Source organism: Pseudomonas sp. GW821-FHT10C09 (genome assembly GCF_059415465.1).
In genome coordinates this window covers 55685-111100 of record NZ_JBWKNG010000007.1, presented here as the reverse complement: position 1 = coordinate 111100, position 55416 = coordinate 55685, and the positions used below count along the sequence as shown (strand labels likewise).

58 protein-coding genes and 1 pseudogene (2 of these 59 only partly in view) are annotated in these 55416 nt (G+C 60.3%); 40 read left to right on the top strand and 19 right to left on the bottom strand.

The genetic code is table 11. From position 1 onward, the window contains the following. The 3 genes from AC07N8_RS08975 to AC07N8_RS08965 form a co-directional block, all read left to right on the top strand. Positions 1-37, top strand: partial view of a CheW domain-containing protein gene (locus AC07N8_RS08975; protein WP_493143139.1) — the end only. It extends 848 nt beyond the left edge of the window; only the last 37 of its 885 coding nucleotides appear in the window; the start codon falls outside the window, past its left edge; it ends in the stop codon at positions 35-37. 81 nt (positions 38-118) lie between these two features. Continuing rightward, positions 119-604, top strand: coding sequence for a chemotaxis protein CheW (locus tag AC07N8_RS08970; protein WP_007946765.1), 486 nt, complete (start codon positions 119-121; stop codon positions 602-604). Then, positions 605-997 carry a DUF2802 domain-containing protein gene (locus AC07N8_RS08965; RefSeq protein ID WP_483840770.1) on the top strand — a complete coding sequence of 131 codons (393 nt, stop codon included), beginning with the start codon at positions 605-607 and terminating at the stop codon, positions 995-997. 132 nt (positions 998-1129) lie between these two features. Here AC07N8_RS08965 and AC07N8_RS08960 read toward each other — a convergent pair whose 3' ends face one another. Together AC07N8_RS08960 and fliK are read right to left on the bottom strand one after the other, a co-directional pair. After that, on the bottom strand, positions 1130-1456 hold the full coding sequence (locus AC07N8_RS08960) for an EscU/YscU/HrcU family type III secretion system export apparatus switch protein (RefSeq protein ID WP_493143136.1): 327 nt from the start codon (positions 1454-1456) through the stop codon (positions 1130-1132). Beyond that, complete coding sequence (gene fliK / locus AC07N8_RS08955; RefSeq protein WP_483840772.1) at positions 1453-3051, bottom strand: flagellar hook-length control protein FliK; 1599 nt, start codon at positions 3049-3051, stop codon at positions 1453-1455. Before fliK ends, AC07N8_RS08960 begins: the two co-directional genes overlap by 4 nt. A gap of 197 nt (positions 3052-3248) precedes the next feature. Between fliK and ccmA the strand changes: the two genes are divergently transcribed. The 23 genes from ccmA to phnP all read left to right on the top strand — a co-directional run bounded on the left by ccmA (position 3249) and on the right by phnP (position 21506). Next, positions 3249-3884, top strand: coding sequence for a cytochrome c biogenesis heme-transporting ATPase CcmA (ccmA, locus tag AC07N8_RS08950; protein ID WP_493143134.1), 636 nt, complete (start codon positions 3249-3251; stop codon positions 3882-3884). Further along, the gene (gene ccmB, locus AC07N8_RS08945; RefSeq protein WP_452627653.1) at positions 3881-4549 is read left to right on the top strand and encodes a heme exporter protein CcmB; all 669 of its coding nucleotides are present in this window, start codon (positions 3881-3883) and stop codon (positions 4547-4549) included. Before ccmA ends, ccmB begins: the two co-directional genes overlap by 4 nt. A 72-nt stretch (positions 4550-4621) precedes the next feature. Beyond that, positions 4622-5377, top strand: a complete 756-nt coding sequence (locus AC07N8_RS08940; protein WP_007946756.1) for a heme ABC transporter permease — start codon at positions 4622-4624, stop codon at positions 5375-5377. Then, complete coding sequence (gene ccmD / locus AC07N8_RS08935) at positions 5374-5550, top strand: heme exporter protein CcmD (protein ID WP_008145547.1); 177 nt, start codon at positions 5374-5376, stop codon at positions 5548-5550. The genes AC07N8_RS08940 and ccmD overlap by 4 nt, the downstream gene beginning before the upstream one ends. Next, the gene (ccmE, locus tag AC07N8_RS08930) at positions 5547-6002 is read left to right on the top strand and encodes a cytochrome c maturation protein CcmE (RefSeq protein WP_027922384.1); all 456 of its coding nucleotides are present in this window, start codon (positions 5547-5549) and stop codon (positions 6000-6002) included. The genes ccmD and ccmE overlap by 4 nt, the downstream gene beginning before the upstream one ends. Positions 6003-6005: 3 nt before the next feature. Next, positions 6006-8009: a heme lyase CcmF/NrfE family subunit gene (locus AC07N8_RS08925; protein ID WP_483840775.1), complete on the top strand. Its 2004-nt coding sequence runs from the start codon at positions 6006-6008 to the stop codon at positions 8007-8009. Continuing rightward, positions 8006-8542 carry a DsbE family thiol:disulfide interchange protein gene (locus AC07N8_RS08920; RefSeq protein WP_493143130.1) on the top strand — a complete coding sequence of 179 codons (537 nt, stop codon included), beginning with the start codon at positions 8006-8008 and terminating at the stop codon, positions 8540-8542. Before AC07N8_RS08925 ends, AC07N8_RS08920 begins: the two co-directional genes overlap by 4 nt. Then, positions 8539-9009 carry a cytochrome c-type biogenesis protein gene (locus tag AC07N8_RS08915; protein WP_493143128.1) on the top strand — a complete coding sequence of 157 codons (471 nt, stop codon included), beginning with the start codon at positions 8539-8541 and terminating at the stop codon, positions 9007-9009. The genes AC07N8_RS08920 and AC07N8_RS08915 overlap by 4 nt, the downstream gene beginning before the upstream one ends. Continuing rightward, entirely contained in the window at positions 9006-10208 is a 1203-nt protein-coding gene (gene ccmI / locus AC07N8_RS08910; protein WP_493143126.1) for a c-type cytochrome biogenesis protein CcmI, read from the top strand. The genes AC07N8_RS08915 and ccmI overlap by 4 nt, the downstream gene beginning before the upstream one ends. Before the next feature lie 14 nt (positions 10209-10222). Continuing rightward, entirely contained in the window at positions 10223-10627 is a 405-nt protein-coding gene (locus AC07N8_RS08905; RefSeq protein WP_483840779.1) for a hypothetical protein, read from the top strand. A gap of 313 nt (positions 10628-10940) precedes the next feature. Beyond that, the gene (gene phnC, locus AC07N8_RS08900) at positions 10941-11774 is read left to right on the top strand and encodes a phosphonate ABC transporter ATP-binding protein (protein WP_483840780.1); all 834 of its coding nucleotides are present in this window, start codon (positions 10941-10943) and stop codon (positions 11772-11774) included. 43 nt (positions 11775-11817) lie between these two features. Beyond that, complete coding sequence (gene phnD, locus AC07N8_RS08895; RefSeq protein ID WP_483840781.1) at positions 11818-12834, top strand: phosphonate ABC transporter substrate-binding protein; 1017 nt, start codon at positions 11818-11820, stop codon at positions 12832-12834. A gap of 133 nt (positions 12835-12967) precedes the next feature. Then, positions 12968-13750 carry a phosphonate ABC transporter, permease protein PhnE gene (gene phnE / locus AC07N8_RS08890; RefSeq protein ID WP_483840782.1) on the top strand — a complete coding sequence of 261 codons (783 nt, stop codon included), beginning with the start codon at positions 12968-12970 and terminating at the stop codon, positions 13748-13750. 37 nt (positions 13751-13787) lie between these two features. Continuing rightward, on the top strand, positions 13788-14492 hold the full coding sequence (gene phnF / locus AC07N8_RS08885; protein WP_483840783.1) for a phosphonate metabolism transcriptional regulator PhnF: 705 nt from the start codon (positions 13788-13790) through the stop codon (positions 14490-14492). Between the two features lie 11 nt (positions 14493-14503). Beyond that, on the top strand, positions 14504-14953 hold the full coding sequence (phnG, locus tag AC07N8_RS08880) for a phosphonate C-P lyase system protein PhnG (protein ID WP_483840784.1): 450 nt from the start codon (positions 14504-14506) through the stop codon (positions 14951-14953). Continuing rightward, entirely contained in the window at positions 14953-15552 is a 600-nt protein-coding gene (phnH, locus tag AC07N8_RS08875) for a phosphonate C-P lyase system protein PhnH (protein ID WP_493143123.1), read from the top strand. Before phnG ends, phnH begins: the two co-directional genes overlap by 1 nt. Continuing rightward, the gene (locus AC07N8_RS08870; RefSeq protein WP_493143121.1) at positions 15552-16628 is read left to right on the top strand and encodes a carbon-phosphorus lyase complex subunit; all 1077 of its coding nucleotides are present in this window, start codon (positions 15552-15554) and stop codon (positions 16626-16628) included. Before phnH ends, AC07N8_RS08870 begins: the two co-directional genes overlap by 1 nt. After that, positions 16621-17508: an alpha-D-ribose 1-methylphosphonate 5-phosphate C-P-lyase PhnJ gene (locus AC07N8_RS08865; protein ID WP_483840787.1), complete on the top strand. Its 888-nt coding sequence runs from the start codon at positions 16621-16623 to the stop codon at positions 17506-17508. The genes AC07N8_RS08870 and AC07N8_RS08865 overlap by 8 nt, the downstream gene beginning before the upstream one ends. After that, positions 17505-18314, top strand: coding sequence for a phosphonate C-P lyase system protein PhnK (gene phnK, locus AC07N8_RS08860; RefSeq protein ID WP_493143119.1), 810 nt, complete (start codon positions 17505-17507; stop codon positions 18312-18314). The genes AC07N8_RS08865 and phnK overlap by 4 nt, the downstream gene beginning before the upstream one ends. 28 nt (positions 18315-18342) lie before the next feature. After that, complete coding sequence (phnL, locus tag AC07N8_RS08855; RefSeq protein WP_493143117.1) at positions 18343-19062, top strand: phosphonate C-P lyase system protein PhnL; 720 nt, start codon at positions 18343-18345, stop codon at positions 19060-19062. Then, positions 19052-20197 carry an alpha-D-ribose 1-methylphosphonate 5-triphosphate diphosphatase gene (locus tag AC07N8_RS08850; RefSeq protein WP_493143116.1) on the top strand — a complete coding sequence of 382 codons (1146 nt, stop codon included), beginning with the start codon at positions 19052-19054 and terminating at the stop codon, positions 20195-20197. The genes phnL and AC07N8_RS08850 overlap by 11 nt, the downstream gene beginning before the upstream one ends. Then, positions 20197-20766: a phosphonate metabolism protein/1,5-bisphosphokinase (PRPP-forming) PhnN gene (gene phnN / locus AC07N8_RS08845; RefSeq protein WP_493143114.1), complete on the top strand. Its 570-nt coding sequence runs from the start codon at positions 20197-20199 to the stop codon at positions 20764-20766. Before AC07N8_RS08850 ends, phnN begins: the two co-directional genes overlap by 1 nt. Next, complete coding sequence (phnP, locus tag AC07N8_RS08840; RefSeq protein WP_483840791.1) at positions 20757-21506, top strand: phosphonate metabolism protein PhnP; 750 nt, start codon at positions 20757-20759, stop codon at positions 21504-21506. Before phnN ends, phnP begins: the two co-directional genes overlap by 10 nt. Positions 21507-21530: 24 nt before the next feature. On the opposite strand, the gene AC07N8_RS08835 is transcribed toward phnP, so the two are convergent. Genes AC07N8_RS08835 through AC07N8_RS08825 form a run of 3 tightly spaced genes read right to left on the bottom strand, consistent with a single transcriptional unit; the run spans position 21531 to position 23906 of the window. After that, entirely contained in the window at positions 21531-22418 is an 888-nt protein-coding gene (locus tag AC07N8_RS08835; protein ID WP_493143112.1) for a LysR family transcriptional regulator, read from the bottom strand. A gap of 60 nt (positions 22419-22478) precedes the next feature. Beyond that, complete coding sequence (locus tag AC07N8_RS08830) at positions 22479-23198, bottom strand: SDR family oxidoreductase (protein ID WP_483840793.1); 720 nt, start codon at positions 23196-23198, stop codon at positions 22479-22481. A 51-nt stretch (positions 23199-23249) separates the two neighbouring features. Beyond that, positions 23250-23906, bottom strand: a complete 657-nt coding sequence (locus AC07N8_RS08825) for a peroxiredoxin-like family protein (protein ID WP_493143109.1) — start codon at positions 23904-23906, stop codon at positions 23250-23252. A 207-nt stretch (positions 23907-24113) separates the two neighbouring features. Here AC07N8_RS08825 and AC07N8_RS08820 point away from each other — a divergent pair. Next, positions 24114-24362, top strand: a pseudogene (locus AC07N8_RS08820) (type II toxin-antitoxin system HicB family antitoxin); the annotation flags it as partial. A gap of 98 nt (positions 24363-24460) precedes the next feature. Here the strand turns inward: AC07N8_RS08820 and AC07N8_RS08815 are convergent. Further along, positions 24461-25666, bottom strand: a complete 1206-nt coding sequence (locus AC07N8_RS08815; protein ID WP_483840795.1) for an MFS transporter — start codon at positions 25664-25666, stop codon at positions 24461-24463. 237 nt (positions 25667-25903) lie between these two features. Here AC07N8_RS08815 and AC07N8_RS08810 point away from each other — a divergent pair, with 237 nt between their 5' ends. After that, positions 25904-26533, top strand: coding sequence for a hypothetical protein (locus AC07N8_RS08810; protein ID WP_493143106.1), 630 nt, complete (start codon positions 25904-25906; stop codon positions 26531-26533). 106 nt (positions 26534-26639) lie between these two features. On the opposite strand, the gene AC07N8_RS08805 is transcribed toward AC07N8_RS08810, so the two are convergent. The 8 genes from AC07N8_RS08805 to gcl all read right to left on the bottom strand — a co-directional run bounded on the left by AC07N8_RS08805 (position 26640) and on the right by gcl (position 36263). Then, on the bottom strand, positions 26640-27638 hold the full coding sequence (locus tag AC07N8_RS08805; RefSeq protein WP_483840797.1) for a sulfate ABC transporter substrate-binding protein: 999 nt from the start codon (positions 27636-27638) through the stop codon (positions 26640-26642). A 93-nt stretch (positions 27639-27731) separates the two neighbouring features. Then, the gene (locus AC07N8_RS08800; RefSeq protein ID WP_483840798.1) at positions 27732-28556 is read right to left on the bottom strand and encodes an ion transporter; all 825 of its coding nucleotides are present in this window, start codon (positions 28554-28556) and stop codon (positions 27732-27734) included. Between the two features lie 21 nt (positions 28557-28577). Further along, a complete protein-coding gene (locus tag AC07N8_RS08795; RefSeq protein WP_483840799.1) occupies positions 28578-29492 on the bottom strand; it encodes an urea transporter in 915 nt (304 codons plus the stop codon). A 147-nt stretch (positions 29493-29639) separates the two neighbouring features. Next, positions 29640-31055 carry a pyruvate kinase gene (pyk, locus tag AC07N8_RS08790; RefSeq protein WP_493143103.1) on the bottom strand — a complete coding sequence of 472 codons (1416 nt, stop codon included), beginning with the start codon at positions 31053-31055 and terminating at the stop codon, positions 29640-29642. Beyond that, on the bottom strand, positions 31045-32325 hold the full coding sequence (locus AC07N8_RS08785) for a glycerate kinase type-2 family protein (protein WP_493143101.1): 1281 nt from the start codon (positions 32323-32325) through the stop codon (positions 31045-31047). Before AC07N8_RS08785 ends, pyk begins: the two co-directional genes overlap by 11 nt. A 216-nt stretch (positions 32326-32541) precedes the next feature. Beyond that, complete coding sequence (locus AC07N8_RS08780) at positions 32542-33432, bottom strand: 2-hydroxy-3-oxopropionate reductase (protein WP_483840801.1); 891 nt, start codon at positions 33430-33432, stop codon at positions 32542-32544. 196 nt (positions 33433-33628) lie between these two features. Further along, positions 33629-34411 (bottom strand): hydroxypyruvate isomerase, encoded by a 783-nt coding sequence (gene hyi, locus AC07N8_RS08775; RefSeq protein WP_493143097.1) that lies wholly within the window; start codon positions 34409-34411, stop codon positions 33629-33631. 76 nt (positions 34412-34487) lie between these two features. Continuing rightward, positions 34488-36263, bottom strand: a complete 1776-nt coding sequence (gene gcl / locus AC07N8_RS08770) for a glyoxylate carboligase (RefSeq protein WP_140670668.1) — start codon at positions 36261-36263, stop codon at positions 34488-34490. 267 nt (positions 36264-36530) lie between these two features. Between gcl and AC07N8_RS08765 the strand changes: the two genes are divergently transcribed. Together AC07N8_RS08765 and AC07N8_RS08760 are read left to right on the top strand one after the other, a co-directional pair. Further along, on the top strand, positions 36531-36971 hold the full coding sequence (locus AC07N8_RS08765) for a GlcG/HbpS family heme-binding protein (RefSeq protein WP_493143094.1): 441 nt from the start codon (positions 36531-36533) through the stop codon (positions 36969-36971). A gap of 196 nt (positions 36972-37167) precedes the next feature. Continuing rightward, positions 37168-37626: an REP-associated tyrosine transposase gene (locus AC07N8_RS08760; protein WP_483840804.1), complete on the top strand. Its 459-nt coding sequence runs from the start codon at positions 37168-37170 to the stop codon at positions 37624-37626. Between the two features lie 126 nt (positions 37627-37752). On the opposite strand, the gene AC07N8_RS08755 is transcribed toward AC07N8_RS08760, so the two are convergent. Next, positions 37753-38361, bottom strand: coding sequence for a TetR/AcrR family transcriptional regulator (locus AC07N8_RS08755; RefSeq protein ID WP_123434080.1), 609 nt, complete (start codon positions 38359-38361; stop codon positions 37753-37755). A gap of 134 nt (positions 38362-38495) precedes the next feature. Here AC07N8_RS08755 and AC07N8_RS08750 point away from each other — a divergent pair, with 134 nt between their 5' ends. Then, entirely contained in the window at positions 38496-39410 is a 915-nt protein-coding gene (locus AC07N8_RS08750; RefSeq protein WP_483840805.1) for a DUF808 domain-containing protein, read from the top strand. A gap of 179 nt (positions 39411-39589) precedes the next feature. Here the strand turns inward: AC07N8_RS08750 and AC07N8_RS08745 are convergent, their stop codons facing one another. After that, entirely contained in the window at positions 39590-40378 is a 789-nt protein-coding gene (locus tag AC07N8_RS08745) for an MlaA family lipoprotein (RefSeq protein ID WP_123434082.1), read from the bottom strand. Then, a complete protein-coding gene (locus tag AC07N8_RS08740) occupies positions 40371-41669 on the bottom strand; it encodes a serine/threonine protein kinase (RefSeq protein WP_483840806.1) in 1299 nt (432 codons plus the stop codon). Before AC07N8_RS08740 ends, AC07N8_RS08745 begins: the two co-directional genes overlap by 8 nt. Before the next feature lie 223 nt (positions 41670-41892). Here AC07N8_RS08740 and AC07N8_RS08735 point away from each other — a divergent pair, with 223 nt between their 5' ends. Continuing rightward, complete coding sequence (locus AC07N8_RS08735; protein ID WP_483840807.1) at positions 41893-42261, top strand: hypothetical protein; 369 nt, start codon at positions 41893-41895, stop codon at positions 42259-42261. Between the two features lie 125 nt (positions 42262-42386). Here AC07N8_RS08735 and AC07N8_RS08730 read toward each other — a convergent pair whose 3' ends face one another. Next, the gene (locus AC07N8_RS08730; protein ID WP_493143091.1) at positions 42387-43982 is read right to left on the bottom strand and encodes a glycoside hydrolase family 17 protein; all 1596 of its coding nucleotides are present in this window, start codon (positions 43980-43982) and stop codon (positions 42387-42389) included. A 300-nt stretch (positions 43983-44282) separates the two neighbouring features. Between AC07N8_RS08730 and AC07N8_RS08725 the strand changes: the two genes are divergently transcribed. The 3 genes from AC07N8_RS08725 (at position 44283) to AC07N8_RS08715 (ending at position 47306) form a co-directional block, all read left to right on the top strand. Beyond that, a complete protein-coding gene (locus AC07N8_RS08725; protein ID WP_483840809.1) occupies positions 44283-45134 on the top strand; it encodes a glycine betaine ABC transporter substrate-binding protein in 852 nt (283 codons plus the stop codon). Between the two features lie 205 nt (positions 45135-45339). After that, entirely contained in the window at positions 45340-45651 is a 312-nt protein-coding gene (locus AC07N8_RS08720) for a DUF485 domain-containing protein (protein ID WP_027922411.1), read from the top strand. Continuing rightward, positions 45648-47306 carry a cation acetate symporter gene (locus tag AC07N8_RS08715; protein WP_493143088.1) on the top strand — a complete coding sequence of 553 codons (1659 nt, stop codon included), beginning with the start codon at positions 45648-45650 and terminating at the stop codon, positions 47304-47306. Before AC07N8_RS08720 ends, AC07N8_RS08715 begins: the two co-directional genes overlap by 4 nt. Positions 47307-47577: 271 nt before the next feature. Here AC07N8_RS08715 and gltA read toward each other — a convergent pair whose 3' ends face one another. Continuing rightward, on the bottom strand, positions 47578-48867 hold the full coding sequence (gene gltA / locus AC07N8_RS08710; RefSeq protein WP_017337241.1) for a citrate synthase: 1290 nt from the start codon (positions 48865-48867) through the stop codon (positions 47578-47580). A gap of 363 nt (positions 48868-49230) precedes the next feature. On the opposite strand from gltA, the gene sdhC reads away from it, so the two are divergent. From sdhC to AC07N8_RS08685, 5 genes are all read left to right on the top strand, one after another. Further along, positions 49231-49605, top strand: coding sequence for a succinate dehydrogenase, cytochrome b556 subunit (gene sdhC / locus AC07N8_RS08705; RefSeq protein WP_027922413.1), 375 nt, complete (start codon positions 49231-49233; stop codon positions 49603-49605). Further along, positions 49599-49967, top strand: a complete 369-nt coding sequence (sdhD, locus tag AC07N8_RS08700) for a succinate dehydrogenase, hydrophobic membrane anchor protein (RefSeq protein ID WP_027922414.1) — start codon at positions 49599-49601, stop codon at positions 49965-49967. The genes sdhC and sdhD overlap by 7 nt, the downstream gene beginning before the upstream one ends. Positions 49968-49970: 3 nt before the next feature. Further along, positions 49971-51746: a succinate dehydrogenase flavoprotein subunit gene (sdhA, locus tag AC07N8_RS08695; protein ID WP_007945135.1), complete on the top strand. Its 1776-nt coding sequence runs from the start codon at positions 49971-49973 to the stop codon at positions 51744-51746. Between the two features lie 11 nt (positions 51747-51757). After that, positions 51758-52462, top strand: coding sequence for a succinate dehydrogenase iron-sulfur subunit (locus tag AC07N8_RS08690; protein ID WP_010456852.1), 705 nt, complete (start codon positions 51758-51760; stop codon positions 52460-52462). Between the two features lie 261 nt (positions 52463-52723). Further along, positions 52724-55416, top strand: the 5' portion of a protein-coding gene (locus AC07N8_RS08685) for a 2-oxoglutarate dehydrogenase E1 component (protein ID WP_483840811.1). The gene runs 139 nt beyond the window's last position; 2693 of the gene's 2832 nt are visible here — the first part of the coding sequence; it begins with the start codon at positions 52724-52726; its stop codon lies beyond the right edge, outside the window.

Genomic DNA, 55416 nt, shown 5'->3' with positions numbered 1-55416 from the left:
AAAGCACATGAGCAGCATCAAGAAACCGGCTCACTAACCGACATAAAAACACGCAACGGCAGTTATTGCCGGCGCACAGAACACACACCGCCAGGGCGGTTTTTCGAGGGGTCAGGGTATGAATGATAAGGCGACGGCTGCAAAGGGTTCCGAAGATCCGATCCTGCAATGGGTAACCTTCAAGCTGGACAACGAAACCTACGGCATCAACGTGATGCGCGTTCAGGAAGTCCTGCGCTACACCGAAATCGCCCCGGTCCCGGGTGCCCCGTCCTACGTGCTGGGCATCATCAACCTGCGCGGTAACGTAGTCACCGTGATCGACACCCGTCAGCGCTTCGGCCTGATGAATGCCGAGATCAGCGACAACACCCGTATCGTCATCATCGAAGCCGACAAGCAGGTTGTCGGGATCATGGTCGACAGCGTGGCCGAAGTGGTTTACCTGCGTCAGTCGGAAATCGAAACCGCGCCAAACGTCGGTAACGAAGAATCCGCCAAGTTCATTCAAGGCGTGTGCAACAAGAACAACGAACTGCTGATCCTGGTCGAGCTGGACAAGATGATGAGCGAAGAAGAATGGTCGGACCTGGAGAACATCTGATTGATTCTTGAGGTAGCGGTCATTGTCCTGTTCCTTTTCTGGGCAGGCACGCTGGCGATGTTTCTGGCGTACATACGCGGTCAACGATTGATCGCCGCGCAACAGGCTCAGGGCGATGCGCTGCGGGATCAGCGCATCAAGGACCTGGCCAAACTTGTGGACGACTACCAGCGTGGCAACGTGCGCATGGGTGAAGACCTGCACGAGTTGCGCGCGGTGGTCGGCCCGCTGCCGGACAAACTGGCGCAACTGGAACAACGCGACCCGTCGAGCCTGTCGTTTGCCCAAGCGGCGCGACTGGTCGGGATGGGCGCTACGGTGGATGAACTGACTCAGTCTTGCGGGTTGACCCAGGCTGAGGCGGAGTTGATGCGCAAGCTTCACAAGAACTGATTTTTGCAACTCGGCTGACATTGCTTTCGCGAGCAGGCTCGCTCCCACAGGGGCTCAGTGTTGAACACAAAATGTGTGAACACCGCCCAACCCTGTGGGAGCGAGCCTGCTCGCGATGGCGTCCTTGACGCCTCAGTAATCATCCCCGCGATCAGTGATGTCCTTCTCCAGCATGACCGCATCGGGATCATGCCCCGCCGGAAACTTGCCCTTCAGATTCCACGCGAACGCAATAATCTCGGCAATCGTGCGGTACAACTCCTCCGGAATACTCTCGCCCAACTCCATCCGCGCCAGCAGCTTCACCAGCTCGGCGTTTTCGTAGATCGGCACTTCGTAGTCGCGGGCGATCCGCAGAATTTCTTCCGCCAGTGCTTCGTCACCCTTTGCGGTGAGGGTCGGGGCGTGGCTGCCGTCGTACTTGAGGGCGATGGCCTGGCGTGGGGCGTTGTTTTTCATGCGGTTTCGTCGACCCAGCGTTGTTCCAGACGGGTTTGCGGGCCTTGTGGCGGTTTGCCGAGGTGGCAATCCAGATCGCCGACGTTCAGGCCCGACGCCAGCAGGCGTTCGCGCAGCCCGGCCAGGTTGCTTTCGATCAGGCTCGCGGTGTATGGGCGTTCGGCCCAGAGCTGGCTGGACAGGCTGCCCTTGATCAGCTGCGCCTGAATCTGCAACGGGCCTAGCGGTTCCATGTCGAACGCCAGGTCGACGCGCCACAGTTGTTGCTTGGGCTCACGTTCGTCGCGACGTTCATGCGGTTGTTCTTTCTCGGGGGCTTCTTCGCGCTGGAACTTGACCTGCAACGGCACGATGTCCTGCAGGTTGCGCATCGGGATTTCCAGCTGCCAGGTGCTGACCAGCCGCCCATCGTCGGTCAGACCGGTTTGCTCCAGGCTCGACAGTTGATGGCTTTGCAGGCGCGAAACCGCCGCCGCTGCCAAACGCAGCAAGTGCTCCAGATCACCTTCACCGTCCTGGCTTTGCAGCAGGCGCTCGGGCAGCGGGAAACTGGTCGGCAGCGGTTTGGCACTGACCTGGCCGAGCATGCCGAGGGCGCTGCGCACAAAACTCGGCATCGCCTGCACCAATGTGTTGGCGGCGATCAGTGCATTGAGGTTGGTGTTGGCTGGCAGCCCCGGCGTCAATTGCGCGATCAGCTTGAGCAAATCGCCCTTCAGGTCCGGAGCCAGCGTCGGGTTCTGTCCGGTCAGCAGTTTCGCTTCGAGGAACAGGCCACTGTTGGCCAGTGCTTGAGCCAGTCCCTTGGGTGTACTCAGTTGCTGAACATCTGGCAAACCGGCGAGGAGTTTTTCCACGGCCACGCGCAGGTCGCCAGAGGTCTGGTCCGAGGAAGCCGATGACGACGGCGCAGGCAACGGCAGGTTTTGCAGGACCTTGATCAAGCCATCCAGCGAACCCTGGCGGCTTTGCTGGCTGACCAATTGCTGGGTCACCGCCAATTGTTCCTGGCGGCTGCTCAGCGGGACGAATTTCAGCGTCTGGGTGTCTTGCACCATGGCGCTCAACAAGGTGCCGATGCGCAGCGGCGTCGGGCTGTCGATGCTCAGGGTGCTACCGCTTAGCACCGTGTTCAACAAACTCACCATCGAGCGAAACACCGTCGGTTGCCCCGGCACCTGCGGCAGCACCTGCGAAGTCAGCACTTTGCCTTGCAGCAAGGTGCCGACCGGCAGCTGCGCCGTGTCGATGCGGGTGAGGGTGGCGATGCTGGAAGCGATGGCTTGTTGCACGGTGATGGCCAGATTGCTCGCCGACGGCTGCGTGATCGCCAGGCTGGTGCCTTGGGGTAGCGGTTGCGTGCTGGTGGCCTGCACCGTGGTCTGGCGACCGCTGTCGAGGGTGACTTTGAGCAGCAGTTGAAAAGTCTGATCCGTCTGCTTGAGCGACAGTACTTCAGCCTTGGCGGTCTGCCCGACGTCGATCAGGCCCTCCATTGGCTTCAGCAACTGCAGCAGATCGCCACTCACCACCAGCGGCCGCGAAGTCGCGGGCGTGGTCTGGGGTAGCGGGAGGATGTTCATTTCGCCTGTCATACGCGGTCACAACCTGAGGAAAATGCACTCTTTAGAGTAGGGCATGGCATGTATAATGCTGCCCGTCTTTCGGGGAGTGGCGAAAACATTGCAATTGTTTGACGCCGCTCTCTAGAACAGACCGCCAATGCATCTATGCTGCATCTCTTTAGCGGCCGCTTCGCCGCCGACTTGAACCGCAAAAGGCCCGTGATCCCTTGACCAGCCCTGTCCTGCAAACCGTTGCCCTCGCTTGTGAGCGAGACCTTCGGCTGCTCTTCGAAAATCTCGATTTGAGACTGGCCAGTGGCGAAATGTTGCAAATCAGCGGCCCCAACGGCAGTGGCAAGACCAGCCTGTTGCGCCTGCTGTGCGGCTTGATGCAGCCGACCGCCGGTCAGGTGCTGCTCAACGGCCAGCCGCTCAATGAGCAACGTTTCGAGCTGGCGCGCAACCTGCTGTGGATCGGTCATGCCGCCGGCATCAAGGAACTGCTGACGCCCGAGGAAAACCTCAGCTGGCTCTGCGCCCTGCATCATCCGGCGTCCCATGAGGCGATCTGGCAGGCATTGGCGGCTGTGGGACTGCGCGGTTTCGAGGATGTTCCTTGCCACACGCTGTCTGCTGGCCAGCATCGCCGTGTGGCGCTGGCGCGGTTGTACCTGGACAGCCCGCCGCTGTGGATTCTCGATGAGCCGTTCACCGCACTCGACAAGCAAGGCGTGGCGCAGCTCGAAGAACACTTGGCCGCACACTGTGAGCAGGGCGGCATGGTCGTTTTGACCACGCACCATACGCTGACCCGGATGCCGGCCAGCTATCGCGACATTGATCTGGGGAATTGGGCCGTATGAGTGTTTTCGGCCTGTTGGTCGCCCGTGAGGCCCGATTGTTGTTCCGCCGTCCTGCGGAACTGGCCAATCCGCTGGTATTCTTCGCCATCGTGGTGGCGCTGTTCCCGTTGGCGGTCGGCCCCGAGGCTCAATTGTTGCAAACCTTGTCTCCTGGACTGGTCTGGGTCGCGGCGCTTTTATCGGTTCTGCTCTCGCTGGACGGGCTTTTCCGCAGTGATTTCGAAGATGGATCGCTTGAACAGTGGGTCCTTTCGTCGCACCCCCTGCCTCTTCTGGTTTTGGCCAAGGTACTGGCACACTGGGCCTTCTCTGGCCTGGCACTGGTTTTGCTCGCTCCACTGCTGGCGTTGATGCTCGGTCTACCTGCCGCTTGTCTGCCGGTGTTGCTGATTTCTTTATTGCTGGGTACACCGGTGCTGAGCCTGCTCGGTGCGGTGGGCGCAGCCCTGACGGTGGGATTGAAGCGAGGTGGCTTGTTGCTGGCACTGCTGATTCTGCCGCTGTACATCCCGGTGTTGATCCTTGGCAGTGGCGCCTTGCAGGCAGCCTTGCAAGGCATGCCGGCGACCGGTTATCTCTTGTGGCTTGGCAGCCTGACCGCCCTGGCGATAACCCTGACACCGTTTGCAATAGCTGCTGGCCTGAAGATCAGCGTCGGCGAATAATGAGGTCTGGTTAAAATTTAACCAGTAAAGACCCAGCCCTTCACAGCGAAGGGCAACCGTGATGGAAACAGTATGAACTGGACGTGGTTTCACAAGCTCGGCTCGCCCAAATGGTTTTACGGCATCAGCGGCAAACTGCTGCCCTGGCTGAGCGTCGCGGCGTTGCTGCTGATCGGCGTGGGAGTCGTTTGGGGCCTGGCTTTCGCGCCGCCTGACTACCAGCAAGGCAACAGCTTTCGCATCATCTATATCCACGTTCCTGCCGCGATGCTGGCGCAGTCCTGCTACGTGATGCTGGCCGTTTGCGGCATTGTCGGGCTGGTCTGGAAGATGAAACTGGCCGACGTCGCCCTGCAATGCGCGGCGCCCATCGGTGCCTGGATGACCGCCGTGGCGCTGGTCACCGGCGCGATCTGGGGCAAACCGACCTGGGGTTCTTGGTGGGTCTGGGATGCACGACTGACGTCCATGCTTATTCTGCTGTTTCTGTACTTCGGTCTCATTGCGCTGGGCAACGCCATCAGCAATCGTGACAGCGCCGCCAAGGCGTGTGCGGTGTTGGCGATTGTGGGCGTGATCAACATCCCGATCATCAAATACTCGGTGGAGTGGTGGAACACCCTGCACCAGGGCGCGACCTTCACCCTCACTGAAAAACCGGCGATGCCGGCCGAGATGTGGCTGCCATTGCTGCTGACGGTGCTGGGTTTCTACTGTTTCTTCGGCGCGGTCCTGTTGCTGCGCATGCGCCTTGAAGTGCTCAAGCGCGAAGCGCGGGCCAGTTGGGTCAAGGCCGAAGTACAGAACAGTCTGGAGGCCGCTCGATGAGTTTTGCTTCATTCGGCGACTTCCTCGCCATGGGCCATCACGCCCTGTATGTCTGGTCCGCCTATGGCATCTGCCTGGCGGTGCTGGCCCTCAACGTGGCGGCGCCGATCCTGGCCCGCAAGCGGTATCTGCAACAAGAGGCGCGTCGTCTGCGCCGGGAGAACGGCAAGTGAATCCGCTGCGCAAAAAGCGTCTTATCATCATTCTCGCGATCCTGGTGGGTGTCGGCGCTGCCGTCGGCCTGGCCCTGAGCGCCCTGCAGCAGAACATCAATCTGTTTTACACCCCGACCCAGATCGCCAATGGCGAAGCGCCGCAAGACACGCGCATCCGCGCGGGCGGCATGGTCGAGAAAGGTTCGCTGCAACGTTCCGGCGATTCGCTGGACGTCAAATTCGTCGTCACTGACTTCAACAAATCCGTGACCATCACCTATCGCGGCATTCTTCCGGACTTGTTCCGTGAAGGGCAGGGCATTGTCGCCTTGGGCAAAATCAACGCCGACGGCGTGGTGGTGGCCGACGAAGTGCTGGCCAAGCACGACGAGAAATACATGCCGCCGGAAGTGACCAAGGCCCTGAAAGACAGCGGCCAGTCGGCGCCCACACAAGCCAAAGAGGGTTAATTGATGACGTCCGCTCTCTATAATTCAGGGCTGTTTATCCCCGAGCTTGGCCACCTGGCCATGATCCTGGCGCTGTGTTTCGCGCTGGTTCAGGCCGTGGTGCCGTTGCTCGGTGCCTGGCGCGGTGACCGCCTGTGGATGAGCCTCGCGCAGCCAGCCGCCTGGGGGCAGTTCACCTTCCTGGTGTTCGCTTTTGGTTGCCTGACCTATGCGTTCATGACTGACGACTTCTCGGTCGGCTACGTCGCCAGCAACTCCAACAGCGCCTTGCCGTGGTACTACAAGTTCAGCGCCGTGTGGGGCGCGCACGAAGGGTCATTGCTGTTGTGGGCGTTGATCCTCGGCGGCTGGACCTTCGCAGTGTCGGTGTTCTCCCGGCAGTTGCCGCAGGTCATGCTGGCCCGTGTGCTGGCGGTGATGGGCATGATCAGCACCGGTTTCCTGCTGTTCCTGATCCTCACGTCCAACCCGTTCAAGCGCATCCTGCCGCAGGTGCCCAGCGATGGCGCCGACCTCAATCCACTGCTGCAAGACATCGGCCTGATCGTTCACCCGCCGATGCTGTACATGGGTTATGTCGGTTTCTCCGTGGCCTTTGCCTTCGCCATCGCCGCGCTGATGGGCGGTCGCCTTGATGCGGCATGGGCGCGCTGGTCGCGTCCTTGGACCATCGTCGCCTGGGCTTTCCTCGGTATCGGCATCACCCTCGGTTCGTGGTGGGCGTATTACGAACTCGGCTGGGGCGGCTGGTGGTTCTGGGACCCGGTGGAAAACGCTTCCTTCATGCCTTGGCTGGTCGGTACGGCACTGATTCACTCGTTGGCCGTCACGGAAAAACGTGGCGTGTTCAAGAGCTGGACCGTGTTGCTGGCCATCGCCGCGTTCTCGCTGAGCTTGCTCGGTACGTTCCTCGTGCGTTCCGGCGTGCTGACCTCGGTTCACGCGTTTGCGTCCGACCCTGAGCGCGGTGTGTTCATCCTGATTTTCCTGCTGTTTGTGGTTGGCGGTTCGCTGACGCTGTTCGCCCTGCGCGCACCGGTGGTCAAGAGCCAGGTCGGCTTCAACCTCTGGTCCCGGGAAACCCTGCTGCTGGGTAACAACCTGGTGCTGGTGGTCGCGGCTTCGATGATCCTGCTCGGCACCTTGTACCCGCTGATTCTCGATGCGATGACCGGCGCCAAACTGTCCGTCGGCCCGCCGTACTTCAACGCGCTGTTCATTCCATTGATGGCGTTGCTGATGGTGGTGATGGCGGTCGGGATGCTGGTGCGCTGGAAAGACACCCCGGTCAAATGGCTGATGAGCATGCTGACCCCGGTATTGCTCGGCAGCGCTGCGCTGGCGGTTGTGGCCGGCGTCGCTTACGGCGATTTCAACTGGGCGGTGATCGCAACCTTCATGCTCGCAGCGTGGGTATTGCTCGCCGGTGTCCGGGATATCCTCGACAAGACTCGCCACAAAGGCCTGATCAAAGGCTTGCCGACCCTGACCCGCAGTTATTGGGGCATGCAGATCGCTCACCTCGGTATTGCCGTGTGTGCGCTTGGCGTCGTGTTGTCGAGCCAGAACAGTGCCGAGCGCGACTTGCGCCTGGCGCCGGGCGAGTCGATGGACCTGGCCGGTTATCATTTCATATTCGAAGGCGCCAAGCACTTTGAAGGCCCGAACTTCACCTCCGACAAGGGCACCGTCCGGGTGATCCGCGATGGCAAGGAAGTCAGCGTGCTGCACCCGGAAAAACGCTTGTACACCGTGCAGAACTCGGTGATGACCGAAGCCGGGATCGACGCCGGTTTCACCCGTGACCTCTATGTTGCCCTCGGCGAACCGCTGGGCGATGGCGCCTGGGCCGTGCGCGTTCACGTCAAACCGTTCGTGCGCTGGATCTGGTTCGGTGGCTTGCTGACTGGCTTCGGCGGGTTGCTGGCGGCGCTGGATCGGCGTTATCGGGTCAAGGTGAAAAGCCGGGTGCGTGAAGCACTGGGCATGACGGGAGCCACTGCATGAGACGTTGGTTGATGCTGTTGCCACTGATTATTTTTCTGGTGGTGGCTGTTTTCCTGTATCGCGGGTTGTACCTCGACCCGGCCGAGTTGCCTTCGGCGATGATCAACAAGCCGTTTCCGGAGTTTTCCCTGCCGAGCGTGCAGGGCGACAAGACCCTGACCAAGGCTGACATTGTCGGTAAACCGGCACTGGTCAACGTCTGGGGCACCTGGTGCATTTCCTGCCGGGTCGAACACCCGGTATTGAACAAACTGGCCCAGCAGGGCGTGGTGATTTACGGCATCAACTACAAGGACGTCAACGCCGACGCTTTGAAGTGGCTGGTGGAATTCCACAACCCGTATCAACTGGACATCCGTGACGACGCCGGCACCCTGGGTCTGAACCTCGGTGTCTACGGCGCGCCGGAAACCTTTTTCATCGACGCCAAGGGCATCATCCGCGACAAGTTCGTCGGCGTGATCGACGAACAGGTCTGGCGCGAAAAACTGGCCGCCAAGTATCAGGCGCTGGTCGATGAGGCGAAGCCATGAAGCGCTGGATAGCGGCAGTGGTACTGGGCTTGAGCATGGCCGGCGTGGCGCACGCCGCCATCGATACCTACGAGTTCGCCAAAGAAGGTGATCGCGAGCGTTTTCGCGAGCTGACCAAGGAACTGCGTTGCCCCAAGTGCCAGAATCAGGACATCGCCGATTCCAACGCACCGATTGCCGCCGACCTGCGCAAAGAGATTTTCCGCATGCTCGGCGAGGGCAAGGACAACCAGCAGATCATCGACTTCATGGTCGACCGCTACGGTGACTTCGTCCGCTACAAACCGGCTCTCAACGCCAAGACTGCACTGCTCTGGTTCGGCCCGGCCGGCCTGTTGCTGGGCGGTTTCGTGATCATCGCCGTGATCGTCCGCCGTCGTCGCGTGCAACGCGCCGACACCCCGGACGCGCTTTCTGCCGAGGAGCGTGAGCGCCTCGACCACCTGTTGGATAAAAACCAAGAATGATTGATTTCTGGCTCGCTGCAGGTCTGCTACTTCTGGTTGCCCTGAGTTTTCTGTTGATCCCGGTTTTGCGCGGTCGTCGCGCTCAACTTGAAGAGGATCGTACCGCCCTGAACGTTGCGCTGTACCAAGAGCGCGTGGCTGAGTTGCAAACTCAGCAGGAAGAGGGCGTGCTCGACGCCGGGCAAATGAACGCCGGCCGTGCCGAAGCGGCCCGTGAGCTGCTCGCCGATACCGAAGGCGTTGCGGCGCCTCGCGTGGGTCGCCTGGGCAAGCCGCTGCCGTTGCTGGCGGCGGTGCTGGTCCCGGTACTCGGCCTGGGGTTGTACCTGCATTTCGGCGCCAGCGACAAAGTCGAACTGACCCGCGAATTTGCCCAGGCGCCGCAGTCGATGGAAGAGATGACCCGTCGCCTGGAACGCGCCGTCGCTGCTCAGCCGGAGTCCGCCGAGGGCCTGTATTTCCTCGGTCGCACGTACATGGCTCAGGACCGTCCTGGCGATGCAGCGAAGATCTTCGAACGCACGGTGAATGTGGCCGGTCGTCAACCAGAACTGCTCGGCCAATGGGCTCAGGCTCAATACTTTGCCGATGGCAAGAAGTGGTCGGAGAAGATTCAGGCACTGACTGATGAAGCGCTGAAAGCCGATCCGAAAGAAGTCACCAGCCTTGGCCTGCTGGGTATCGCGGCTTTCGAAGCCCAGCGTTACCAGGACGCTATCGACTACTGGAATCGCCTGCTGGCGCAGTTGCCGCCCGAGGACAGCTCCCGCGCCGCCCTGCAAGGCGGTATCACCCGGGCCACCGAGAAGCTGGAAGCCAGTGGTGGCAAGGTTGCCAAGGCACCTGCGGCGAAGGCGGCAGCGTTGCTGAAAGTCACCGTAGACCTGGCACCAGCGCTCAAAGCCAAGGTCCAGCCGGGTGACAGCGTCTTCATCTTCGCCCGCGCCACCGCAGGCCCACCCGCACCGTTGGCGGCCAAACGCCTGACCGTGGCTGACTTGCCGGTGACCGTCGAGCTGGGTGATGCCGACGCAATGATGCCGCAGTTGAAACTGTCGAACTTCCCTGAAGTCCAACTGGTTGCGCGCGTCTCCCGTGCCGGCCAGCCGACTGCCGGTGAATGGGTCGGTCGCAGCCAGCCTCTGGCCAGCAGCACCACCGCGACGCAGACACTGACCATCGACAGCCCGGACAAATAACAGGAAGCACCGCCATGACCGCTATTGCTCGTATCACCCTGCTCAGTCTGGTTTTGGGGTTGAGTGCATGTGCGGTCCAGCGGCCAGAGCCGACGACACCGCCACCGATCCCGCCGTCGCAGCCGAGGCCTACACCGTCCACGACACCCTCGCCGGGCAAACCGGGCATCCCCGCCAAACCGGCCAAACCGATGCCGCGCACCTCCGCCAGCTTCGCACCGCCGCCGGGTGGCAACAGCCATTGGGATGCCAAGTTGGGCGTCTATGTGCTGGACGATCAGACCAACACCTTCTACCGCCAGCGCACCTACTACCGCTGGAACAACGGCTGGAGCCGCTCGATCAGCCCCGATGGGCCGTGGGAAGACACGGATATCCACGGCGTGCCGGGCGGGTTGGGACGGCAATTCGGGCAGTAAGCTAAGGCGACCTTCGGGTCGCCTTTTTTGTGCCCGCTGAAAACCTCTGCCTCACCTCAAACCCCTGTGGGAGCGAGCCTGCTCGCGAATGCGGTGTGACATTCAACAGATCAGTTGACTGATCTACCGCTTTCGCGAGCAGGCTCGCTCCCACAGGGGGTCGGTGTTTTTCAGCACTCAACCTTTCACAAAACCTTCATCAAATGGCCCACCCAGCGACATGTGCAAGTCATAGGGCTGACACAGCCCGCGCCTAAAGTCGGTTGAACTTCAAAACGGCCATGGACGGCTGTTCAACCAGACAGAGAAGCCCATGAACGCAGCTATCCATGTCGATCATCTGAACAAGACCTTTGCGCGCAAGACCGCACTGGTCGACCTCGAACTCACCATTGCCACCGGTGAGATGGTCGCGCTGATTGGCGCTTCCGGCTCCGGCAAGTCCACCTTGTTGCGGCACCTCGCGGGCCTGGCCTGTTGCGATCGCAGCAATGGCGGCAGCGTCAAAGTGCTGGGGCGGGAAGTGCAGGCGTCCGGACGGCTGAATGGCAAGGTGCGTCGCTTGCGTGCCGACATCGGCTACATCTTCCAGCAGTTCAACCTGGTCAACCGTCTCAGCGTGCTCGATAACGTGCTGCTCGGTTGCCTGGGCCGGATGCCACGCTGGCGCGGCAACCTGAGCCTGTTCAACGCCCAGGAAAAGCAGTTCGCCCTCGAATCCCTGGACCGCGTCGGCCTGGCCGATCTGGCGGCTCAGCGCGCCTCGACCTTGTCCGGCGGCCAACAGCAGCGCGTGGCGATTGCCCGAGCCCTGACCCAGCGTGCCGAAGTGATTCTGGCCGATGAGCCGATTGCCTCCCTCGACCCGGAGTCGGCGCGCAAGGTCATGGAAATCCTCGCGGACATCAACCGCCGCGACGGCAAAACCGTGGTGGTCACTTTGCATCAAGTGGATTACGCCACCCGTTATTGCCCGCGTGCCGTGGCCCTCAAGGCCGGACGGATTCATTTCGATGGCCTCGCCGCCGACCTGAGCAGCCAGTTCCTCAACGATTTGTACGGTGCCGACATCGACACCAGCCTGATGTTCTCCGATCAGGCCCGCCGTCCCGAACCTGCGCCCCGGCTGGTACTGGCGCGCGGTTGAACCCACTTCTTTTTCCAACGACGCACTCCAAGGAATCCATTCCATGTTGAACCGTATCGGTCGCGTTTTTGCTGGCGCCGCGCTACTCGCCAGCTGTGTGCTGGGCACCGCCCAGGCTGAAGAAAAAGCCATCAACTTCGGCATCATGTCCACCGAGTCCTCGCAGAACCTCAAGAGCATCTGGCAACCGTTTCTGGATGACATGCAGAAGAAGACCGGCCTGAAAATCAACGCCACGTTTGCTTCTGACTATGCCGGCCTGATCCAGGGCATGCGTTTCAACAAGGTCGACGTGGCCTGGCTGGGCAACAAGGCCGCCATCGAAGCCGTGGACCGTTCCAACGGCGAGATCTTCGCCCAGACCGCAGCCGCCAGCGGCGCCGCCGGCTACTGGAGCGTGCTGATCGTGCGCAAGGACAGCCCGATCAACTCGGTCGACGACATGCTTAAAAACGCGAAAAACCTGACCTTCGGCAACGGCGACCCTAACTCCACTTCTGGCTATCTGGTGCCGGGCTACTACGTGTTCGCCAAGAACAACGTCGATGCCGCCACCGCGTTCAAACGCACCCTCAACTCCAGCCATGAGGTCAACGCCTTGAGCGTGGCCAAGGGGCAACTGGATGTCGCGACCTTCAACACTGAAAGCTGGGATCGCCTGGCCGTCACCCAACCGGACAAGGCTGCGCTGCTCAAAGTGATCTGGAAGTCGCCGCTGATCCCTGCCGATCCGCTGGTGTGGAGCAAGGCCTTGAGCGACAGCGAGAAAACCAAGATCCGCGATTTCATCTTCAGCTACGGCGACACCGAGTCCGAGAAGGCCGTGCTCGCCGGGATGCAGTTGGGCAAGTTCCTGAAGTCCAGCGACGACCAGTTGCTGCCGATCCGTCAGCTCGAACTGTTCAAGCAGCGCACCACGGTCAATGCCGACACCAAGCTTGAAGCGGCGGACAAGGCCAAGCGCCTGGCTGAGATCGATGCGGAATTGGCCAAGCTGCAAGAGCGCCTGACCTTGCTCGAAAAAACCAACACCGAGAAGAGCGCAGCCAACGCCGGTTGATTCCAATGTGGGAGCGAGCCTGCTCGCGAATGCGGACTGACATTCACCGTCGATGGCGACTGATCCACCGCTTTCGCGAGCAGGCTCGCTCCCACAGGTTTTGCACCAGGCATCACTTTTTAAGAGAACCCTCATGACCACTCTTCACGCTGAAGCCGTCGGCAAGCGCACCTGGCCGCAGTACCTCGGTTGGGGCCTGTTCCTGATCATGCTGGCCTGGGCCTGGCATGGCGCCGAGATGAACCCGATGGCGCTGTACCGCGACTCGGGAAACATGGCGACCTTCGCCGCGGATTTCTTCCCGCCGGACTTCCACGAATGGCGCGCCTACCTCAAGGAAATGATCGTCACCGTACAAATCGCCCTCTGGGGCACGGTGCTGGCGATTGTCTGCTCGGTGCCGCTGGGCATTCTCTGTTCCGAAAACATCACGCCGTGGTGGATTCACCAACCACTGCGCCGGGTCATGGACGCCTTCCGTTCGATCAACGAAATGGTCTTCGCGATGTTGTTCGTCGTGGCGGTCGGGCTGGGGCCGTTTGCCGGTGTCCTGGCGCTGTGGATCAGCACCACCGGGGTACTCGCCAAGCTGTTCGCCGAAGCCGTGGAAGCGATTGATCCGGGCCCGGTCGAAGGGGTTCGCGCCACCGGAGCCAGTGCCTTGCAAGAGGTGATCTACGGGGTGATTCCGCAAGTGATGCCGCTGTGGGTGTCCTACGCGCTGTATCGCTTCGAAGCCAACGTGCGCTCCGCGACAGTCGTGGGAATGGTCGGCGCTGGCGGCATCGGGGTGATTCTCTGGGAGAACATCCGCGCCTTTCAGTTTGTTCAGACCTGCGCGGTCTTGCTGGTGATCATCGTCGTGGTGAGCCTGATCGACATCCTGTCGCAACGCCTGCGCAAGCAGTTCATCTGAATTTCGGAGGGGTGCCCCTGGGCGCTTTTTTTTAAGCATGCAGTTGTCTAGACAAGATGAGCCGGTGTACCGCGAGTTGGCCGACATCCTGCGCCGTGAACTGGCGGATTATTCGGCCGGGGACTTTCTGCCGGCCGAGGTCCAGCTGGCGGAACGTTTCGGCGTCAACCGCCATACCTTGCGCCGCGCCATCGATGAGCTGGTGTTCGAAGGCAGCCTGTTGCGCCGTCAGGGCAAAGGCACGCAAGTGCTGGAGCGGCCGCTGATTTATCCGATGGCCGCCGACAGCGCTTACAGCCAGTCGTTGTCCGCACAAGGGCATGGCGTTGAGGCGGTTTTGCTCAAGCGCCGCTACTGCTTCGCCAGCCGTGAAGAAGCGCAGCACCTGGGCATCGCCGAGATGGCGCCGATGATCGAATTGCAGACCCTGCGCAAGCTCGATCACCAGCCGGTCAGCCTGATCCGTCATCGCTACTGCGCCAGTCACGCGCCGTTGCTGGCGGACTACACCGGCGGTTCATTGCGCCAATACCTCAGCGAACGCGACATGCCGCTGACCCGCACCTTGAGCCTGATTGGCGCCCGTTTGCCCAGCCGCGACGAAGCCGCGCTGCTGATGATGCCCCGGCATTTGCCGGCGCTGAGTGTGTTCACCCTTTCCCGCGACCGCGACGGCCACCCGGTGGAGCTGGCCCAGTCCACCAGCCGTTCGGATCGCTTCCAGTACCAGGTCGTCACCTGATGGAGAACTCAATGGATAACCCAGTTCCTCACACCGAACGGCAACACTGGATCGGCGTGCTGGCCCGCGCCCGACGCAGTGAATTGCAGCCCCATGAAGCGGCGCTGCGCGACGTCGAATACCAACTGATCCGCGCGCCGGAAATCGGCATGACCCTGGTGCGCGGGCGCATGGGCGGCAACGGTGCGCCGTTCAACGTCGGCGAAATGAGCGTGACCCGCTGCGTGGTGCGCCTGGCCGACGGTCGTACCGGTTTCAGCTACCTGGCGGGGCGCGACAAGGTCCACGCCGAATTGGCGGCGCTGGCCGACGCGCATTTGCAGGGCGTGCAACAGCGTCACTGGCTGGCGGAAATGATCACGCCGTTGGCGGCGGCCCAGGCCGAACGTCGGGCGCAGAAAGCGGCCGAAACCGCCGCCACCAAAGTCGAATTCTTCACCCTCGTGCGAGGAGAAAACTGATGAGCGCACAGCTGTTGCAACCGGCCTTCACCGACCCGGTGCTGGATGCCCAGCGCGGTTTTTGCGCGGCGCTCAAGGCGCTGGCCGGCCCCGGATTGATCCAGACATTGCACGACATTCCAGGCATCGAAGGGCTGGCGCCGGCCACCTACGCGTTGTGCCTGGCGCTGTTGGATGTCGACACGCCGTTGTGGCTGGCGCCGTCCTTCGACACACCGCTGATCCGCGCCAACCTGGCATTCCATTGCGGTTGCCCGCTGACCGCAGATCGGCAGAACGCACGGTTTGCCTTGCTCGCCGACGCCGACGTGCTCGACCTCAGTGGCTTCGACAGTGGCAATGATCGCTACCCGGATCAGTCCTGCACCTTGCTGGTTCAACTGCCATTGCTCGACGGCGGGGAAGGACTGGCCTGGCGCGGACCGGGGATCGAGACCGAGCACCTGGTCAGCCTGCCGCTGCCCGCCCGCGTCTGGCGCGAGCGCGAGCAACGCAACGAATTCCCCCGTGGGCTGGATCTGTTTTTCGCCGCCGGCCATGACCTTATCGGCCTGCCGCGCAGCACGCGGGTCGCCCACGCAGCACAGGAGCGTGCCTGATGTACGTAGCCGTCAAGGGTGGCGAACAGGCCATCGACAATGCCCATCGTCTGCTGGCGAAAAAACGCCGGGGCGATACCTCGGTCACGGAACTGAGCGTCGAGCAAATCCGCCAGCAACTGCCGCTGGCCGTGGCGCGGGTGATGAGCGAGGGCTCGCTGTACGACGAAGAACTCGCCGCACTGGCGATCAAGCAAGCGGCGGGCGACCTGGTGGAGGCGATCTTTCTGCTGCGCGCCTACCGCACCACGTTGCCGCGTTTCAGCCCGAGCCTGCCGATCGATACGGCCGACATGCAGCTCAGCCGGCGCCTGTCCGCGACCTTCAAGGATGTGCCGGGCGGGCAATTGCTGGGCCCGACCTTCGATTACACCCATCGCTTGCTGGACTTTGCCTTGCTCGCCGAGGGCGAGTATCCGGGGCCGCAGCTCACGCCAAAAGCCAGCCTCGAACCGTGCCCGCGAGTACTCGGTTTGCTGGCCAAGGAAGGCTTGATCAAGAACGAGTCCGACAACAACGACAGCGTCGCCGACATCACCCGCGACCCGCTGGAACTGCCGGCCAGCCGCGCCGAACGCTTGCAGGCACTGGCCCGTGGCGATGAAGGTTTTCTGTTGGCGCTGGGCTATTCCACGCAACGCGGTTATGGCCGCAACCACCCGTTTGCCGGGGAAATTCGCATCGGTGACGTGGAAGTCTGGATCGATCCCGAAGAGCTGGGTTTCCCGATCAATCTGGGCAGCATCGAAGTCACCGAGTGCGAGATGGTCAACCAGTTTGTCGGTTCGGCCACCGAGCTGGCGCAGTTCACGCGCGGCTACGGTCTGGCCTTCGGACATGCCGAGCGCAAGGCCATGGGCATGGCGCTGGTCGACCGCGCGCTGCGCGCCAGCGAGTTCAACGAAGAGATTGTGTCACCGGCGCAGCAAGAGGAATTCGTGCTGATGCATTGCGACAACGTCGAGGCCGCCGGTTTCGTGTCGCACCTCAAATTACCTCACTACGTGGACTTCCAGGCCGAACTGGAACTGATCCGCAAACTGCGCAAGCCGGCCGAGGGCCACAGCCATGAATGATCTGAGCAACGCCATCAAGGACAGGGCGCAAACTCGCGACGCGGCATACAACTTCGCCTACCTCGACGAACAGACCAAACGCATGATCCGCCGCGCCTTGCTCAAGGCTGTGGCGGTCCCCGGTTATCAGGTGCCGTTCGGTGGCCGCGAGATGCCGCTGCCTTACGGCTGGGGCACCGGCGGCATGCAATTGACCGCCGCGATTCTCGGTGCCGATGACGTGCTCAAAGTCATCGACCAAGGCGCGGACGACACCACCAACGCCGTGTCGATCCGCCGCTTCTTCGCCCGCACCGCTGGCGTCGCGACGACTGAAAGCACGCCGGATGCGACGGTGATCCAGACCCGTCACCGCATCCCGGAAACCCCGCTGCACGCCGATCAGATCATGGTCTACCAGGTACCGATTCCGGAGCCGCTGCGCTTTATCGAACCGTCGGAAACCGAGACCCGGACCATGCACGCTCTGAACGATTACGGGGTCATGCACGTCAAGCTGTACGAGGACATCGCCACCTTCGGCCACATCGCCACCGCTTACGCCTACCCGGTGATGGTCGATGAACGCTACGTGATGGACCCGTCGCCGATCCCCAAATTCGACAACCCGAAACTCGACATGAGCCCGGCGCTGATGCTGTTCGGTGCCGGCCGGGAAAAGCGCCTGTACGCGGTGCCGCCATTCACCAAAGTCACCAGCCTCGACTTCGAGGATCACCCCTTTGAAGCGCAGAAGTGGGAGGCGTGCTGCGCCATTTGCGGCAGCGCTGACTCTTTCCTCGATGAGTTGATTCTCGACGACGCCGGCACCCAGAGCTTCGTCTGTTCCGACACCTATTACTGCGCCCAGCGCGTCAGCCAGCAGGAGCAGGACCAATGAACCAGGCACTGAAAAATGATCTGTCGGTGACCACGGCCGAGCCGCTGTTGCAGGTGCGTAATCTGTCGCTGCTGTATGGGCCGGAAAAGGGCTGCCAGGACGTCAGCTTCGACCTGTATCCCGGTGAAGTGCTGGGGATTGTCGGCGAGTCCGGCTCGGGAAAGTCGACCTTGTTGTCGCTGCTCAGCGGACGCCTGCCACCGCAGCGCGGCAGCATCGGTTACCGCGACAAACAGGGCCAATGGCTGGACCTGTACAGCGCTAGCGAAGCCGAGCGCCGGACCTTGCTGCGCACCGAATGGGGCTTCGTCGAACAGAACCCGCGCGACGGCTTGCGCATGGGCGTGTCGGCCGGCGCCAACATCGGCGAACGCCTGATGGCCCATGGCGTGCGCAATTACCAGCAATTGCGCGGGGCAGGTATCGACTGGCTGAGCCAGGTGGAAATCGACCCACAGCGCATCGACGACTTGCCGCGGACGTTCTCGGGCGGAATGCAACAGCGGCTGCAAATTGCTCGCAATCTGGTGTCGAGCCCGCGCCTCGTCTTCATGGACGAACCCACTGGCGGCCTCGACGTGTCGGTGCAAGCGCGCTTGCTCGATTTGCTGCGTGGCCTGGTGCGTGAACTGGATCTGGCGGTGGTGATCGTCACTCACGACCTGGCGGTGGCCCGTTTGCTGGCCGACCGACTGATGGTGATGCGCCGCTCGCGGGTGGTGGAAACCGGGCTGACCGATCAGGTTCTCGACGATCCGCAGCACCCTTATTCGCAACTGCTGGTGTCTTCGGTGTTGCAGCCGTGAAGCCCCGTTCAACTGTGGAAACCGAGCGATGAATACCTTGATCGAGGTCCGTGACCTCTCGAAAACCTTCACCCTGCATCAGCAACACGGCGTGGTCCTGAACGTGCTGCGCGGGGTCGATTTCAGCGTGGCGGCGGGGGAGTGCCTGGTGCTGCACGGTCAGTCCGGCGCCGGCAAAAGTACCTTGCTGCGCACCGTGTACGGCAACTACCTGCCGGCCGGCGGCAGCATTCGCGTGCAGCACGACGGCCAGTGGCTGGAGCTGGTGGGCGCCGAACCGCGCGACATTCTGCAGGTGCGTCAGCGCACCCTGGGTTATGTCAGTCAGTTCTTGCGGGTGATTCCGCGTGTGGCCTGCCTGGATGTGGTGATGGAGCCGGCCCTGGCCCGTGGCTGGTCGAAAGAACGGGCGCAGACGCGGGCCGAATTGCTGCTCAGCCGCCTGAACATTCCGCAGCGTCTGTGGCAATTGGCACCCGGCACGTTCTCGGGGGGCGAGCAGCAACGGGTCAACATCGCACGCGGCTTCATGGTGGCGTGGCCGGTGATGTTGCTCGACGAACCGACCGCGTCCCTCGACGAGATCAATCGCCAGGTGGTGCTGGAACTGATGAACGAAGCGAAAAACGCCGGTGCCGCACTGATTGGCATTTTCCACGACCGCACCGCCCGCGAGGCGGTTGCCGACCGCCATCTCGATATGACTCCCGCCGCTGTGAACCAAGAGGAATACGCCGATGCCCGTTGAACAGATCCTCAGCAATGCCCGACTGGTCACCGCTGACCGCGTGTTCCTTGGCAGTGTGCTGTTGCGCGACGGCTTGATCGCCGACGTCAGCGAAGGCCTGAGCCGGTTGCCTCACGCCCAGGACCTCAACGGTGATTTCCTGTTGCCGGGGCTGGTGGAATTGCACACCGACAACCTCGAACGCCACATGACCCCGCGTCCCGGCGTGGACTGGCCGTCGATTTCGGCGGTGCTCAGCCATGACGCGCAGATCATCGCGGCCGGCATCACCACGGTGTTCGATGCTGTGTCCATCGGTGACGTAAACCCCAAGGGCAATCGCATGCAGAAATTGCCGGCGATGCTGGAAGCGATCTCCAGTGCCTCCGACGCCGGGCTGACCCGCGCCGAACACCGTCTGCACCTGCGTTGCGAGTTGTGCCACCCGGACACCTTGAGTGTGTTCCGCGACCTGGTGGAGCATCCGCTGGTGCAACTGGTGTCGGTGATGGACCACTCGCCGGGTCAGCGTCAATTTGTGCTGGAGTCCAAGTACCGTGAGTACTACATGGGCAAGTACCACCTGACCACGGCGCAGATGGATGAATTCATCACCTTGCAGATGGCCAACTCCCGGCAGTACAGCGACCGCTATCGTGCGGCGATTGTCGAGCATTGCCTGGCGCGCGGCCTGTCGGTAGCCAGCCATGACGACGCGACGCTCGCGCACGTCGAAGAGTCGGCGCGCTACGGCATGACCATCGCCGAATTCCCGACCACCGTTGAGGCGGCGCGCGGCAGCCAGCAGCAAGGCATGAAAGTGCTGATGGGCGCACCGAACATCGTGCGCGGCGGTTCGCACTCGGGTAACGTCGCCGCCGCCGACCTGGCCGCTGAGGGGTTGCTGGATATCCTTTCCAGCGATTACTACCCGGCCAGCCTCCTGCAAGCGGCGTTTGCGCTGGCCGCCCAGGACAACGCGTGTGATCTGGCCCACGCCGTGCGCATGGTCAGCCTGGCCCCGGCCCGGGCGGCGGGTTTGAATGATCGCGGCGAAATCGCCGTCGGACTGCGCGCGGACCTGGTGCAAGCCAGAAGCCGCGACGGGCTGCCGGTGGTGCAACAAGTGTGGCGCGAAGCGAAGAGGGTGTTTTGATGGCCGGCAGGTTGATCTATCTCATCGGACCTTCAGGTTCGGGCAAGGACAGCCTGCTGGATGCCGCACGCACACCGTTGGCTGAACGTGGCTGTCGCATCGTACGGCGGGTCATTACGCGCTCGGCGGAAGCGGTGGGCGAGGCGGCGCACGGCGTCAGCGTCGAACAGTTCGCCGAGCTGGAGGCTCAGGGTGCGTTTGCCCTGAGCTGGCACGCCAATGGTTTGTCCTATGGCATTCCTCGGGAGATTGACGACTGGCTGGCGGCGGGGCAGGACGTGTTGGTCAATGGTTCACGCGCGCATCTGCCGCCAACCCGGCAGCGATATCCCGACGCGTTGGTGCTGTTGTTGACCGTCGATCAAGCCGTATTGCGCCAGCGACTGCTGGCGCGGGGGCGTGAATCGGTGACCGAGATCGATCAGCGACTGGCGCGCAATGCGCGTTTCAGTGAACGCCTGCTGACCGATCACGGTTCGGCAGTGCACCTGCTGGATAACTCTGGGGCGTTGGAGCGCACGGTCGAACGCCTGCTGGCCTGCATCGACGAGCATTGCGTATGCGCCTGACACTACTGGGCACCGGTGACGCGCGGCAGGTGCCGGTCTACGGCTGCGAATGCGTGGCCTGCATTAATGCCCGCAACGATGAACGACTCAGGCGTCGACCGTGCAGCGCGCTGATCGAATGCGGTGATCAGCGCTGGCTGATCGACAGCGGCTTGCCCGACCTGACCGAACGCTTCCCGCCTCGCAGCTTCAACGGCATTTTCCAGACCCACTACCACGCCGATCACGCCCAAGGCCTGCTGCATTTACGCTGGGGCCAGGGACTGGTGATCCCGGTGCACGGCCCAGTGGACCCGGAAGGCCTGGCCGACCTCTACAAACACCCCGGCATCCTCGATTTCAGCCAACCGTTCAACCCGTTTGAAACCCGCCAGTTTGGCGGTCTCAGCGTCACGGCGTTACCGCTGCAGCACTCCAAGCCGACCCTCGGTTATGTGCTGGAAGGCGAGGGGCGAAGGATCGCCTACCTGACCGACACCGTGGGCTTGCCCCCGGCGACGGCTGAATGGCTGCAACGAGCACCGCTGGACCTGCTGGTCCTCGACTGTTCAATGCCGCCACAACCTCAGGCGCCACGTAACCACAATGACCTGACGCTGGCGTTGCGCTGTATTGAAGACTTGCAACCGGTGTCTGCGGTGTTGACGCATGTCGGGCATACGCTGGATGCGTGGTTGCTGGAGCATGGGGGGGAGTTGCCGCCCAGGGTTACGGTGGCTTTTGATGGTTGCGTGTTGTAGGGCAGAAGGCATTTGTGGTTTGTGTCAGTTCTCTTTTGTCAGTAACCCCTCCACATACTCCAAAAACGCCCGAGCCTTCGCGCTGGCCATTCTTCCGGTGGGAAATACCGCCCACAAATCCTGTTTCGGCAGGGTCCAATCCGTCATCACTGCCCTGACGGCACCACTGGCCAGCTCCGGCGCAAACATCCATTCGGAGGCCATGGTCAGCCCGAGATTGGCGAGGACCGCTTCGCGCAATCCTTCGGCGGCGCTGACGCGAATGCGGCCGTTGATGATCACGGACTGTTCTTCGTTCGCGTTGCGAAATTGCCAGTTGGCGCCGCCGCCCAAGGCGTAGACCACAGCCTGGTGTTTGCACAGGTCAGCCGGGCAGGTGGGTTCGCCGTGTTTGTCGAAGTAGGCCGGCGTGCCGAGGACGACACGTCGGCATTCGGCGATCTTGCGGGCGGTGAGGCCGGAGTCGCTCAGGGCGCCCATGCGCAGGGCGATGTCGACGCCTTCTTCGACCAGATTGAGGTTGCGGTCGTCGAGCAGCAGGTCGATGTTCAGGTCCGGGTTCTGATCGAGGAACGGCCCGAGGTGCGGCACGATATGGATTCGGCCGAAGGTCACGGCGGCGCAGATGCGCAGGTTGCCGGTGAGCCCGCTGGCGGCACCGCGCGCGGCATTGTCGGCCTCGTCGGATTCTTCGATGGCACGCTTGGCGCGTTCGAAAAACGCCAGGCCGGCCTCGGTGGGCGTCAGGCCTCGGGTCGAGCGCAACAGCAGTCGCACGGCCAGGCGTGATTCGAGTTGCGCAATGGCTTTCGACACGGCGGGCTGGCCGATATTCAGGCGCCGGGCGGCAGCGGAAAACGAGCCGGTTTCCACGACGTAGACGAAGGTTTCCATTGCGGCGAGGCGATCCATTCGAAGCCCTTGTGCAGTCTGATGCCTTTAGGAAATCCCCTGTGGGATTGTTGTGTTCAGTTAGAACGCGGCTTTGCCGATAGAGGAGCCGCCGTCGACAAACAGCGTTTGCCCGGTGATAAACCCGCTCTGCTCGGACAACAGAAACGCAATCGCCGCTGCGATCTCCTGCGGTTGCCCCAATCGCCCCATCGGCACACCTGCCAGATACCGCGCTTCACCTTCACTGCCCGGCGGATTGTTGGTGCGGAACAATTCGGTTTCCGTCGGCCCCGGTGCCACGGCGTTAACCGTCACGCCAGTTTTCGCCAGCTCCAGCGCCCACGAGCGTGTGAAGCTGATCAGCGCCGCTTTGGCGGCCGCATACGCCGTGCGTTGGGTAATCCCGAGCACGGTCAGACTGGAAATATTCACCACCCGACCCCAACCCTTGGCGCGCATGTTCGGCAGCAGTGCCTGGGTGGCCTGCAACGCCGAATGGAGGTTGACCCGCATCACATCGTCGAACGTATCCAGATCGATTTCACCCAACACTTGCGGGCGTACCAGACCGACGTTGTTCACCAGCCCATCAAACTCGTACGTCCTGGCCAGATCCGCCAGGACTTCCTGAGTCAGCGTCCGGTCGCTCAAATCCAGCGGAAACAGAATGCCGGGGAACGTCAGGTCAGGTGTCCGGGCAATCCCGACCACCCGGTGCCCAGCACGATCCAGATGCTCGGCCACCGCACGGCCAATGCCTTTGCTCGCGCCAGTGATGAGAAAAGTACGACGGGTCATTTCACACTCCTTGAAAAGAACCTGCCGCCGGGGTGGGCGGCAGTGAAAGGGTCAGCCGCGAATCGCATCCAGCATTGCTTCAGGCTCAGGACGCTGAGTGTAATCCGGGTTGACCTCGGCGTAACGAATCACGCCATCCTGACCAATCACATAACGTGCCGGCATCGGCAGCGTCCACGACGGATCATCATTGAAAGTCGGCAAATCATTGCGCAGATTCTTGTACAGCTCGATCAGGTAATCCGGCAACTCAAAGCGCAAACCAAAGGCGTGCGCCACCTCATTGTGAGTATCGCTGAGGATCGGGAATTCAAGGCCATTGGTGCGCACAGACTTGCGGCTGTTGGCAGCAATTTGCGGAGAAATCGCCAGCAGGCTGGCGCCGGCTTCCTGCAACGTCGGCAGGAAATCCTGTAATGCTTGCAGCTCCATGTTGCAGTAAGGGCACCACACGCCACGGTAGAACGTCAGCACCAACGGACCTTTGGCCAGTAGATCGGCGGATGACACCGGATGGCCGTCGGGGTCCTTGAGTGTGAACAGCGGCGCCTTGTCGCCCACCTTCAACGCCTTGCTTGCCGCGCCTGAGGCAAACAGTTCCGCGGTGGCACGCTCCATGATCGGGTGGATTTCAGCGGGCGCGTTGTAGGGCGGTTTACCCGCTTTGAAGTCAGCTTTGAACGCATCGAGTTTTGCTTGCAGGGGCATGATCGTAATCCTGGGTGAGGAAGCCGGTTGGCTTGGATCGATAGTGACCTTGGCACGGGGAGGGTGGAACGCAGGTGGGGGGCATAGGATTCATTCTTGGGGGGAATGAGAGCTTTCACATCCTGAAAAACAACGTGAACAGACCCTCTCTGGATTCTATGGTCCAGTGACGGTTCATTTACGTGATGTTTTGCTGGAGGAACGACTGTGCACTATCCAATCATTATCGAGTGGGGAGACGACAGAGCGGCAATTGGTATTCAAATACCTGACATCCCTGGCGCGGTGACCGCGGGGGATACGTTTGAGGAGGCGTACAACGCAGCCATTGAAGTCGCACAGATCCTGCTGCAAAAAATGGAGGAGGAGGGGTTGGTTGTTCCAACGCCGACGTCAGTGAGCACGCATCGGGATAATCCGGAATTCGCGGGAAGAGGATGGGGGATGTTGAAAGTTTGAATAAGGCGATTGCCGTCATATCGCATCGCGAGCAAGCTCGCCCCCACAGGATTGGCGATTACCTGTGGGGGCGAGCTCGCGATGCTTTGAAAAGCTTAAGCCGTCGCCAACGAAGCCTTCTGCGAAGCACTCAAAAACCGCAGCAACGCCAGCAGCGGAAACGCACTGCCCACAATCACTATCCACAACCAGCCGCCGTGTTCATACACCGCACTGGCCACCGACGAACCGAACGCGCCGCCGATGAAGATGCTGGTCATGTACAGCGCGTTCAGGCGGCTGCGGCTTTTGGCGTCGAGGGCGTAGACCGCGCGTTGGCCAAGGACCATGTTCATCTGAACGCAGAAGTCGAGTACCACGCCGGTCACGGCCAGGCCGATGACGCTGTACACCGGATGGATGAACGCCGGCAGGAAGCTCAGGCTGGCGAATATCAGGGCCAGCAAGGACGCCATGCGGGTGTGGCCGGCATCGGCCAGGCGACCGGCGATGGGCGCGGCGATAGCGCCGATGGCACCGACCAGGGCGAAGATCGCGATCTGGGTTTGCGACAGGCCATGATTGCGCGCCAGTTCCAGCGGCACGGCGGTCCAGAACAGGCTGAACGTGGCGAACATGCACCCCTGGTAAAACGCGCGCTGACGCAACACCGGTTGTTGACGCAACAGCGTCCACAGCGAGCCGAGCAACTGCCCATAAGAAGCACTGTGATCCGGCTGGCGCTTGGGAATGGTCAGTGCGAGCACGATGCTGATCGCCGCCATCAACGCGGCCGCAATCATGAACATTGCGCGCCAGCCGAAGTGGTCAGCCACCACGCTGGACACCGGTCGTGCCAGCAGAATACCCAGCAGCAAACCGCCCATGATCCCGCCGACCACACGGCCGCGAGATTCTTCCGGTGCGAGGTGTGCGGCCAGTGGAATCAGGATCTGCACCGACACCGAGCTGAAGCCCACCAACAACGAGATCAGCAAAAACACATTGGGCTGATCGGTAAACGCAGCGCCCAGCAAACTGGCAATCGCCACCACGGTGGTGATGATCATCAATCGGCGGTTTTCCAGCAGATCGCCCAGCGGCACGAGGAAGAACAACCCAAGCGCATAGCCAATTTGCGTCAGCGAAACGATCAGGCTGGCCATGGTGTTGGTCAGGCCGATGTCCGGTGCGATCAGGCCAATGATCGGCTGGGCATAGTAAATATTGGCCACGATGGCGCCGCAGCAGAAGGCGAAGAGCAGCACCATGCCTTTGGTCATTGTCGCGGCACCGTGGGGCGCCTGGGTCGTTGGTTTCATAACGGGTCTCGCTGGACAAAAGGGAATGCGCGAAGGCTAAGCGGCAAGCTCAAACGGCGGAAGAGAGGTTGAAGTGATAGCAATCATTCCATTGCGGAATGAGTGACGCCGGCCATGTGCTGTTTGCCGATGCACCTTGCGTCCAAAAAATGTGAGGCCCGATGATACATTCACTTACATCCTGTTCGATAGCGTGCTTATGTTCTCTCTCACGTTTCATAACCGGAAGGCACTGCCATGAATGCGATGATTCGCCACCTGATTCGCGGCGCTTCAGCCCTGACACTGATTACCCTGTTTACCACTGGCCTGACCCAGGCGGCCGATGCACCGGGCTTGCGCATCGGTGTTCGCGGAGAGATCACCGGGGTCAGCCCCGACGCGTTGAAAGTCCACGTCAACAGCGGCGAAAACGTGGTCATCAACCTGACCAATGACACCAAGATCCGCGCCGTCACCCTGGCCAACATCGAAGACATCAAACCCGGCAGCTACATCGGCTCGGCGGCGATTCCGCAGGATGATGGCACGCTCAAGGCGCTGGAAGTCCACGTCTTCCCGCCGGAACTGGCCGGCAGTGGCGACGGGCATCGGCCGTTTGACCTGGTCAAGGGCAGCAGCATGACCAATGGCAGCGTCGGCGACTTGGTGGTCAGCAATGGCCGAGTGTTGACGGTTAACTACAAGGGCGGGCAGCAGAAGATTCTGGTGCCGATGGACGTGCCGATTGTGAACCTGATGCCGGGGGATCGCAGTTTGCTCAAGGTGGGGGTGAAGATCGTGACGTTTGTGACGCAGAGTGCGGACGGGACGCTGACGGCGCAATCGATCTCGGCGGGTAAAGATGGCGTGACACCGCCCATGTGAAGGCAAGTCACAACCCCACAGGGGGATTTTTGGTGAGCTTGGGGTTTGTGATCAGGCACAAAAAAGGCGACCTGTTCAGGTCGCCTTTTTCATTGCCGCTCAGGAATTACTGACCGGTGTAAATCTGATCAAAGATCCCGCCATCGTTGAAGTGAGTCTTCTGCACTGTGCGCCAGTCACCAAAGGTCTTCTCAACCGACAGGAAGTCCACTTTCGGGAACCGATCGGTGTACTTGGCCAATACCGCCGGGTCACGTGGGCGCAGGTAGTTCGCTGCTGCAATCTCCTGACCTTCCGGTGACCACAGGTACTTCAGATATTCCTCGGCCGCCGCGCGCGTGCCTTTCTTGTCGACAACTTTGTCGACCACCGTCACCGGCGGCTCGGCTTCGGCAGAAACGCTTGGGTAGATCACTTCAAACTGGTCACGACCAAACTCGCGGGCAATCATTTCCGCTTCGTTTTCGAAGGTCACCAGCACGTCGCCGATCTGGTTCGTCATGAAGGTAGTGGTGGCTGCGCGGCCGCCGGTGTCGAGCACTGGAGCCTGCTTGAACAGTTTGCCGACGAACTCCTTGGCCTTGTTCTCGTCACCGCCATTCTTCAGCACATAGCCCCAGGCCGACAGGTAGGTATAGCGACCATTACCCGAGGTTTTCGGGTTCGGCACGATCACCTGGACGCCATCCTTGAGCAGGTCCGGCCAGTCTTTCAGGGCTTTCGGGTTGCCTTTACGAACGATGAATACGGTGGCGGAAGTGAACGGCGCACTGTTGTTCGGCAGGCGCGTGACCCAGTTGTCCGGCACCAGTTTGCCGTTGTCCGCCAGGGCGTTGATATCGGTCGCCATGTTCATGGTGATGACGTCAGCCGGCAGACCGTCGATCACCGAACGTGCCTGTTTGCTGGAGCCGCCGAAGGACATCTGCAGGGTGATGTTTTCGTTGTGCTCGGCTTGCCAGTGTTTCTGGAAGGCAGTGTTGTAGTCCTTGTAGAAATCGCGCATCACGTCATAGGAAACGTTAAGCAGGGTCGGGGCGGCCTGAGCCATGCTGGTCAATGCCAGGCCAGCGGCCAGAAGTGAGGCGCCAAAGAGTTTTTTCACTGCGCAGTCCTTGTTCTAATTTAAAAGTGAGGCAATTTGCCAGCGACTATAGCCGGGCTCGCATAGGCCTTTAAAGATTAAAAAGCTCTTTGCTTATTCCAGTTTCTTAAACAACGCATTACCGCATCGCGAGCAGAATGCCGCGCCGTGTTCGTGGCTGTTTTTCTTGCACACCGGGCAGTCGTGTTGCAACTGTTCGCCACGCATCGCGTTGGCCAGTTCGGCGGTGAAAATCCCGGTGGGTACGGCAATGATCGAGTAACCGGTGATCATCACCAGCGACGAAATCACCTGGCCCAGTGGCGTCTTCGGCACGATGTCGCCGAAGCCCACGGTGGTCAGCGTAACGATCGCCCAATAGATGCCTTTGGGAATACTGGTGAAGCCGTGTTCCGGCCCCTCGATCACGTACATCAAGGTGCCGAACACCGTCACCAGGGTGCAGACACTGACCAGAAACACCACGATTTTCTGCTTGCTGCCGCGCAACGCCGACATCAGGTAGTTGGCTTGCTTGAGGTAGGGGCTGAGCTTGAGTACGCGGAAAATCCGCAGCATCCGAATGATCCGGATGATCAGCAGGTACTGCGCATCGGCGTAATACAGCGCGAGGATGCCGGGCACGATGGCCAGCAAATCCACCAGCCCATAGAAGCTGAACGCGTAGCGCAACGGTTTGGGTGAGCAATACAGCCGCAGGATGTATTCGACGGCGAAAACGAAAGTGAAGCCCCACTCGATATACGCCAGCAGATCGGCGTAGTTCTGGTGAATCGCGTCGATGCTGTCGAGCATCACGATGACGATGCTGGCAAGGATGATCAACAGCAGGATGCCGTCGAAGCGCCGCCCCGCCTTGGTGTCGCTCTGGAAAACCATGACGTAAAGTTCTTCACGCCAGTTTTTGCTGCTGTCCATGGATACCGCCTGAACCAATGATCAGCGCAGCCTAGGTTGATTCTCCCCAGGAGCGCAAGGCGCAGTGGTCCTCGTGGCTTTGCCGAGCACTTGAACGATCGTACGGATCAGCCAGCAACCGAGGATGAACGGCGCGGTCAGCGTGGGCAGGCCGATAGCGGCAAACACGGGTGTCAGCAGCAGCGCGAGTGCAATAGCGAGCGGTGGCAGCCACGGTTGTTGGCGTTGCGAGCTGAAGGCGAGGGCGGCGAGCACGGCGTTATAACCACCGAGGCCGAGCAGGGCGGTGTAGAAGTCGTGATTCAGCAGGCTCCAGCCCATGCCCGCGACAGACGCCAACATCGCCCAGCAGAAAGCGCGACGGTCAGCGATCAGTAATCCAGCGGCAATCAAAGCGCCGGCCAGCGGATGACCGAGGAACATCACCTGCCCGAGGCTTTTGAGGGGGGCGGTGAGCATGTTCAGGGTGTTGATTTCGATCAAGTGCGCCTGGGTCGATGGCGTGGCGAAGCACAGCAGTAACCAGCCCAATCCGACGAAGGGCGCGGTGTAGGCGGGCAGGTATTGGCTGACCCGGGAGCGTTTGAGCCACTGTTGAGTCAGCATCGCGCTCAGGCCACCGCAGGCAATGATCATCAGCGGCAGCATGGCCGACCATGGGAAATAAAGGCTCAGCAGCACGCCGAGCAAGACACCGTTGTAGCTGAACAATCCCGCCTGACGATCTTCCTTGGCGTAGTTGCGACGTTGCGCGGTAAGCAACCCGGCGACACCGCCCAGCAGCGCACCGCCGAGCAGGGTGGGCGCGGTAAACAGAATCGCCAACAGGCACAGCAGGCCGCACAGCGGATTTCGCTGGAGGAAGATCTGACTGAAACCGTTGAGCAGGGCAGTCGCCCAGTCGGGGCAGTGGGTGTTGAAGTGATTGGCAGGCATTTTAGTTCAGTGTGTCAGTGGGACCGAGTTGCCTGCTTCGCGAGCAGGCTCGCTCCCACACTGAATCTTTGTTCAGTCTTGGCTCTGTAAACGACACAAAACCAATGTGGGAGCGAGCCTGCTCGCGAAGTGGCCGGTATGTGCGCTCTAGATCAGGGTTTCGATGCGCAATGAGTTAGTCGACCCCGGCTGCCCAAACGGCACACCCGCGGTGATCAATAACGTGTCGCCGCGCTGAGCCATGCCCTGGGCCTGGGCAATTTCCAGCGCCGTCGAACACACTTCATCCACCTGCCGCAGCCGATCATTGACCACCGAGTGCACGCCCCACGCCACGGTCAGGCGGCGAGCGGTCTGCAGGTTCGGCGTCAGGTTGAGGATCGGCACCGTCGGCCGCTCCCGCGCTGCGCGCAAACTCGAGGTGCCGGACTCGCTGTAGTTCACCAGCACCGCCACCGGCAGCACATTGCTGATCCGACGAATCGCACAGCTGATCGCATCAGATACCGTGGCCTCGGCTTTCGGCCGGCTCACGTCCAGTTGCGCCTGATAGTCCGGGCCGTTTTCCACTTGGCGGATGATCTTGCTCATCATCTGCACGGCTTCCAGCGGGTATTCGCCGGAGGCGGTTTCCGCCGACAGCATCACCGCGTCCGCACCTTCGGCTACAGCGTTGGCCACGTCGGTGACCTCGGCGCGGGTCGGGGCCGGGGAGAAGCGCATCGACTCGAGCATCTGCGTCGCCACCACCACCGGTTTGCCGAGCTCACGGCAGAGGGTGATGATGTTTTTCTGAATCTGCGGCACGCTTTCGGCCGGCACTTCCACGCCCAGATCACCGCGAGCGACCATGATCGCGTCGCTCAATTCAGCGATTTCCCGCAGCTGAGTCACCGCCGATGGTTTCTCGATCTTGGCCATCAAGAACGCTTTGTCGCCGATCAACTCGCGGGCTTCGCGGATGTCTTGCGGACGCTGCACAAACGACAGCGCGACCCAATCCACACCCAACTCCAGGCCGAAGCTCAAATCACGGCGATCCTTGGCGGTCAGCGGGCTCAGTTCCAGCACCGCTTGCGGCACGTTCACGCCTTTGCGGTCTGACAGTTCGCCGCCATTGAGCACGGTGGTGTCGATGGCGTCGGAGTACTTGGTCACCACACGAAGGCGCAACTTACCGTCGTCCAGCAGCAGGTCCATGCCCGGTTCCAGCGCGGCGATGATTTCCGGGTGAGGCAGGTTGACGCGGCGCTCGTCACCCGGCGTCGGGTCCAGATCCAGGCGCAAGGCCTGACCGCGATGCAGTTGCACCTTGCCTTCGGCGAACTTGCCGACCCGCAGTTTCGGGCCTTGCAGGTCCATCAGAATGCCCAGCGGGTAATTCAGCTGGCGCTCGACTTCACGAATCCACTGGTAGCGCTGAGCGTGGTCGGCGTGGTCACCGTGGCTGAAGTTCAGGCGGAAAATGTTGACCCCGGCCTGCACCAGTTCGCGGATGTCGTCGATCCCGTCGATGGCAGGGCCGAGGGTGGCGAGGATCTTAACCTTCTTGTCAGGCGTCATGTTTAGGGCTCTCGAGAATCAAAATGGCGCGGAAGTCGTTGACGTTGGTGCGGGTCGGCTCGGTGACGATCAGTGCGTCCAGCGCCTCGAAATAGCCGTAGCCATTGTTGTTGTCGAGTTCGTCGCTGGCGCTCATACCGAGGGCGGCGGCACGGGCGTAGCTGTCCGGGGTCATGATCGCGCCGGCGTTGTCTTCAGAGCCGTCAATGCCATCGGTGTCACCGGCCAGGGCGTAGACGCCCGGCAGGCCTTTGAGGCTGTCGGTCAGGCTCAGCAGAAATTCGGCGTTGCGCCCGCCACGACCATTGCCGCGCACGGTCACGGTGGTTTCACCGCCCGAGAGAATCACGCAGGGCGTCGCCAATGGCTGACCGTGCAGCACGACCTGCCGGGCGATGCCGGCGTGGACCTTGGCCACTTCGCGGGATTCGCCTTCCAGATCGCCGAGGATCAGCGGGCTGAAACCGGCCTGCCGCGCTTTCACGGCGGCCGCTTCCAGCGACTGCTGTGGACGGGCGATCAACTGGAAATGACTGCGCGCGAGGCTCGGATCGCCGGGTTTGACCGTCTCCGATTCCGCGCTTTGCAGCCAGTTACGCACCGAGGCCGGAGCGTCGATGCCGTAGCGCTTGAGGATCGCCAGTGCTTCGGCGGAGGTGCTTGGGTCGGCCACGGTCGGGCCGGAGGCGATGACCGTGGCGAGGTCGCCCGGCACATCGGAAATCGCGTAGGTATACACAGTGGCCGGCCAACAGGCTTTGCCGAGACGGCCGCCCTTGATCGCCGAGAGGTGTTTGCGCACGCAGTTCATCTCGCCGATGGTCGCGCCGGATTTGAGCAGGGCTTTGTTGATCGATTGCTTGTCGGCGAGGGTGATACCGGCTGCGGGCAATGCGAGCAGGGCAGAGCCGCCGCCAGAAAGGAGGAAGATCACGCGGTCGTCTTCGGTCAGGTTGCTGACCAGTTCAAAGACCCGCTTGGCGACGGCCTGACCGGCAGCGTCCGGCACCGGATGCGCCGCTTCGACCACTTCGATTTTTTCGCACGGGGCGCCGTGGCCGTAACGCGTCACCACCAGCCCGGAGACTTCACCCTGCCAGCAACGCTCGACCACTTGCGCCATGGCGGCCGCGGCTTTGCCGGCGCCGATGACGATCACCCGACCGCTGCGATCTTTGGGCAAATGGGCTTCGAGGACTTGCTGCGGATGGGCGGCGTCGATGGCTGTGGCGAACAGCTCGCGCAGGAATTGTTGCGGATCGACCGACATGGCGGGCTCCCGGAATTCTTGTTATTGGAGGGGCGGCTCGGTTACCTGTGGGAGCGACCTGTGGCGAGGGGGCTTGCCCCCGTTGGGCTGCGAAGCAGCCCCAAAATCTGTGATGCGACAACGATCTTGTGAGTGCTTCGCACTCAAACGGGGCGATGCGGCGTTCCGACAAGCCCCCTCGCCACAGGCTCACTCCCAGAGGGTTTTGTGCAGGGCTTACTTATCGCGAATCGAGAAATTCGCCATGTGTTCCAGGCCCTTGATCAGCGCCGAGTGATCCCAGTTGCTGCCACCGATGGCCGCGCAGGTGCTGAACACTTGCTGGGTGTTGGCGGTGTTCGGCAGGTTGATGCCAAGTTCCTTGGCACCTTGCAGGGCCAGGTTCAAATCCTTCTGGTGCAGGCTGATGCGGAAGCCCGGATCGAAAGTGCCTTTGATCATGCGCTCGCCGTGTACTTCGAGGATCTTCGACGAAGCGAAACCGCCCATCAGTGCTTCACGAACCTTGGCTGGATCGGCGCCGTTTTTCGAGGCGAACAGCAGGGCTTCGGCGACCGCCTGGATGTTCAGTGCAACGATGATCTGGTTCGCCACTTTCGCGGTTTGACCGTCGCCGTTACCACCGACCAGGGTGATGTTCTTGCCCATGGCCTGGAACAGCGGCAGGGCGCGTTCGAAGGCATCGGCATCGCCGCCGACCATGATGCTCAGGCTCGCTGCCTTGGCGCCGACTTCACCGCCAGACACTGGCGCGTCGAGGTACTGGGCGCCTTTTTCATTGATTTTGGCCGCGAATGCTTTGGTGGCGGTCGGCGAGATCGAGCTCATGTCGATGACGATTTTGCCTTTACCGACACCGGCCGCGATACCGTCAGCGCGGAACAGCACGTCGTCTACCTGTGGGGTATCCGGCACCATGACGATGATGAATTCGGCTTCTTGCGCAACTTCTTTCGGGTTGGCCAGGGCGATGGCGCCGGCGGCAATCAGGTCAGCAGGTGCGGCGTCGTGGTGCGCCGACAGGAACAGGCTGTGACCGGCTTTCTGCAGGTTCAACGCCATTGGGTGGCCCATGATGCCGGTGCCGATAAATCCGATTTTAGCCATGAGAAAATCCTCTTGATTTTGTGTTGCTCAATAATGTGCGCGATACACCTGTGGCGAGGGAGCTTGCTCCCGCTGGGGCGCGAAGCGGCCCCAAATCAGCCAGCGCGGTACATCAGGTAAATCCGGTCTGCAGGTTTTACGACTGCTTCGCAGCCGAGCGGGAGCAAGCTCCCTCGCCACAAGAACTGGTTCTATCTCAGATCGCGTTATGGGTTTTCAACCAGCCCAGGCCCGCTTCGGTGGTGGTCAACGGCTTGTATTCGCAGCCAACCCAACCCTGATAACCAATCCGGTCCAGGTGTTCGAACAGGAAGCGGTAGTTGATTTCACCAGTGCCCGGTTCGTTGCGCCCTGGGTTGTCGGCCAACTGGATGTGGTTGATCTCGCCCAGGTGCGATTGCATCGTGCGGGCCAGGTCGCCCTCCATGATTTGCATGTGGTAGATGTCGTATTGCAGGAACAGGTTGGCGCTGCCCACTTGTTCGCGGATCGACAGGGCCTGTGCCGTGTTGTTCAGGTAGAAGCCCGGGATGTCGCGGGTGTTGATCGCTTCCATCACCAGCTTGATGCCCGCCGCTTGCAGCTTGTCGGCCGCGTACTTGAGGTTGGCGACGAAGGTTTTTTCCACGGTGGCATCGTCGACGCCTTGTGGACGAATACCGGCCAGGCAGTTGACCTGGGTGTTGCCCAGCACCTGTGCGTAGGCGATGGCCAGGGTCACACCGGCGCGGAATTCTTCGACGCGGTCCGGCAGGCACGCGATGCCGCGTTCGCCCTTGGCCCAGTCACCGGCCGGCAGGTTGAACAGCACCTGGGTCAGACCGTTGGCATCGAGCTTGGCCTTGATTTCGGCGGAGCTGAAGTCGTAAGGGAACAGGTACTCGACACCACTGAAACCGGCCTTGGCGGCCGCTTCAAAACGGGCAAGAAAATCCTGCTCAGTGAACAGCATGGACAGGTTGGCTGCGAAACTCGGCATGGTGGTCTCCCGTAAATATGTGCAGGCCCCCCTGTAGGAGCCAGCAAGCCGGCTCCTACAGGGGGGCAATCAATCGTTAATCAAGCAACGAAATCGCCGTTGGTGCGTCGTTGCCGACCAGCGCCAGGTCTTCGAATTCGTTGACGGCGTTGATCTCGGTGCCCATGGAAATGTTGGTCACGCGCTCCAGGATAATCTCGACGATCACCGGCACCTTGAACTCTTCGATCAGCTCCTGAGCCTTGCGCAGGGCAGGCTGGATCTGGCTTGGTTCAAACACACGCAGTGCCTTGCAGCCGAGGCCTTCGGCGACCGCGACATGATCGACACCGTAACCGTTGAGTTCCGGAGCGTTCAGGTTATCGAAGGACAGCTGCACGCAGTAGTCCATGTCGAAACCGCGCTGAGCCTGACGGATCAGCCCCAGGTACGAATTGTTTACCACCACGTGGATGTACGGCAGCTTGAACTGCGCGCCCACCGCCAACTCTTCGATCATGAACTGGAAATCATAGTCGCCCGACAGCGCCACGACCTTGCGGGTCGGATCAGCCTTGACCACACCCAGTGCCGCCGGAATGGTCCAGCCCAACGGGCCGGCCTGGCCGCAGTTGATCCAGTGACGCGGCTTGTAGACGTGCAGGAACTGCGCGCCGGCAATTTGCGACAGACCGATGGTGCTGACGTAGCACGTGTCTTTGCCAAACACCTGGTTCATCTCTTCGTAAACGCGCTGCGGCTTGACCGGCACGTTGTCGAAGTGCGTCTTGCGCTGCAGGCTGGCTTTACGCTGCTGGCAGTCTTGCAGCCAGGCGCTGCGGTTTTTCAGCTTGCCGGCGGCTTGCCATTCACGGGCAACTTCGATGAACACGGTCAGTGCGGCAGCGGCGTCGGAAACGATGCCCAGGTCCGGGTTGAACACGCGGCCGATCTGGGTCGGTTCGATGTCGACGTGAATGAACTTGCGGCCTTCGGTGTAGACGTCGATCGAGCCGGTGTGGCGGTTGGCCCAACGGTTACCCACGCCCAACACCACATCGGATTTGAGCATTGTCGCGTTGCCGTAGCGGTGCGATGTTTGCAGGCCGACCATGCCGACCATCAACGGGTGATCGTCCGGAATGGTGCCCCAGCCCATCAGGGTCGGGATGACGGGGATGCCGGTCAGCTCGGCGAACTCGACCAGCAAGTCGCTGGCGTCGGCATTGATGATGCCGCCACCGGCCACCAGCAAAGGACGTTCAGCCTGATCGAGCATGGCCAGGGCCTTCTCGATTTGCACGCGGTTAGCGGTGGGCTTGGCCAGCGGCAGCGGTTGGTAAGCGTCGATGTCGAATTCGATTTCCGCCATCTGCACGTCGAACGGCAGGTCGATCAGCACCGGGCCTGGACGGCCGGAGCGCATTTCGTAGAAGGCTTTCTGGAACGCGTAAGGCACCTGGCCCGGTTCCATGACGGTGGTAGCCCACTTGGTCACTGGCTTGACGATGGCGGTGATGTCGACCGCCTGGAAGTCTTCCTTGTGCATACGAGCGCGGGGGGCCTGGCCGGTAATGCACAGGATCGGGATCGAGTCGGCCGAGGCGCTGTAGAGCCCGGTGACCATGTCCGTACCGGCAGGGCCGGAAGTACCGATGCACACGCCGATGTTGCCGGCCTTGGTGCGGGTGTAACCCTCGGCCATGTGCGAGGCGCCTTCAACGTGGCGAGCGAGGACGTGATCGATGCCACCGACCTTCTGCAAGGCGGAGTACAGCGGGTTGATCGCGGCGCCCGGGATGCCAAAAGCGGTATCAACCCCTTCACGGCGCATCACCAGAACGGCGGCTTCGATTGCTCTCATTTTGCTCATGGTTTTGTGCCTCTTACGTTTTGTAATTGTATACAAGTGGCTTTGCGCAGAGTGTATTCACGGCGGACGGCGCAGGTCAATCCATTTTCTCAAGCGACCGTTTCATTCGTCGAAAGCCTTATCTAGTGTGGCTTTTCGTCGCATGTGGCGCTTTTCGAGAATTATTGTATACAAAAAAATAGGTCATTGTGTTCTATTTGTTGCATCGGACTGCGGCACAACGGCGCAGCCCAACGCCTTTCCGAAAAACAAAATGAGGACGGCACCATGAGCGCTTTAACCTTGAAAGTTGCAGTCAGCCTGATCAACCAGGCCATTTCCGCAGGGCGTGCAATCTCCGCGGCTCCATTGACCGTTGCGGTACTGGATGCCGGCGGTCACCTGATCACCCTGCAACGCGAAGACGGCGCCAGCCTGCTACGCCCGCAGGTCGCCATCGGCAAAGCCTGGGGCGCAATCGCCCTGGGCAAAGGCTCACGCCTGCTGGCGCTGGACGCGCAACAGCGCCCGGCGTTTATCGCCGCCCTTAATAGCCTCGGGCAGGGCAGTGTGGTGCCGGCACCGGGTGGTGTGCTGATTCGGGATCAGGCCGGCAATGTGCTGGGAGCGGTGGGGATCAGCGGGGATCTGTCGGATGTGGATGAGCAGTGTGCGATCACTGCGATCGAGGCGCTGGGGTTGACGGCGGATGCGGGGGTAACGGCTTGATTGATGGGTGATTAACAGACCGCTTTCGCGAGCAGGCTCGCTCCCACAGTGGATTGGTGTGCGACGCAGATCCACTGTGGGAGCGAGCCTGCTCGCGAAGGCAATCTATCCGACACATCCAGCTAAAAGTCTGCCACTCCCTCTGGCATTTAAAGGTCTAGCCTTCTGATGCCATCAGCTTGAGAGAGGCAAAGGAATGCCTGATCTATCCGCTTCACATCGCTTACGCCTTGGTCGTTTTGACGAGCCCAACCGAATTTATCTGCTGACCACCAACACACTTGGAAGAAAACCTGTCTTCAACGATGTCGCCTTGGGCAGATTGGTCGTAGCGCAGTTTCGCGCCGCTCAAGATCAAGGTTGTGCCAACTCATTGGCCTGGGTCGTCATGCCAGACCATTTTCATTGGTTGATCGAGTTGCAGCGCGGGTCGCTGAGTGGGCTGATGCAGCGGACTAAATCATTAAGTACTAAATCGGTAAACCTTTGCACTGGTCGTAAGGTCAGCCTTTGGCAGCAAGGCTTTCATGATCGAGCGCTGCGCCGTGAGGAGGATTTGGTGAAGTTAGCTCGGTACATCGTGGCCAACCCATTGCGGGCCGGGTTGGTAGAGCGGCTTGGCGACTATCCGCTGTGGGATGCGATCTGGGTTTGATCTGAAATCAGGTTGCCCCTTTCGCGAGCAGGCTCGCTCCCACAGGGGTTCGCTTTAAACGCAGATTTAGTGATCGCTGAAGATCCACTGTGGGAGCGAGCCTGCTCGCGAAGGGCGCACCACGGTCTACCGATCCGGCTCACACCCTTTAAGCACCAACCGGATAATCGTCTGCGCCGCCGCTTCATAATCGGCCTCATCCAGCTTGGCTTTGCCAGTAATCGCCGTGATCTGCCAGTCAAAGTCGGCATAGGTCTGGGTCGCGGCCCAGATGCTGAACATCAGGTGGTTGGGGTCGATGGCGGCGATCTGGCCGCGGTCGATCCAGGTCTGGATGCAGTCGATGTTGTGCTTGGCCTGGCTGTTGAGTTGTTCGACCAGGTCGGCGCTCAGGTGCGGAGCGCCGTGCATGATTTCACTGGCGAACACCTTGGAAGCGAACGGCAGGTCGCGGGAGATGCGGATTTTCGAGCGGATGTAGCCGCTCAGCACTTCGCTGGGTTCACCTTCAGGGTTGAACGGGGTCGAGGCCTGCAGAATCGGCTCGATGATACTTTCCAGGACCTCGCGGTAGAGGTTTTCCTTGGATTTGAAATAGTAGTAGACGTTGGGCTTGGGCAATCCCGCCTTGGCTGCGATGTCACTGGTTTTGGTCGCAGCGAAGCCCTTGTCGGCAAATTCTTCACTGGCGGCACGCAGGATCAGTTCTTTGTTGCGCTCGCGGATAGTGCTCATAAACCAGGGGGTTCCTTGCCTGTTCTGGCGGTTGCGCATGGTATCACCGGGCTCGCGCGACGCTCAAGAATGCCCCGTGTGGCACTCGGCCGCGCTATGCTGCGCAGCATTCATTCAAGAAGGAAACCTGATTCATGGCAGGAAGCAGTTTGCTGGTGCTGATCGATGACATCGCCGCGGTACTCGACGATGTGGCATTGATGACCAAAATGGCCGCCAAGAAGACCGCCGGCGTGCTCGGCGACGATCTGGCGCTCAATGCCCAGCAGGTCAGCGGTGTGCGGGCCGAGCGGGAAATCCCGGTGGTCTGGGCCGTGGCCAAGGGCTCGTTTCGCAACAAACTGATCCTGGTGCCGTCGGCCTTGGCTATCAGCGCATTCATTCCATGGCTGGTGACGCCGTTGTTGATGATCGGCGGCGCTTACCTGTGTTTCGAAGGCTTCGAGAAACTCGCGCACAAATTCCTGCACAGCAAGGCTGAAGACCAGGCCGAACACGCGGAACTGGTCGAGGCTGTTGCCGATCCAGCGGTCGACCTGGTGGCTTTCGAACAGGACAAGATCAAGGGCGCGGTCCGCACCGACTTCATCCTGTCGGCAGAAATCATCGCCATCACCCTCGGCACCGTGGCAGATGCCTCGCTGACCCAGCAAGTGATCGTGCTCTCGGGCATTGCCATCGTCATGACCATCGGTGTGTATGGCCTGGTGGCGGGCATCGTCAAACTCGACGACCTCGGCTTGTGGCTGACCCAAAAGCCTGGGCAGATGGCGAAAAGCATCGGTGGCGGCATTTTGCGAGCCGCGCCTTACATGATGAAAAGCCTGTCGGTGATCGGTACGGCAGCGATGTTCCTGGTCGGTGGCGGGATTCTCACTCACGGCGTGCCGGTGGTTCATCACTGGATCGAAAGCGTCAGCGCCGGCGCGGGCGGTGCCGGGTTTATCGTGCCGACATTGCTGAACGCGGTGGCGGGGATTGTCGCGGGTGCGGTGGTGTTGGCGGGTGTGATGGTTGCCAGCAAGATCTGGAAAGCGCTGAAAGGCTAAAGCCGAACACTGTCCAAATGTGGGAGCGGGCTTGCTCGCGAAGGCGGTGAAACAGTCGACATCAATGTTGAATGTAATGGCCTCTTCGCGAGCAAGCCCGCTCCCACATTTGAACTTCGACACTCATGAAAAAGGCCATTCGACTCGCATCGAATGGCCTTTTTTTGTTGCCGCCGGATTTACTCGGCGATCTGCAACTTGCGTGCTTCGGTGTACACGAACCGCACTTTCTCGTACTCGAATGGCGAGTTCAGCTGGCCATAACGGAAGTTGGTCTGGTTGCGTTTGTCGATGCCGCGCAGGATCCAGACTTCCGGATGGTTGGAGCTGACTTCAGCGACGTTCAGGTAGTTGATTGCCGACTCGACGGTGAAATCGACCGCCAGGCCGCCGGTGTCGCGGATGTTCGACGGGCCGAGGATCGGCAGGACGAAGTAGGCGCCGCCGGGTACGCCGTAGAAGCCCAGGGTTTGACCGAAGTCTTCGCTCTGGCGCGGCAGGCCCATGGCGGTGGCGGGGTCCCACAGGCCGGCGATGCCGATGGTGGTGTTGAGCAGCAGGCGCGCAGAGGTTTCCATCGAACGCTTGCCCTTGAGCTGCAGCAGGCTGTTCACCAGGTTCGGCACGTCGCCGAGGTTGTTGAAGAAGTTGCTCACGCCGGTGCGCAGGAAGCTTGGCGTGACGTAGCGATAGCCGTCGACTACGGGCAGGAACACCCACTGGTCGAAGCGGTAGTTGAAGTGATAGACCCGGCGGTTCCACTCTTCCAGCGGGTCATAGACGGCCAGCGCGTTGAGCGTCGAGCGTTCGAACTCGCGCTGGTCCAGCCCCGGGTTGAACTTGAGTTTGCTCAGCGGCTCCTTGAAGCCGTCATTGTCGATTACGACAGGGGCGTTGGCCTTGCTGTTGTCGGCATTGGCGACGCCTGCACAGAGTAACGCAGCGATAAGCAGGAGATATTTAGCCACGGAAGAACTCCAGCATGGCGTCGCTGTTGACGCGGTAGTTAAGGTTGCCGCAATGGCCGCCGAGTGGATAAACGGTCAAGCGATCGCCGAAGGTCTTGCGCAGGAAACCGAGGTCGCCAGGGCCCAGGATCACGTCGTCGGCGTTGTGCATCACAGCGATTTTCGGGCTGTCGTGCAGGTAGTCCTTGAGTGCATAAAGACTGACCTGGTCGATCAGTTGCAGCAGGCTGCCACCGTCGGTGCGGGCGCGCCACATCGGGATGACCTGTTCGGTGATGTAGCAGTCGAAGTCGCACTGCAGCGCACGCTTGAGGAACGGCGTAAGGCTGGTGCCTTCGGTGATCGGGAATTTCGGTGGGGTTATCAGGCCGCGACGGTTGATCAGGTCCGAGGTGAAGGCAATGTCGGCCGCCGAGAAGCGGAACGAGGTGCCGATCAGCATGGCCATCTGTTCGTTGGTCAGGTGTTGCTTGGACTGCTGGAAGTCATAAAGCAGGGCATCGTTGAGGTCGATGTAGCCTTTCTGCTGGAAGTAGCGGGTCAGTTTGTTCAACACCAGCTCATAGAACGTGGTGCTGCTGGTGATGCCCTTGACCTCGGTCTGGACCAGCTTGTCGAGGTTGGTGATCGAGGTGTACAGGTTGACCGGCGGGTTGAGCAGCAGGACTTTCTTGAAGTTGAAGCTGCGGCGGGTCTCGTCCAGGTGCGCGACGAAGGCTGCGTCCAGTGCGCCAAGGCTGTAGCCGGTCAGGTAGTAGTCGGTGACCGGCACTTTCGGGTTTTGTGCCCGCACGGCCTGCATCACCCGGTACATGTCTTCGGCGTCTTCCTTGGTGATGCCCGGTGTGGCGAAGCGTGACGCGGCGCTGATGAAGTCGAAGCTGGTCGGCGACGACAGTTGCACCACGTGGTAGCCGGCCTGGTAGTAGAGCTTTTTCAGGTACTCGTTGAGGCTGCTGTCATAGCGCGCGCCGGTACCGGCAATCAGGAAAATCAGCGGGGCGGCTTTGTCTTGGGTGGCGATGCGGTAGGTGAGCTTCTTCACGGGCCAGAAGTTGTCTGGCAATTCGAATGCACGTTCCGGGCGCAGCGTGATGCTGCGGTCGTCCTGATTGATGTCCTCGTCCAGCGGCAACTTCGGACGCAGGTCCGGAGGAGTCGTGGCGATGGTCGCCTCGAACGGGTTGGTCAAGGGGTAGCCATAACTGGCGGCGTCGATATCGACCGCCAGTGCGGACGCACTCAATATAAGGCCGCCAAAGAGGGCGGCGAAGCGCAAGGAACGGAGCATGACTAGATCCCTTAGAAGAAGGTGCCGAATGAAGTTCGCAGGCTATGACCATCGGTGTTGCGCCAAAGTGCCACGCATCGGCACCAAAGAGGCTTATTTCCGGGTAATAGTAGCTGGACGATACACTTTGCAGCGATTTCCTGACCAGTTTTCTGTTACCCGCGTTTGCATCCCGCTGGCAGGGGATTAAGCTGGCCGCCGTTTTCGCCTATTGGAGTGTTTCATGTCCCGCCGTCTGCCCGTGATTTTACTGCTCGTTTTGCTGCCTTTATGGCTGGCCGCCAGTTACGGCGCGCGTTATGGCTTCATGGAGGATGCGCAGTGGGTCGGCCTCTGCGTGGACGAGGCGAGCCGTTGGGAATGTGGGGTGCGCTCGAACCTGGGCCTGATGATTCACTTTGCCGTGTTGGGTTGGGCGGCGATCGCAGCAGCGGTGATCGGCTTTGTCCTGCCGGGCCGGGCAGGGTGGTGGCTGGCGGTGCTGGCGCTGGTGTTCGGGTTTCCGGCGTTGGCGTTGTACAACACGACTTTGGCGGTGTTTGCGGTGGTGATTGCGGGGCTTCGGTTGGTCCGGGCGTCTCGTAGCGCCTGATAAATCGCCTTCGCGAGCAGGCTCGCTCCCACAGTAGATCTTCAGTGAACACAAAGTCTGTGTAATACAAAGATTCAAAGTGGGAGCGAGCCTGCTCGCGAAGAGGCCGGCAGGTTCGCTAAAGATCAGCCCTTGCGAACCCGCAAACTGCGCCACAACGCAGCAACCATCAGCACACTCACCAGCGCCCAGCCCCAGGCCTGCTGGTTCTGCAAACCTTCACGGAACAGCTGCGGCGCAATGCCTGCACCAATGATGAAGGTCAGCAACGCAATCTCCCGACGCGGCACGCTCACCGGACGGCACAGGTAAACCAGTGCCGGCAGGATGAATGCCATGCTCGGGAAGCTGCGATAACGCGGATCGAACACCAGTTCCAGCATCATCACCGCCGCGGCAAACCCCGCCGTCGCGAGCAACCAGCCAGCCCGACGTTCCAGCACATTGAATGCCCGTTCACGCCAACCGGTGCGAGCGCTCAACGTCAGCGCGGCGTGGGCCAGCACCAACAGGTTCAACGCCGTCAGCAGCGCCACCCACAACCATTCGCTGGCAAACCGCGTGGTGACGCGAGCCAGATCACCCCAAGCACCAATCGAGCACGCCGCCAATGCGCCGAGCAGTGGCAGCACCAGCGCCGCGCGAGTGCTGCGAACGCGGCCGCCGAGCATCAGCGTCGCAAGAAAGATCACGCCGCCCACGGCCAGCCATTGCGACCAGTAAGGTACGTTCGACACCGGTCCTGCCAGCACGCCTTTGTCCTGACGATCCGCGTCAAACAGCCCCCAGTACCCACCGACCGCACCTTCGCTGGCACGCTTCCACGGTTGGTCGAACGCTTCGATCAGGTTGTAGTGCCAGCCTTGTTGCTCGGCCATGATCACAAAAGAACGAATAAACTTGGCTTCATTGACCCGGCTCGGCAGGGCGGTTTCACGTTGACGGCCTTCGCTCGGCCAGCCGGTTTCGCCAATCATCACGTCCTTGGGCGCGAATTTGTTGCCGAACACCTGACGCACTTCCGCCACATGTTGCAGGGCCGCGTCGATGTTCGAGGGATCATCTTCCCAGTACGGCAGCAAATGGATGGTCAGGAAATCCACTGCCGGGGCGATTTCCGGGTGCTTGAGCCAGAACTCCCAGACGTCGGCGTAAGTGACAGGCTGTTTGACCTGGCTTTTGACCTTGTTAATAAGCTTGGCCAGTTGCGCGCCCGTGACCTCTTTACGCAGCAGGGTCTCGTTACCGACGATGACCGAGGTCACCACGTCGGCGTTGGCATTCGCCGAGGCGATCAGCAGGTCGACCTCTTTCTCGGTATCGACCGGGTTGCTGTTGACCCAGGCACCGATCATCAACTTCAGGCCATGCTTGCGCGCCAGATCCGGCAGTGCCTCAAGGCCGGTCATGGAGTAGGTACGGATGCATTCGAAACTTTTGGCCAGCAACGCGAGGTCGGCGTCCATGCGCTCCGGGCGCAATTTGAACGGTTGATCGAACGGCGATTGGTCCTTGTCGAACGGGGTGTAGGAGGCGCATTGCAGCTTGTGCGTCGCGCTGGCCAAGTCCGGCAGGATCACCGGTTTGCCGAGGCCGTACCAGAAGCCGCCGAAGGCAAACAGCCCGAGAAGACAGGCGAATAGATAAGCAAAAAAAGGAAAGCGTGATGTCGCGGGCATGGTCAGGCCGTCTGGGAGCAAAGCCGCGCATGTTACCTGCATTTGCCCCGGGTCAGGAGGCCTGCATAATTTTGATATGCAAAGTTCGGGCGGACTGGTGGGGGCGTTTGCGCCGCTCGAGATTAATGGCGTTCTGATGTCGTTTCTCGATGCCTTGAGGTCGCTGACAGAGCAGGTCGCGGTTGTCGTCAGGTTGATTATCGACGCATCAGTGCACCCATAGATAAATCACGCTGATGGTCGAACGAGTTTGCGGTGGGCGTGATGGGGGCGCTGTGCACCATAACAATACGTTGACGCGACTCGGCATCCGTCGAGCGCAGCACTTTCGGGGAAGTAACGATGAAGATGCGACGACTTTTAGGTGCAGGTGCCGCTCTGGTGCTTGCGATTGGCTCCACAATGGCCAGCGCCGAGAGCAAGACCCTGAGCATCGGTTACGTTGACGGTTGGTCCGACAGCGTCGCGACCACGCACGTAGCGGCCGAAGTGATCAAACAGAAACTCGGTTATGACGTGAAGCTGCAAGCCGTCGCCACCGGGATCATGTGGCAAGGCGTGGCCACCGGCAAACTCGACGCCATGCTGTCGGCCTGGCTGCCAGTGACGCACGGTGATTACTGGGCCAAGAACAAGGACCAGGTCGTCGATTACGGTCCGAACTTCAAAGATGCAAAAATCGGTTTGATCGTGCCGGAGTACGTCAAGGCCAAAACCGTCGGCGATCTGAAAACCGATGACAGCTTCAAAAACCGCATCGTCGGCATCGACGCCGGTTCAGGCGTGATGCTCAAGACCGAACAGGCAATCAAGGACTACGATCTGACCGGGTATCAACTCAAGGCCAGTTCCGGCGCCGGCATGATTGCCGAGCTGACCCGTGCCGAGAAGAAAAACGAATCCATTGCCGTGACCGGTTGGGTACCGCACTGGATGTTCGCGAAGTGGAAACTGCGTTTCCTGGACGATCCAAAAGGCGTTTATGGCGCTGCTGAAACTGTAAACAGCATCGGCAGTAAAGAACTCGCCACCAAGGCACCGGAAGTGGCCAAGTTCCTGAAGAACTTCCAGTGGGCGTCGAAAGACGAAATCGGCGAAGTCATGTTGGCGATCCAGGACGGCGCCAAGCCGGAAGCTGCAGCGAAAGATTGGGTGGCCAAACATCCGGAGCGTGTGGCCGAGTGGACCAAATAATTTAAGCTGACGCGTCTGGTCAGCACCTCTGAAGGCCGCTTGGCATAACCGCCAAGCGGCCTTTTGCGTTTCCTGATGGAAGTGACTGCTGGAAAATGGCGATTCTGTCATGTCGTTCTAATACTAAGGTCGTCTGGAACCTGTTCCGCAGCCGCATAGAGTGGATAACGTTCCAACTTTAATCTGTGCTGCGAGGATAAAAACAATGAACGACAGCATTTACCTCTCGATTCAAAACAGCCCGCGCTTCAAGGAGCTGGTTAGCAAGCGAGAAAAGTTCGCCTGGATTCTTTCGGCGATCATGCTTGGGCTTTACTCCGGATTCATCCTTTTGATTGCTTACGGGCCGCATGTACTGGGGGCGAAAATCGGCCCTGAGTCTTCGATTACCTGGGGGATACCGATTGGTGTCGGGCTGATTCTCTCGGCCTTTATCCTGACTGCAATCTACGTACGACGCGCCAATGGCGAATTCGACGACCTGAACAATGCGATTCTCAAGGAGGCTCAGCAATGATCCGGCGTCTGATGGCTCTATTGAGCATTGCGGCTTTTGCGCCGGGTGCGTGGGCGGCTGAAGCCCTGACGGGTGAAGTGCATAAACAACCGCTCAACGTTTCCGCGATCCTGATGTTCGTGGCGTTTGTCGGTTTGACCCTGTGCATCACTTACTGGGCTTCCAAACGCAACAACTCGGCCGCTGACTACTATGCGGCGGGCGGCAAGATCACCGGTTTCCAGAACGGTCTGGCGATTGCCGGTGACTATATGTCCGCGGCGTCCTTCCTGGGTATTTCCGCCCTGGTGTTCACCTCCGGCTACGATGGCCTGATCTACTCGATCGGCTTCCTGGTGGGCTGGCCGATCATTCTGTTCCTGATCGCCGAGCGCCTGCGTAACCTGGGCAAATACACTTTTGCCGACGTGGCGTCCTACCGCCTCGGGCAAACCCAGATCCGCACGCTGTCCGCTTGTGGTTCGCTGGTGGTGGTGGCGTTCTACCTGATCGCGCAAATGGTCGGTGCCGGCAAGCTGATCCAGCTGCTGTTCGGTCTCGACTACTACGTTGCGGTGATCCTGGTCGGTATCCTGATGTGCATGTATGTGTTGTTCGGCGGCATGCTGGCGACCACTTGGGTGCAGATCATCAAGGCTGTGCTGTTGCTGTCCGGTGCCTCGTTCATGGCGCTGATGGTGATGAAGCACGTTAACTTCGACTTCAACATGCTGTTCTCCGAGGCGATCAAGGTTCACCCTAAAGGTGAAGCGATCATGAGCCCCGGCGGTCTGGTGAAAGACCCGATCTCGGCGTTCTCCTTAGGCCTGGCACTGATGTTCGGTACCGCTGGCCTGCCGCACATTCTGATGCGCTTCTTCACCGTGAGTGACGCAAAAGAAGCGCGCAAGAGCGTGCTGTATGCAACCGGCTTCATTGGTTACTTCTACATCCTGACCTTCATCATCGGCTTCGGCGCGATCCTGCTGGTCAGCACCAACCCGGCTTTCAAAGATGCGGCGGGCGCACTGTTGGGCGGCAACAACATGGCGGCGGTGCACCTGGCCAACGCGGTGGGCGGCAGTATTTTCCTGGGCTTCATCTCGGCGGTCGCGTTTGCAACCATCCTGGCGGTAGTGGCTGGCCTGACGCTGGCAGGTGCTACGGCGGTGTCTCACGACCTGTACGCCAGCGTGATCAAGAAGGGCAAGGCCAACGACAAGGATGAAATCCGCGTCTCGAAGATCACCACCATCGCCCTGGGCGTGTTGGCGATCGGCCTGGGCATTCTGTTCGAAAGCCAGAACATCGCGTTCATGGTGGGCCTGGCGTTCTCCATCGCGGCGAGCTGTAATTTCCCGGTGCTGCTGCTTTCCATGTACTGGAAGAAGCTGACCACGCGCGGTGCGATGATTGGCGGCTGGTTGGGGCTGATCAGTGCTGTTGGCTTGATGATCCTTGGGCCAACCATCTGGGTGCAGATCCTGCATCACGAGAAGGCGATCTTCCCGTATGAATACCCGGCGTTGTTCTCGATGGCGATTGCCTTTGTCGGTATCTGGTTCTTCTCGATCACTGACAAGTCGACTGCGGCAGATAACGAGCGCGCACTGTTCTTCCCTCAGTTTGTGCGTTCGCAGACAGGGTTGGGGTCGAGTGGGGCGGTTTCCCACTAAGGCTTCAGGTTTGGTTGTGTAAGTTGCGTTAAACAGAAATGCCCCGGTCGAGAGATCGGGGCATTTTTGTTTGTCTGCTGGTTAGGTATGTGTTGCCGGGGCTGACGCCTTCGCGAGCAGGCTCGCTCCTACAGGGGTTATGTGTGCGACGCCTGGCCCCTATAGGAGTGAGCCTGCTCGCGATGACGATAGTGCAGGCACAAACAAAAACGGCCTCTATATAAATAGAGGCCGTTTCCGGTGCAGCTAAGACGTTATCGCAAGACAGGTCTTATTTGCGGTCTTCCAGCTTGGTGATGTCACGCGACTCGTAGCCGGTGTACAGCTGGCGCGGGCGGCCAATCTTGTACGGGCTGGAGAGCATTTCTTTCCAGTGGGAGATCCAGCCGACAGTCCGCGCCAGGGCGAAGATCACGGTGAACATGCTGGTTGGAATGCCGATCGCCTTGAGGATGATCCCCGAGTAGAAGTCGACGTTCGGGTACAGCGAGCGCTCGATGAAGTACGGGTCGGTCAGTGCGATCTCTTCCAGGCGCATGGCCAGTTCGAGTTGCGGATCGTTGTTGATGCCCAGTTCTTTCAGTACTTCGTCGCAGGTCTGCTTCATGACGGTAGCGCGTGGGTCGCGGTTTTTGTAAACCCGGTGACCGAAGCCCATCAGTTTGAACGGATCGTTCTTGTCCTTGGCCTTGGCGATGTACTTGTCGATGTTCGAGACATCGCCAATTTCATCGAGCATGGTCAGAACGGCTTCGTTCGCACCGCCGTGGGCAGGACCCCACAGTGCAGCGATACCGGCGGCGATACAGGCGAACGGGTTGGCACCCGAAGAACCGGCCAGACGAACGGTAGACGTCGATGCGTTCTGCTCGTGGTCGGCATGGAGGATGAAGATCCGGTCCATGGCCTTGGCGAGCACCGGGCTGATCGGTTTGATCTCGCACGGGGTGTTGAACATCATGTGCAGGAAGTTTTCCGCGTACGTCAGGTCGTTGCGCGGGTACATCATGGGTTGGCCCATGGAGTACTTGTAAACCATCGCTGCCAGGGTCGGCATCTTGGCAACCAGGCGGATCGCGGAGATTTCGCGATGCTGCGGGTTATTGATGTCGAGGGAGTCGTGGTAGAAGGCCGAGAGGGCGCCGACTACACCGCACATGACGGCCATCGGGTGGGCGTCGCGACGGAAGCCGTTGAAGAAGGTCTTCAGCTGCTCGTGAACCATGGTGTGGTTCTTCACGGTGCTGACGAACTGGGCCTTCTGTTCTGCGGTCGGCAATTCGCCGTTGAGCAGCAGATAGCAGGTTTCCAGGTAGTCCGACTTTTCAGCCAGCTGTTCGATCGGGTAGCCGCGGTGCAACAGAATGCCGTTGTCGCCGTCGATATAGGTGATCTTCGACTCGCAGGAAGCTGTCGACATGAAACCAGGGTCAAAGGTGAAACGGCCCGTGGCCGTCAGGCCCCGAACATCGATAACATCGGGACCAACGGTGCCGGTTAAAATGGGCAGCTCGACGGGGGCTGCGCCCTCGATGATCAACTGCGCTTTTTTGTCAGCCATGTGGCCTCCTATTTATGCTTGAAATCATCAGACAGACCCCCCACGCAGGGCCCGCACCACTATAGTGAGATAAATTCGAATGTCAATTTGCCTAAAGTCTTGCTCCAGAAGGCTTTAACCGGACTTTTTCCTCGAAATTGACTGCCATTTACGCCTTTTATCCAACTTGTGCAATCAGCTATTAGGGGAAGGTGAACGCGTTGTCATTAGTAGCCTAACTGTCTATACTCGGCCTCCGACCGCCAGGGGCTTTTGGGCCTGCTTTATTGGGGGTCGCACTCCCTGGGTGGTGGGTACCTGACCAGTGCACTCCCCAACAACTTTGCCCTGATTGTTAGGGGCTCTTCAGTGTGAAAAAAAGCCGTGAATAGCCAACGACCTGTAAACCTAGACCTAAGGACCATCAAACTCCCAGTCACTGCTTACACGTCCATTCTTCACCGAATCTCCGGTGTCATCCTCTTTGTCAGCCTGGCCATCATGCTTTATGCATTGGACAAGTCGCTGAGCTCCGAGGAAGGCTTCGGTCAGGTGAAAGCGTGTCTGACCAGTCCGCTAGCCAAGCTAGTGATTTGGGGAATCCTGTCCGCCTTGCTGTATCACCTGGTAGCCGGTGTGCGCCATTTGATCATGGACATGGGCATCGGCGAGTCGCTTGAAGGCGGCAAACTGGGCTCGAAAATCGTTATCGCCGTTTCCGTGGTGGTAATCGTTCTGGCAGGAGTTTGGATATGGTAACTAACGTCACGAACCTGTCGCGTTCGGGCCTCTATGACTGGATGGCACAACGTGTGTCTGCGGTCGTTCTCGCGGCTTATTTCATTTTCCTGATCGGATACGTCGTTGCCCATCCTGGCATCGGCTACGCCCAATGGCATGAACTGTTCGCAAGCAACTGGATGCGTATTTTCAGTCTCCTGGCTCTCGTTGCCCTCGGCGCTCACGCCTGGGTCGGCATGTGGACCATCGCGACCGACTACCTGACGCCAATGGCGTTCGGCAAGTCCGCGACTGCAATACGTTTCCTCTTCCAGGCAGTATGCGGCGTCGCGATGTTCGCGTACTTCGTCTGGGGTGTGCAGATTCTTTGGGGTATCTGATTCATGTCTACTACAGTTAATACGCTTTCGTTCGACGCCATCATCATTGGCGGCGGCGGTGCTGGCATGCGCGCTGCGCTGCAGCTGGCACAAGGTGGTCACAAGACTGCCGTAGTTACCAAGGTTTTCCCGACTCGTTCGCACACTGTATCCGCCCAGGGTGGCATCACCTGCGCCATCGCCTCGGCAGATCCGAACGATGACTGGCGCTGGCACATGTACGATACCGTCAAGGGTTCCGACTACATCGGTGACCAGGACGCTATCGAATACATGTGTTCCGTAGGCCCGGAAGCGGTCTTCGAGCTCGAGCACATGGGCTTGCCGTTCTCCCGTACCGAACAGGGCCGCATCTACCAGCGTCCGTTCGGCGGTCAGTCGAAAGACTTCGGTAAAGGTGGCCAGGCTGCCCGTACGTGCGCTGCTGCCGACCGTACCGGTCACGCGCTGCTGCACACCCTGTACCAGGCCAACCTGAAGGCCGGCACCGTATTCCTCAACGAATACTACGGCGTCGACCTGGTGAAGAACGAAGACGGCGCCTTTGTCGGCATGATCGTCATCTGCATCGAAACCGGCGAAACCTCCTACGTCCGCGCTAACGCCACCGTTCTGGCGACTGGCGGTGCAGGTCGTATCTACTCGTCCACCACCAATGCCCTGATCAACACCGGTGACGGCGTCGGCATGGCTCTGCGTGCTGGCGTGCCGGTACAAGACATCGAAATGTGGCAGTTCCACCCAACCGGCATCGCCGGCGCCGGTGTACTGGTTACTGAAGGCTGCCGCGGTGAAGGCGGTTACCTGATCAACAAGCACGGCGAGCGTTTCATGGAGCGTTATGCTCCGAACGCCAAAGACCTTGCTGGTCGTGACGTAGTTGCCCGTTCGATGGTTAAGGAAATCATCGCCGGCAACGGTTGCGGTCCGGATGGCGACCACGTAATGCTGAAACTCGATCACCTCGGTGAAGAAGTTCTGCACAGCCGTCTGCCAGGCATCATGGAACTGTCCAAGACCTTCGCTCACGTCGATCCAGCCGTGGCGCCGATTCCGGTCGTTCCAACCTGCCACTATATGATGGGCGGCGTTGCCACCAACATTCATGGCCAGGCAATCACCCAGGACGCCGAAGGCGTAGACCAGATCATTCCTGGCCTGTTCGCTGTAGGCGAAGTGGCGTGCGTATCGGTTCACGGTGCCAACCGTCTGGGCGGCAACTCGCTGCTCGACCTGGTGGTATTCGGTCGCGCCGCCGGCCTGTTCCTGGAACAGACCCTGAAAGAAGGCGTCGACTACGCTCGCCCTCGCCAGTCCGACATCGACGCAGCCCTGGCTCGTCTCGATGGCCTGAACTCGCGTACCGAAGGTGAAGACGTCGCTACCCTGCGTAAAGAACTGCAAAGCTGCATGCAGAACTACTTCGGTGTGTTCCGTACCGGCGAATACATGCAGAAGGGTATCGCCCAGCTCGCTGACCTGCGTGGCCGTATCGCCAACGTCAAGATCAACGACAAGAGCCAGGCGTTCAACACCGCTCGTATCGAAGCGCTGGAACTGCAGAACCTGCTGGAAGTGGCCGAAGCCACTGCCATCGCTGCAGAGATCCGCAAAGAGTCCCGCGGCGCTCACGCCCGTGAAGACTACGAAGACCGCGACGACGAAAACTGGCTGTGCCACACCCTGTACTTCCCGGGTGACAAGCGCGTAACCAAGCGTGCTGTGAACTTCTCGCCGAAGACTGTTCCGACTTTTGAACCTAAGATTCGGACTTATTAAGGGTGGCCGCCATGTTGCAAGTCAGTGTTTATCGCTACAACCCTGATCAGGACGCCGCGCCGTTCATGCAGGAATTCCAGGTCGATACCGGTGGTAAAGACCTGATGGTGCTGGACGTACTGGCCCTGATCAAAGAGCAGGACGAAGGATTCTCCTATCGTCGCTCTTGCCGTGAAGGTGTTTGCGGTTCCGACGGCATGAACATCAACGGCAAAAACGGTCTGGCCTGCGTCACGCCGCTGTCTTCTGTCGTAAAAGGTAACAAGCTGATCGTTCGTCCGCTGCCAGGTTTGCCGGTTATCCGTGACCTGGTCGTCGATATGAGCATCTTCTACAAGCAATACGAGAAGGTTAAGCCATACCTGCAGAACGACACGCCGGCTCCGGCCATCGAGCGTCTGCAGACCCCTGAAGAGCGTGAAAAGCTTGACGGTCTGTACGAGTGCATCCTGTGCGCTTGCTGCTCGACTTCTTGCCCGTCCTTCTGGTGGAACCCGGACAAGTTCCTGGGTCCAGCTGCTCTGCTGCAAGCGTATCGCTTCCTGGCAGACAGCCGCGACACCAAGACTGCCGAGCGTCTGGCTTCGCTGGATGACCCGTTCAGCGTATTCCGCTGCCGCGGGATCATGAACTGCGTCAACGTCTGTCCGAAAGGCCTGAACCCGACTAAGGCCATCGGTCACGTACGTAACATGCTGCTGCAAAGCGGCGTGTGATTCAGCTGCTGTAACTGCAAGACCGTTGTACCGAAGATGCTACGGCGCAGGCTTCAACCGGCGCCGTAGTCTTAACCTGAGCAGCAGCCCATAAAGCTGCGGCTCTTATTTTGAAGAAATGAGACAAGCAGGGGCATCCGGGCTGGTACCCGGACTATCAGCGTGATCCTAAGTGGCTTGTTTTGGTCGCTGCATTCGGACTTCTGCAAGTTTGCTCGGTGTCGACGCCGGTGGTGTTCCCCTAACCGAGGGTGACCAAGCATGCAAGAAAGCGTGATGCAGCGCATGTGGAACAGCGCCTACCTATCCGGTAGTAACGCTGCCTATGTGGAAGAGCTCTACGAGCTCTACCTGCACGACCCTAACGCTGTGCCAGAAGAGTGGCGCACCTACTTTCAGAAGTTGCCGGCTGACGGCAACACTGCCACCGATGTTTCGCACTCCACAATTCGCGATCATTTCGTCTTGCTGGCAAAGAACCAGCGCCGCGCACAACCGGTTTCCGCCGGCAGCGTGAGCAGTGAGCACGAGAAGAAGCAAGTTGAAGTACTGCGATTGATCCAGGCCTACCGTATGCGTGGCCACCAGGCAGCCCAGCTTGATCCGCTGGGGCTGTGGCAGCGTCCTGCACCTGCAGACCTGTCAATCAATCATTACGGCTTGACCAATGCCGATCTTGATACGACCTACCGTGCCGGCGACCTGTTCATCGGCAAAGAGGAGGCGAGCCTACGCGAAATTCACGAAGCGTTGCAGCAGACATATTGCCGCACCATCGGCGCTGAATTTACGCATATCACCGATTCCGAGCAGCGCCAGTGGTTCCAGCAGCGTCTGGAAAGCGTACGCGGCCGTCCGACTTACTCCGCCGACATCAAGAGCCACCTGCTCGAGCGCGTCACCGCCGGCGAAGGTCTGGAAAAATACCTGGGCACCAAATACCCGGGTACCAAGCGTTTCGGTCTGGAAGGCGGCGAGAGCCTGATTCCGATGCTCGACGAGCTGATCCAGCGTTCCGGTTCCTACGGCACCAAGGAAATCGTCATCGGCATGGCCCACCGTGGTCGTCTGAACGTATTGGTCAACACCTTCGGCAAGAACCCGCGCGAGCTGTTCGACGAGTTCGAAGGCAAGAAGAAGGTCGAGCTGGGTTCCGGTGACGTTAAATACCACCAGGGCTTCTCGTCCAACGTGATGACCGCCGGCGGTGAAGTTCACTTGGCCATGGCGTTCAACCCGTCCCACCTGGAAATCGTTTCCCCGGTGGTCGAAGGTTCGGTTCGCGCCCGTCAGGATCGTCGTAACGACCCTACCGGTGAGAAGGTTCTGCCGATCTCCATCCACGGTGACGCTGCATTCGCAGGTCAGGGCGTGGTCATGGAAACCTTCCAGATGTCGCAGACCCGCGGTTTCAAGACCGGCGGTACTGTTCACATCGTGATCAACAACCAGGTCGGTTTCACCATCAGCAACCCGCTGGACTCGCGCTCCACCGAGTACGCGACCGACGTTGCGAAAATGATCCAGGCGCCGATCCTCCATGTGAATGGTGATGATCCGGAAGCCGTATTGTTCGTGACCCAGCTGGCCATCGACTACCGCATGCAGTTCAAGCGTGACGTGGTAATCGACCTGGTCTGCTACCGTCGTCGTGGCCACAACGAGGCCGACGAGCCAAGCGGCACCCAGCCGATCATGTATCAGCAGATCACCAAGCAGCGCACCACCCGTGAGCTGTATGCCGATCGTCTGACTCAGGGCGGCGTGCTGGACGCAGAGCGTGTTCAGGCGAAAGTCGATGAATACCGCAATGCGCTGGACAACGGTCTGCATGTTGTAAAAAGCCTGGTCAAAGAGCCGAACAAAGAGTTGTTCGTGGACTGGCGTCCGTATCTGGGCCACGCCTGGACCGCACGTCACGACACTCGCTTCGATCTGAAAACCTTGCAGGAACTGTCCGCCAAGCTGCTGGAAATTCCGGAAGGCTTCGTGGTTCAGCGCCAGGTCGCGAAAATCTACGAAGACCGTCAGAAAATGCAAGCCGGCGGCCTGCCGATCAACTGGGGTTACGCCGAAACCATGGCGTACGCGACCCTGGCGTTCGAAGGTCACCCGATTCGCATGACGGGTCAGGACATCGGTCGCGGTACGTTCTCGCACCGTCACGCTGTCTTGCACAACCAGAAAGACGCGGGTACCTACGTCCCGCTGCAAAACCTGTACAAGGGCCAGCCACGTTTCGACCTGTACGATTCGTTCCTGTCCGAAGAAGCCGTGCTGGCGTTCGAATACGGTTACTCGACCACCACGCCTGAGGCGCTGGTGATCTGGGAAGCCCAGTTCGGCGACTTCGCCAACGGTGCCCAGGTGGTTATCGACCAGTTCATCACCAGTGGCGAGCACAAGTGGGGCCGTCTCTGCGGTCTGACCATGCTGCTGCCGCACGGTTATGAAGGTCAGGGTCCGGAGCACTCGTCGGCGCGTCTGGAGCGTTACCTGCAACTGTGCGCCGAGCACAACATTCAGGTAGCCGTACCGACCACGCCGGCTCAGATCTACCACTTGCTGCGTCGTCAGGTGATTCGCCCGCTGCGCAAGCCATTGATCGTTCTGACTCCGAAGTCGCTGCTGCGTCACAAACTGGCTATTTCGACCCTGGAAGATCTGGCCGAAGGTTCGTTCCAGACCGTGATCCCGGAAATCGATGCCCAAGACCCGTCCAAGGTCGAGCGCATTGTTCTGTGTAGCGGCAAGGTCTACTACGACCTGCTGGAAAAACGCCGTGCCGAAGGTCGTGACGACATCGCCGTCGTGCGTATCGAGCAGTTGTACCCATTCCCTGAGGACGACTTGAAAGAAGTCCTGGCTCCTTACACCAACGCCAAACATGCCGTCTGGTGTCAGGAAGAGCCGATGAACCAGGGTGCCTGGTACTGCAGCCAACACCACTTGCG

Bases quoted from the DNA above. Each gene is read 5' to 3' on its own strand.
- AC07N8_RS08715 (WP_493143088.1), top strand. From the start codon at position 45,648: ATGATCCGGCGTCTGATGGCTCTATTGAGCATTGCGGCTTTTGCGCCG.
- phnC (WP_483840780.1), top strand. From the start codon at position 10,941: ATGAACGCAGCTATCCATGTCGATCATCTGAACAAGACCTTTGCGCGC.
- AC07N8_RS08730 (WP_493143091.1), bottom strand. From the start codon at position 43,982: ATGCAGGTAACATGCGCGGCTTTGCTCCCAGACGGCCTGACCATGCCC.
- pyk (WP_493143103.1), bottom strand. From the start codon at position 31,055: ATGACGCCTGACAAGAAGGTTAAGATCCTCGCCACCCTCGGCCCTGCC.
- AC07N8_RS08720 (WP_027922411.1), top strand. From the start codon at position 45,340: ATGAACGACAGCATTTACCTCTCGATTCAAAACAGCCCGCGCTTCAAG.
- AC07N8_RS08765 (WP_493143094.1), top strand. From the start codon at position 36,531: ATGAGCGCTTTAACCTTGAAAGTTGCAGTCAGCCTGATCAACCAGGCC.
- phnF (WP_483840783.1), top strand. From the start codon at position 13,788: ATGCAGTTGTCTAGACAAGATGAGCCGGTGTACCGCGAGTTGGCCGAC.
- AC07N8_RS08755 (WP_123434080.1), bottom strand. From the start codon at position 38,361: ATGAGCACTATCCGCGAGCGCAACAAAGAACTGATCCTGCGTGCCGCC.
- phnD (WP_483840781.1), top strand. From the start codon at position 11,818: ATGTTGAACCGTATCGGTCGCGTTTTTGCTGGCGCCGCGCTACTCGCC.
- AC07N8_RS08785 (WP_493143101.1), bottom strand. From the start codon at position 32,325: ATGTCGGTCGATCCGCAACAATTCCTGCGCGAGCTGTTCGCCACAGCC.
- AC07N8_RS08725 (WP_483840809.1), top strand. From the start codon at position 44,283: ATGAAGATGCGACGACTTTTAGGTGCAGGTGCCGCTCTGGTGCTTGCG.
- gcl (WP_140670668.1), bottom strand. From the start codon at position 36,263: ATGAGCAAAATGAGAGCAATCGAAGCCGCCGTTCTGGTGATGCGCCGT.
- AC07N8_RS08850 (WP_493143116.1), top strand. From the start codon at position 19,052: ATGCCCGTTGAACAGATCCTCAGCAATGCCCGACTGGTCACCGCTGAC.
- phnE (WP_483840782.1), top strand. From the start codon at position 12,968: ATGACCACTCTTCACGCTGAAGCCGTCGGCAAGCGCACCTGGCCGCAG.
- phnL (WP_493143117.1), top strand. From the start codon at position 18,343: ATGAATACCTTGATCGAGGTCCGTGACCTCTCGAAAACCTTCACCCTG.
- phnP (WP_483840791.1), top strand. From the start codon at position 20,757: ATGCGCCTGACACTACTGGGCACCGGTGACGCGCGGCAGGTGCCGGTC.
- gltA (WP_017337241.1), bottom strand. From the start codon at position 48,867: ATGGCTGACAAAAAAGCGCAGTTGATCATCGAGGGCGCAGCCCCCGTC.
- AC07N8_RS08735 (WP_483840807.1), top strand. From the start codon at position 41,893: ATGTCCCGCCGTCTGCCCGTGATTTTACTGCTCGTTTTGCTGCCTTTA.
- AC07N8_RS08760 (WP_483840804.1), top strand. From the start codon at position 37,168: ATGCCTGATCTATCCGCTTCACATCGCTTACGCCTTGGTCGTTTTGAC.
- AC07N8_RS08870 (WP_493143121.1), top strand. From the start codon at position 15,552: ATGTACGTAGCCGTCAAGGGTGGCGAACAGGCCATCGACAATGCCCAT.
- sdhA (WP_007945135.1), top strand. From the start codon at position 49,971: ATGTCTACTACAGTTAATACGCTTTCGTTCGACGCCATCATCATTGGC.
- AC07N8_RS08865 (WP_483840787.1), top strand. From the start codon at position 16,621: ATGAATGATCTGAGCAACGCCATCAAGGACAGGGCGCAAACTCGCGAC.
- phnG (WP_483840784.1), top strand. From the start codon at position 14,504: ATGGATAACCCAGTTCCTCACACCGAACGGCAACACTGGATCGGCGTG.
- AC07N8_RS08780 (WP_483840801.1), bottom strand. From the start codon at position 33,432: ATGGCTAAAATCGGATTTATCGGCACCGGCATCATGGGCCACCCAATG.
- phnH (WP_493143123.1), top strand. From the start codon at position 14,953: ATGAGCGCACAGCTGTTGCAACCGGCCTTCACCGACCCGGTGCTGGAT.
- ccmD (WP_008145547.1), top strand. From the start codon at position 5,374: ATGAGTTTTGCTTCATTCGGCGACTTCCTCGCCATGGGCCATCACGCC.
- fliK (WP_483840772.1), bottom strand. From the start codon at position 3,051: ATGACAGGCGAAATGAACATCCTCCCGCTACCCCAGACCACGCCCGCG.
- sdhD (WP_027922414.1), top strand. From the start codon at position 49,599: ATGGTAACTAACGTCACGAACCTGTCGCGTTCGGGCCTCTATGACTGG.
- AC07N8_RS08920 (WP_493143130.1), top strand. From the start codon at position 8,006: ATGAGACGTTGGTTGATGCTGTTGCCACTGATTATTTTTCTGGTGGTG.
- AC07N8_RS08905 (WP_483840779.1), top strand. From the start codon at position 10,223: ATGACCGCTATTGCTCGTATCACCCTGCTCAGTCTGGTTTTGGGGTTG.
- AC07N8_RS08795 (WP_483840799.1), bottom strand. From the start codon at position 29,492: ATGCCTGCCAATCACTTCAACACCCACTGCCCCGACTGGGCGACTGCC.
- phnN (WP_493143114.1), top strand. From the start codon at position 20,197: ATGGCCGGCAGGTTGATCTATCTCATCGGACCTTCAGGTTCGGGCAAG.
- AC07N8_RS08925 (WP_483840775.1), top strand. From the start codon at position 6,006: ATGACGTCCGCTCTCTATAATTCAGGGCTGTTTATCCCCGAGCTTGGC.
- AC07N8_RS08800 (WP_483840798.1), bottom strand. From the start codon at position 28,556: ATGGACAGCAGCAAAAACTGGCGTGAAGAACTTTACGTCATGGTTTTC.
- AC07N8_RS08825 (WP_493143109.1), bottom strand. From the start codon at position 23,906: ATGCCCCTGCAAGCAAAACTCGATGCGTTCAAAGCTGACTTCAAAGCG.
- phnK (WP_493143119.1), top strand. From the start codon at position 17,505: ATGAACCAGGCACTGAAAAATGATCTGTCGGTGACCACGGCCGAGCCG.
- AC07N8_RS08740 (WP_483840806.1), bottom strand. From the start codon at position 41,669: ATGCTCCGTTCCTTGCGCTTCGCCGCCCTCTTTGGCGGCCTTATATTG.
- AC07N8_RS08830 (WP_483840793.1), bottom strand. From the start codon at position 23,198: ATGACCCGTCGTACTTTTCTCATCACTGGCGCGAGCAAAGGCATTGGC.
- AC07N8_RS08750 (WP_483840805.1), top strand. From the start codon at position 38,496: ATGGCAGGAAGCAGTTTGCTGGTGCTGATCGATGACATCGCCGCGGTA.
- AC07N8_RS08810 (WP_493143106.1), top strand. From the start codon at position 25,904: ATGAATGCGATGATTCGCCACCTGATTCGCGGCGCTTCAGCCCTGACA.
- AC07N8_RS08960 (WP_493143136.1), bottom strand. From the start codon at position 1,456: ATGAAAAACAACGCCCCACGCCAGGCCATCGCCCTCAAGTACGACGGC.
- AC07N8_RS08815 (WP_483840795.1), bottom strand. From the start codon at position 25,666: ATGAAACCAACGACCCAGGCGCCCCACGGTGCCGCGACAATGACCAAA.
- AC07N8_RS08835 (WP_493143112.1), bottom strand. From the start codon at position 22,418: ATGGATCGCCTCGCCGCAATGGAAACCTTCGTCTACGTCGTGGAAACC.
- ccmI (WP_493143126.1), top strand. From the start codon at position 9,006: ATGATTGATTTCTGGCTCGCTGCAGGTCTGCTACTTCTGGTTGCCCTG.
- AC07N8_RS08970 (WP_007946765.1), top strand. From the start codon at position 119: ATGAATGATAAGGCGACGGCTGCAAAGGGTTCCGAAGATCCGATCCTG.
- AC07N8_RS08940 (WP_007946756.1), top strand. From the start codon at position 4,622: ATGAACTGGACGTGGTTTCACAAGCTCGGCTCGCCCAAATGGTTTTAC.
- AC07N8_RS08915 (WP_493143128.1), top strand. From the start codon at position 8,539: ATGAAGCGCTGGATAGCGGCAGTGGTACTGGGCTTGAGCATGGCCGGC.
- hyi (WP_493143097.1), bottom strand. From the start codon at position 34,411: ATGCCGAGTTTCGCAGCCAACCTGTCCATGCTGTTCACTGAGCAGGAT.
- AC07N8_RS08690 (WP_010456852.1), top strand. From the start codon at position 51,758: ATGTTGCAAGTCAGTGTTTATCGCTACAACCCTGATCAGGACGCCGCG.
- ccmB (WP_452627653.1), top strand. From the start codon at position 3,881: ATGAGTGTTTTCGGCCTGTTGGTCGCCCGTGAGGCCCGATTGTTGTTC.